The organism is uncultured Flavobacterium sp. (genome assembly GCF_951805225.1).
Lineage (GTDB): Bacteria > Bacteroidota > Bacteroidia > Flavobacteriales > Flavobacteriaceae > Flavobacterium.
Map to the genome: position 1 here is coordinate 2,191,514 of NZ_OX638201.1, position 57,671 is coordinate 2,249,184.

Annotated in this window: 49 protein-coding genes and 2 pseudogenes (2 of these 51 running past the window's edge); 18 read left to right on the forward strand and 33 right to left on the reverse strand. The window is 36.7% G+C overall.

Annotation, left to right across the window (positions count from 1 at the left end; translation table 11 throughout):
• The 11 genes from traJ to WN975_RS09100 form a co-directional block, all read right to left on the reverse strand.
• Positions 1–251, reverse strand: the start of a protein-coding gene (gene traJ / locus WN975_RS09050; protein WP_337966250.1) for a conjugative transposon protein TraJ. It extends 961 nt beyond the left edge of the window; 251 of the gene's 1,212 nt are visible here — the first part of the coding sequence; it begins with the start codon at positions 249–251; the stop codon falls past the left edge of the window.
• Between the two features lie 3 nt (positions 252–254).
• Positions 255–890: a TerB family tellurite resistance protein gene (locus WN975_RS09055; protein WP_337966251.1), complete on the reverse strand. Its 636-nt coding sequence runs from the start codon at positions 888–890 to the stop codon at positions 255–257.
• A gap of 10 nt (positions 891–900) precedes the next feature.
• Complete coding sequence (locus WN975_RS09060; RefSeq protein WP_337966252.1) at positions 901–1,515, reverse strand: hypothetical protein; 615 nt, start codon at positions 1,513–1,515, stop codon at positions 901–903.
• A 15-nt stretch (positions 1,516–1,530) separates the two neighbouring features.
• The gene (locus tag WN975_RS09065; RefSeq protein WP_337966253.1) at positions 1,531–2,214 is read right to left on the reverse strand and encodes a conjugal transfer protein TraI; all 684 of its coding nucleotides are present in this window, start codon (positions 2,212–2,214) and stop codon (positions 1,531–1,533) included.
• Positions 2,215–2,223: 9 nt separating this feature from the next.
• Complete coding sequence (locus WN975_RS09070) at positions 2,224–4,695, reverse strand: TraG family conjugative transposon ATPase (protein ID WP_337966254.1); 2,472 nt, start codon at positions 4,693–4,695, stop codon at positions 2,224–2,226.
• 32 nt (positions 4,696–4,727) lie between these two features.
• The gene (locus WN975_RS09075; RefSeq protein WP_337966255.1) at positions 4,728–5,042 is read right to left on the reverse strand and encodes a DUF4133 domain-containing protein; all 315 of its coding nucleotides are present in this window, start codon (positions 5,040–5,042) and stop codon (positions 4,728–4,730) included.
• 12 nt (positions 5,043–5,054) lie between these two features.
• Positions 5,055–5,339, reverse strand: a complete 285-nt coding sequence (locus WN975_RS09080) for a DUF4134 domain-containing protein (protein ID WP_223704658.1) — start codon at positions 5,337–5,339, stop codon at positions 5,055–5,057.
• A 179-nt stretch (positions 5,340–5,518) separates the two neighbouring features.
• Positions 5,519–5,980, reverse strand: coding sequence for a hypothetical protein (locus WN975_RS09085; protein ID WP_337966256.1), 462 nt, complete (start codon positions 5,978–5,980; stop codon positions 5,519–5,521).
• Positions 5,981–6,177: 197 nt separating this feature from the next.
• A complete protein-coding gene (locus tag WN975_RS09090) occupies positions 6,178–7,371 on the reverse strand; it encodes a hypothetical protein (RefSeq protein ID WP_337966257.1) in 1,194 nt (397 codons plus the stop codon).
• Positions 7,372–7,427: 56 nt separating this feature from the next.
• A complete protein-coding gene (locus tag WN975_RS09095; RefSeq protein WP_337966258.1) occupies positions 7,428–8,297 on the reverse strand; it encodes a helix-turn-helix domain-containing protein in 870 nt (289 codons plus the stop codon).
• 337 nt (positions 8,298–8,634) lie between these two features.
• Positions 8,635–9,240 (reverse strand): hypothetical protein, encoded by a 606-nt coding sequence (locus WN975_RS09100; RefSeq protein ID WP_337966259.1) that lies wholly within the window; start codon positions 9,238–9,240, stop codon positions 8,635–8,637.
• A gap of 332 nt (positions 9,241–9,572) precedes the next feature.
• On the opposite strand from WN975_RS09100, the gene WN975_RS09105 reads away from it, so the two are divergent.
• Entirely contained in the window at positions 9,573–11,246 is a 1,674-nt protein-coding gene (locus WN975_RS09105; protein ID WP_337966260.1) for an AraC family transcriptional regulator, read from the forward strand.
• Between the two features lie 77 nt (positions 11,247–11,323).
• On the forward strand, positions 11,324–11,500 hold the full coding sequence (locus WN975_RS09110; protein ID WP_144219336.1) for a histone H1: 177 nt from the start codon (positions 11,324–11,326) through the stop codon (positions 11,498–11,500).
• Positions 11,501–11,545: 45 nt separating this feature from the next.
• Here the strand turns inward: WN975_RS09110 and WN975_RS09115 are convergent, their stop codons facing one another.
• Positions 11,546–11,923 (reverse strand): helix-turn-helix transcriptional regulator, encoded by a 378-nt coding sequence (locus tag WN975_RS09115; RefSeq protein ID WP_337966261.1) that lies wholly within the window; start codon positions 11,921–11,923, stop codon positions 11,546–11,548.
• Between the two features lie 474 nt (positions 11,924–12,397).
• Between WN975_RS09115 and WN975_RS09120 the strand changes: the two genes are divergently transcribed.
• Genes WN975_RS09120 through WN975_RS09130 form a run of 3 tightly spaced genes read left to right on the forward strand, consistent with a single transcriptional unit; the run spans position 12,398 to position 19,488 of the window.
• Positions 12,398–15,421: a SusC/RagA family TonB-linked outer membrane protein gene (locus WN975_RS09120; RefSeq protein ID WP_337966262.1), complete on the forward strand. Its 3,024-nt coding sequence runs from the start codon at positions 12,398–12,400 to the stop codon at positions 15,419–15,421.
• A 9-nt stretch (positions 15,422–15,430) separates the two neighbouring features.
• Positions 15,431–16,816, forward strand: coding sequence for a RagB/SusD family nutrient uptake outer membrane protein (locus WN975_RS09125; RefSeq protein WP_337966263.1), 1,386 nt, complete (start codon positions 15,431–15,433; stop codon positions 16,814–16,816).
• Between the two features lie 11 nt (positions 16,817–16,827).
• Complete coding sequence (locus WN975_RS09130; protein WP_337966264.1) at positions 16,828–19,488, forward strand: prolyl oligopeptidase family serine peptidase; 2,661 nt, start codon at positions 16,828–16,830, stop codon at positions 19,486–19,488.
• Positions 19,489–19,550: 62 nt separating this feature from the next.
• Here the strand turns inward: WN975_RS09130 and WN975_RS09135 are convergent, their stop codons facing one another.
• From WN975_RS09135 to WN975_RS09145, 3 genes are all read right to left on the reverse strand, one after another.
• The gene (locus WN975_RS09135; protein WP_337966265.1) at positions 19,551–19,823 is read right to left on the reverse strand and encodes a DUF6520 family protein; all 273 of its coding nucleotides are present in this window, start codon (positions 19,821–19,823) and stop codon (positions 19,551–19,553) included.
• Positions 19,824–19,905: 82 nt separating this feature from the next.
• Positions 19,906–21,426 (reverse strand): hypothetical protein, encoded by a 1,521-nt coding sequence (locus WN975_RS09140; RefSeq protein ID WP_337966266.1) that lies wholly within the window; start codon positions 21,424–21,426, stop codon positions 19,906–19,908.
• 219 nt (positions 21,427–21,645) lie between these two features.
• The gene (locus WN975_RS09145) at positions 21,646–21,936 is read right to left on the reverse strand and encodes a hypothetical protein (protein ID WP_337966267.1); all 291 of its coding nucleotides are present in this window, start codon (positions 21,934–21,936) and stop codon (positions 21,646–21,648) included.
• 400 nt (positions 21,937–22,336) lie between these two features.
• On the opposite strand from WN975_RS09145, the gene WN975_RS09150 reads away from it, so the two are divergent.
• Genes WN975_RS09150 through mobC form a run of 3 tightly spaced genes read left to right on the forward strand, consistent with a single transcriptional unit; the run spans position 22,337 to position 25,971 of the window.
• On the forward strand, positions 22,337–22,729 hold the full coding sequence (locus tag WN975_RS09150; protein WP_337966268.1) for a plasmid mobilization relaxosome protein MobC: 393 nt from the start codon (positions 22,337–22,339) through the stop codon (positions 22,727–22,729).
• Positions 22,714–23,964 (forward strand): relaxase/mobilization nuclease domain-containing protein, encoded by a 1,251-nt coding sequence (locus tag WN975_RS09155; RefSeq protein WP_337966269.1) that lies wholly within the window; start codon positions 22,714–22,716, stop codon positions 23,962–23,964. The genes WN975_RS09150 and WN975_RS09155 overlap by 16 nt, the downstream gene beginning before the upstream one ends.
• Positions 23,965–23,982: 18 nt before the next feature.
• Positions 23,983–25,971, forward strand: coding sequence for a conjugal transfer protein MobC (mobC, locus tag WN975_RS09160; RefSeq protein ID WP_337966270.1), 1,989 nt, complete (start codon positions 23,983–23,985; stop codon positions 25,969–25,971).
• Positions 25,972–26,021: 50 nt separating this feature from the next.
• Here the strand turns inward: mobC and WN975_RS09165 are convergent, their stop codons facing one another.
• Positions 26,022–26,456, reverse strand: coding sequence for a DUF1810 domain-containing protein (locus tag WN975_RS09165; protein ID WP_337966271.1), 435 nt, complete (start codon positions 26,454–26,456; stop codon positions 26,022–26,024).
• A gap of 316 nt (positions 26,457–26,772) precedes the next feature.
• Between WN975_RS09165 and WN975_RS09170 the strand changes: the two genes are divergently transcribed.
• The 10 genes from WN975_RS09170 (at position 26,773) to WN975_RS09215 (ending at position 36,092) form a co-directional block, all read left to right on the forward strand.
• Positions 26,773–27,162: a single-stranded DNA-binding protein gene (locus WN975_RS09170; protein WP_337966272.1), complete on the forward strand. Its 390-nt coding sequence runs from the start codon at positions 26,773–26,775 to the stop codon at positions 27,160–27,162.
• Positions 27,163–27,200: 38 nt separating this feature from the next.
• A complete protein-coding gene (locus WN975_RS09175) occupies positions 27,201–27,560 on the forward strand; it encodes a hypothetical protein (RefSeq protein WP_337966273.1) in 360 nt (119 codons plus the stop codon).
• Positions 27,561–27,587: 27 nt separating this feature from the next.
• Positions 27,588–27,965, forward strand: a complete 378-nt coding sequence (locus WN975_RS09180) for a Cas9 inhibitor AcrIIA9 family protein (RefSeq protein ID WP_337966274.1) — start codon at positions 27,588–27,590, stop codon at positions 27,963–27,965.
• Positions 27,962–29,278 carry a PcfJ domain-containing protein gene (locus WN975_RS09185; protein ID WP_337966275.1) on the forward strand — a complete coding sequence of 439 codons (1,317 nt, stop codon included), beginning with the start codon at positions 27,962–27,964 and terminating at the stop codon, positions 29,276–29,278. Before WN975_RS09180 ends, WN975_RS09185 begins: the two co-directional genes overlap by 4 nt.
• A gap of 269 nt (positions 29,279–29,547) precedes the next feature.
• A complete protein-coding gene (locus tag WN975_RS09190) occupies positions 29,548–30,018 on the forward strand; it encodes a JAB domain-containing protein (protein WP_337966276.1) in 471 nt (156 codons plus the stop codon).
• A gap of 58 nt (positions 30,019–30,076) precedes the next feature.
• Positions 30,077–30,316, forward strand: a complete 240-nt coding sequence (locus WN975_RS09195) for a hypothetical protein (protein WP_337966277.1) — start codon at positions 30,077–30,079, stop codon at positions 30,314–30,316.
• A gap of 169 nt (positions 30,317–30,485) precedes the next feature.
• Entirely contained in the window at positions 30,486–31,667 is a 1,182-nt protein-coding gene (gene dinB, locus WN975_RS09200; protein ID WP_199170237.1) for a DNA polymerase IV, read from the forward strand.
• A gap of 3 nt (positions 31,668–31,670) precedes the next feature.
• Entirely contained in the window at positions 31,671–34,724 is a 3,054-nt protein-coding gene (gene dnaE, locus WN975_RS09205) for a DNA polymerase III subunit alpha (RefSeq protein WP_337966278.1), read from the forward strand.
• Between the two features lie 290 nt (positions 34,725–35,014).
• Complete coding sequence (locus WN975_RS09210) at positions 35,015–35,641, forward strand: SOS response-associated peptidase (protein WP_337966279.1); 627 nt, start codon at positions 35,015–35,017, stop codon at positions 35,639–35,641.
• A gap of 10 nt (positions 35,642–35,651) precedes the next feature.
• A complete protein-coding gene (locus tag WN975_RS09215) occupies positions 35,652–36,092 on the forward strand; it encodes a hypothetical protein (RefSeq protein ID WP_337966280.1) in 441 nt (146 codons plus the stop codon).
• Between the two features lie 634 nt (positions 36,093–36,726).
• Here WN975_RS09215 and WN975_RS09220 read toward each other — a convergent pair.
• From WN975_RS09220 to WN975_RS09300, 17 genes and pseudogenes are all read right to left on the reverse strand, one after another.
• The gene (locus WN975_RS09220; protein WP_337966281.1) at positions 36,727–37,182 is read right to left on the reverse strand and encodes a response regulator; all 456 of its coding nucleotides are present in this window, start codon (positions 37,180–37,182) and stop codon (positions 36,727–36,729) included.
• A gap of 338 nt (positions 37,183–37,520) precedes the next feature.
• Positions 37,521–37,916 carry a hypothetical protein gene (locus WN975_RS09225; protein ID WP_337966282.1) on the reverse strand — a complete coding sequence of 132 codons (396 nt, stop codon included), beginning with the start codon at positions 37,914–37,916 and terminating at the stop codon, positions 37,521–37,523.
• Positions 37,917–38,119: 203 nt separating this feature from the next.
• The gene (locus WN975_RS09230) at positions 38,120–38,527 is read right to left on the reverse strand and encodes a response regulator (RefSeq protein WP_337966283.1); all 408 of its coding nucleotides are present in this window, start codon (positions 38,525–38,527) and stop codon (positions 38,120–38,122) included.
• Positions 38,524–39,915, reverse strand: a complete 1,392-nt coding sequence (locus WN975_RS09235; protein ID WP_337966284.1) for an ATP-binding protein — start codon at positions 39,913–39,915, stop codon at positions 38,524–38,526. The genes WN975_RS09230 and WN975_RS09235 overlap by 4 nt, the downstream gene beginning before the upstream one ends.
• Before the next feature lie 1,551 nt (positions 39,916–41,466).
• The gene (locus tag WN975_RS09240; RefSeq protein ID WP_337966285.1) at positions 41,467–42,963 is read right to left on the reverse strand and encodes a hypothetical protein; all 1,497 of its coding nucleotides are present in this window, start codon (positions 42,961–42,963) and stop codon (positions 41,467–41,469) included.
• A 57-nt stretch (positions 42,964–43,020) separates the two neighbouring features.
• The gene (locus WN975_RS09245; RefSeq protein ID WP_337966286.1) at positions 43,021–44,793 is read right to left on the reverse strand and encodes a T9SS type A sorting domain-containing protein; all 1,773 of its coding nucleotides are present in this window, start codon (positions 44,791–44,793) and stop codon (positions 43,021–43,023) included.
• 111 nt (positions 44,794–44,904) lie between these two features.
• Positions 44,905–45,114: a hypothetical protein gene (locus WN975_RS09250; RefSeq protein WP_337966287.1), complete on the reverse strand. Its 210-nt coding sequence runs from the start codon at positions 45,112–45,114 to the stop codon at positions 44,905–44,907.
• A 1,586-nt stretch (positions 45,115–46,700) separates the two neighbouring features.
• The gene (locus WN975_RS09255) at positions 46,701–47,450 is read right to left on the reverse strand and encodes a dienelactone hydrolase family protein (RefSeq protein ID WP_337966288.1); all 750 of its coding nucleotides are present in this window, start codon (positions 47,448–47,450) and stop codon (positions 46,701–46,703) included.
• Positions 47,451–47,477: 27 nt separating this feature from the next.
• The gene (locus tag WN975_RS09260) at positions 47,478–48,320 is read right to left on the reverse strand and encodes an alpha/beta hydrolase-fold protein (protein WP_337966289.1); all 843 of its coding nucleotides are present in this window, start codon (positions 48,318–48,320) and stop codon (positions 47,478–47,480) included.
• Positions 48,321–48,357: 37 nt separating this feature from the next.
• Positions 48,358–49,143: pseudogene (gene bla / locus WN975_RS09265) on the reverse strand (subclass B1 metallo-beta-lactamase).
• Positions 49,144–49,308: 165 nt separating this feature from the next.
• Positions 49,309–50,199 carry a class A beta-lactamase, subclass A2 gene (gene bla, locus WN975_RS09270; RefSeq protein ID WP_337966290.1) on the reverse strand — a complete coding sequence of 297 codons (891 nt, stop codon included), beginning with the start codon at positions 50,197–50,199 and terminating at the stop codon, positions 49,309–49,311.
• 9 nt (positions 50,200–50,208) lie between these two features.
• Positions 50,209–51,264, reverse strand: coding sequence for a serine hydrolase domain-containing protein (locus WN975_RS09275; RefSeq protein WP_337966291.1), 1,056 nt, complete (start codon positions 51,262–51,264; stop codon positions 50,209–50,211).
• 65 nt (positions 51,265–51,329) lie between these two features.
• A complete protein-coding gene (locus tag WN975_RS09280; protein WP_337966292.1) occupies positions 51,330–52,136 on the reverse strand; it encodes an AraC family transcriptional regulator in 807 nt (268 codons plus the stop codon).
• A 535-nt stretch (positions 52,137–52,671) separates the two neighbouring features.
• Positions 52,672–53,361, reverse strand: a pseudogene (locus tag WN975_RS09285) (IS6 family transposase).
• Positions 53,362–53,600: 239 nt separating this feature from the next.
• Positions 53,601–55,541, reverse strand: coding sequence for an OmpA family protein (locus tag WN975_RS09290; protein ID WP_337966293.1), 1,941 nt, complete (start codon positions 55,539–55,541; stop codon positions 53,601–53,603).
• Between the two features lie 2 nt (positions 55,542–55,543).
• Positions 55,544–56,452 carry a type IX secretion system membrane protein PorP/SprF gene (locus WN975_RS09295; RefSeq protein WP_337966294.1) on the reverse strand — a complete coding sequence of 303 codons (909 nt, stop codon included), beginning with the start codon at positions 56,450–56,452 and terminating at the stop codon, positions 55,544–55,546.
• A gap of 57 nt (positions 56,453–56,509) precedes the next feature.
• Positions 56,510–57,671 carry the 3' end of a gliding motility-associated C-terminal domain-containing protein gene (locus tag WN975_RS09300; protein WP_337966295.1) on the reverse strand. The gene runs 20,750 nt beyond the window's last position, so only the last 1,162 of its 21,912 coding nucleotides appear in the window; its start codon lies beyond the right edge, outside the window; the stop codon is at positions 56,510–56,512.

The window sequence follows — 57,671 nt, forward strand, 5'->3', positions numbered from 1 at the left end:
TCAATGGGCTCGGCACTTGCTATATGCCTCCACACGCGTGAGGCGATGTACCATATAGTTCCAAAGCCTGCTATTCCCTGCCCTACAGCAATTAGGTTAGAACACAACGGCATCATTTCATCATAAAGCTGGTCTAAGACCCCATGAAGACTACTCATATCATCACCTAGTCCCTGTGCTATTATTCTGCAAGGAAGCAGTAATATGATAAGCATCACACAAACTGCTTTTTTGTTTAATAGGCATTTCATACTCTACTCTTTAAATTCCTGAAAACTCTTTGAGACATAAACATCATTTTTCTCCCTTGCCCGCTGAAGAGCCAGCACATTCGATGTGATATTAAAGTTTCTTAAGAAAAGCAGTTTATCCTGCATCTGCTCATAGATATCGTCAACTGCCTTTAGTCTTTCGTCGTCCGACATCCTGAGCTTATCAGCTGTTATGACCATCGTAAGTTCATCGAGATTTCGCAGGCTCTCATTAAGCAGGTTTCCGTAAACTTTCTCAAAGTAATTTATTTCCTGTCCGCTGAAATTTCCGTTTTTTATAAATCGGTTCATTCCGTTGCGGCTTTCCTTGACTAAAGAAATCTGATATTCCATTATCTCTCCTACCCTTTTGTAATTCTTTACCGCTGGATTTACCTGCATAAGAGCATCTAGAAAAGTTTTATGCAGGCTGAAGTTTCCTTCGGCCATATCTTTCACCGTTTTGTATCCACCTGAAAGCAGCTCATACCCCTTTTTCATATCACTAAGAATTTTCTTGAACTGGGAAAGCTTTTCAATATTCAAAATCAGCTGCTGAATTTCTGCTGACTGCGCTTTTGATTTATCTGGAGTCAGAAATAGGCAGATAACTGCCATAAACAATAATATCTTTTTCATCATCGCAAGTTTATAATCCGTACAATTCACTTAATCCTTTAGAATCCTCTTTGTCGGCAGTTTTTGAAACCGCCAGAAGTCTGGCTTCGCTGCAGAAAGAAAGACAGAAATTATAATCCTCCAGCATAGTTTTGTGCAGGAGATCAATACGCTCAAGCCTCTGGTCATCTTTTAGCTCTAATTCTGCATCGGTGGTAATAACAAGCAGCTGGTCGAGAGTCTGGCTGCAGTTCTGAAGCAGCCTCCCAAAAGACCTCTCTATATAGTCCAGTTCATTACCATGAAACAAATCAGCAGTTTTAAGATCTGACAAAGTCTTTCGGCAGAGTTTCATTATTTTAAACTGCATGGAAATGATCTCAACAGTTTTATAATAATTCCGAACCTTTGGATTGATTTTTAAAAGTGAGGTAAAATAATCACCGTGCAGGTTGACTTCTCCTTTTCTCGCATCCCCAATAAAATTGAGTCCCTTTGATACTGCCGAATATCCTTTCTTTGCATAGTCGATATAAACCTGAAGCGCCGCTATCTGAAGGATCAGTTCCTTCCTCTGTTTTGCCTGCCCGCTCATACCTTGATTAAAAACACAGAGCGTTATTAGTATTACACCTATCTTTTTCATGTTTTTTTTATTGAATTATGGAATTCCGTAAAATTGTTTCACTTGTTTTACATCTGCTTCTGTTTTGGCCCTCTGAAGACTCAGCAATATGTTCTGCTGGTTAAACATTGTAAGGTCGTCATAGTTTCCATCAATTTGATCAGCAGCCTTGTTGATGATTTCAAGACGTTTGAGATCGCTCATCTGGGTGGCAAAAGAATCCAGAATCAAAAAAACCTGGTCGATATTCTTCACACTTTCCTCGAGTATTCCTGTATAAACGCTCTCCATATACTGAATTTCGCTGTCTTTAAAATGGGTATCCTGCTTAAAAAGATTCCAGGCTCTTTCATATTCCTGAACAAGCTGTGTCTGCTTTCTGGTAATTTCTTTTATCCTCTGGTAGTAGGTAATAATTGACTTTACTTTTGCCAGCTCTTCATAGTAGCCTTTGTAAAGATCTTTCTGTTTCTGAGTCCAGTCCGAGATCTCATCGAGCTTCAATTTGGAAAGTACATTTTCCACCTGCTTCTGTGCATTCTGAAGCCAGATGGTTTTATTCTGCAATTTCTGGATTCTAAGATCAATTGCTTTAATTACTTTCTTGGTGACTGCCTTTACAATCTCCAGAATCGGGAGCACCATTGTTTTTTCAGCAGGTCTTGCCGAGGTGCCGACTAACAGCAGGCAGACCATCAAGGCTATTAATTTCTTTTTCATTATTCCTTTTCATTTAATTCCATTTCTCATGTCCTGAGCCATTGCGGCTATTCCTTTCTTTATGTCCCCGCCAAAGTTCTTTGCATAGGCATTCATTTTCACTTTCTCGCTTTCCTCCGTTGTGAACGCCAAATATTCCTCGAGAGAAACTTCCGTGCGATATACCTTGGAAAGCATGCCTCCCAAAGAGATAAAAACTTCTTTGTATTTCCTGGCTGGATCATTGGCTTTATTTACAGAAAGTACAAGTGCCTTTTCTTTGTCTGTAAGTCCCAGCAGCTCCTGAATCTGGTCAAACTTATTCTGATATTTGCTCTGGTCAAGAAGGATCTTGCAGTCGCTATTGTTGATAATTGCCTGCTTGACCACTGGTGAAGAAATAATATCCTCCACCTCCTGAGTTACCACTATTGCTTCGCCAAAGAATTTACGCACAGTCTTAAAAAGATATTTTATATAATCTGCAAAACCCTCCTTCATCAGTGCTTTCCATGCTTCCTCAATGAGTATCATTTTTCTGATCCCTTTAAGCTTCCGCATCTTATTTATGAAGACTTCCATTATTATGATCGTTACCACTGGAAAAAGAATCGGGTGATCTTTGATATTATCCAGCTCGAAGACAATAAAACGTTCTTTCAAAAGATTCAGATTTTCCGTTGCGTTCAGCAGATAGTCAAACTCTCCTCCCTTGTAATAAGGCCTGAGCACATAGAGAAAGTTATTCACATCAAAGTCCTTCTCCTTTACTTTATCGCCTTCCAAAATCGAGATAAAATCCTCTTTCAGGAAATCATAGAAGCTGTTGAAACAGGGAAATATCTCTACATTAATATCCAATTTCTCGTAATACAGCTGCAGGGCATTTGAGAGTGCTACGTACTCGCTCCGGTTAAAGGTTTCGTCGTCTTTTTTCCATAGTGCAAGCAGAAGCGTTTTAATGCTCTCTTTTTTCTCCGTATCCAGACTGTCTCCTTCTGAAATATAAAATGGGTTAAAACGGATAGGATTCTTTTCATCGTAAGTGAAATAATACCCGTTTACCATATCGCAGAGCCCTTTATAGCTGTGCCCAACATCCACCAGTACAATATGCGTTCCCTGCTCGTAATAGCTTCTCACCATATGATTGGTAAAAAAGGATTTGCCGCTGCCCGAAGGTCCCAATATAAACTTATTGCGATTGGTGCAGATTCCCATCTTAACAGGCTCATCGCTGATATCAACATGAACTGGTTTCCCAGTAAGCCTGTCTCCCAGCCTGATACCGCAGGGACTCAGCGAAGATTTATATCCCGTTTCCATATTCAGAAAGCATACCGCCTGTTCAGTAAAGGTGTCAAAGGTGTCATTCATCGGAAAGTCCGCTGCATTTCCCGCCATTCCAGCCCAATAGATCTGCGGAGCTCCTACAGTTTCCTGCTTCGCTGCCGCATCCATTTGGGCAAGAGCTGATGACACTTTGTTTTTAATCTCTTTCAGCTCTTCCTTGTCAGTGCTCCAGGCCAGTACATTAAAATGGGCTTTAACAGGAAGCCTCTGTTGTGATACTGCCTCGTTCAGGAAATCATTCGTCGCATCCCTGGCAATCATATTCTCCCGGCTGTAGGCAGAGAGTGACTGCAGTCTGAGTCGCTTGCTTTCCAGCTTTTGGATGGTTTTCTGTGAATCCTCAATGAAGATATACTGATTGTAAATATGATTGCAGGATAAAAGCTGGCCAAGGGTTGAAGCAAAACCAACGCTGAATTTGGTCTTATCGGTTGAATAGCGGTCAAAGTTGATTCTCGATCCGCATAATCCAGGCAGATCAGCTGCATCACCAAGTGTAAACAATTGGCAGTGTTTATCCCCTACTGCTAATCCTTCGTCAAACCTGATATCCTTAAAAACAAATGAATCTTCACGCTCTGATAAAAAACAATACTTTTCCACCAGCCCGATTCTTCTGCTCTCGCTTCTAAGCGATTCATTTTGCAGACGCACCAGCTTTATAAATCCGCTGTCTTCCATAATTCTCTTAAACTGGCCGCAAGTATCTGCAAAATCCTGCAAAAGCTGCGGTCTTAATGTTTCCTCTGGAACTATGGAACTTCTAAGCAGATTAGAAAACAATGAGGTTGCATTTCTTCTTCCCGCTGGTTTCTTGGTCAGCATGATATAGCAGGAATGATCCAGAAATGGTCTCTCATTAAAGAAACGCTCGCTGCTTCTGGTCAGAAAACTGCTGTCTTCACTTGAAAAATTAGCTTTATAAGCACTTTCTAAGAACCAGTCCTGTTTATGAAAAACACAAAACTTCGGCAGCACCTTTAACGCCTTAATCCACGATTGGTGGAAAGCTTCATACTCCTGGTCTGACAGCGTGAAAATTTCAGGCAGTTCTGCCTTAAAAACTATAGTTACATCGCCCTGTTTTGATAAAATACAATCATGTTCCACTGCCATAACCGGCAGCAGATCTTCCATCCTCTTCTCCATCCTTTCTCCATTATATAATTAACGCTCTACAGCTATAACTTCATAAAAACCTCTCTGCTGTAAACTTTAATCCACTTTGGAATCTGTTTTTTAGCCAGAGCCTTCATCATGCCGTATTCTCCGTAAGTATTACTCATTCTGTATATTTTAAAAACAAGAAAACCTCCTGTCGTTCCAATAAAACCAATGCATATCAAGGAAGGCACTCCAATTATATACAGGGCAGCAAACAGAATCATAAGACCTACAACACCTCCGCCCAAATACCAGATGTACTGCGCTTTAAGTCCCTTAAATTCTATACTCTGATTGATTCCTTTATTGATCGAATAAACGCTGTTACTCATTTTTTCTATCGTTTAAACCCCGAAAAAGGATTTAATTACAGTAGCTACCACCACCAGAAACACACAGCTTCCAAACCAGGCGGCTGCGACTTTTCCTGTATCAGGATCTCCTGCATTCCATTTCTGGTATACTTTTACTGCCCCTATCAGCCCGAGGATAGCTCCTACCGCATACATTAATTCAGTGCCGGCATCAAAGTAACTTCTCACTTTCTGGTTGGCTTCATTAATTCCCGCCACACCATCCTGGCTGTAAATAACATTACTAACCAGAATCATCAGGAGCGACGATCCCATAGCTCTAAATCGTCTAAAAAGACTTTTAAATTTCCATCTGCATTTTTTCATCACAAATCATTTTTAAAGTTATTCTTTAATAAAAAGAAGAGGAATACCGCCGTTGCTGCTCTATTTTTCCTGTCACATAAAGCCATACCGCACCAGAGAGAACGGGGAATATTCCTCCTCTGAATTTTTTAAAATACCGGTCCTTCCCAGAGACTGTCTGCTTCGCTGAGCGTTAAGAGCAGATTGGGATGCTTTTGAGATTCAAAGACCATTTGTTGGTTAATGTTTTCTCTGAGGGAGGAAATTTTGACATACGGATATTCATCCAGAAGCATTCGCAGGTAGTTTTGAAACTGCTGTTTTGTTAGTCGTTTTTCTGCACTTTCTTTAACTGCTTCCTTAATACGCAGCGATAGATTTTCCGCATCTTCCAGGGTATCAAAAGATTTCGGAAATGAATCGGATATCGATTTTATTTCCTGTAAATTTTTAGAAGTTTTTTTTAGAAATGGTATTTGCAGTTTCTTTTCACCTGAAAAGATTTTTTTTAAATCACTACTGTGAAATTTCAGTAAAATTATTAGATACCAGAAAATTATAGCAATACCAGCCGCAGTCAGATAACTGCCCCATGAAATATTTGTAAACATAGCTCCTCATTTTATCGTTCAACATTTTATCCTCCTCTATGAAAATCACCATCCGTTAAATTTTGATGTGATTTATTCTACAAGTCAAAGGAACGATTAGTATGAGTTTTCTACAAGTACAACTTTTCTGTACCCTTTTTGTACCCTTTCAAAGTGCCTGAATTTTAGGGTCTTCTAATTGAACATGACAGTAAAATCTAATACGTTTTTATCTTGCGGATTATTTTCTCAAGACTTTCAATCGCAATTTCCTTATCACGCTCTTCCGCATTATATGATTTGCTTCTTACTGACTGGTACGAAAGATTTCTCTTTACTGGAGTAGAAAGGTAAGGCACTATACTTTTAAATATGTAGTTCATAGACTTGGCCTTAATAATTCTCGCCTCATCTGTCGCCCTTAAAATAAGTCCAATCTGATCTCCTGAAAGTATACATTCAAGTTTTGAATCTGCCTTCTCCACAAATTCACTTCCGACAGAACCATCAATCTGTTCCTGCATTAGAATTGCAGCCTTTTTTTCAGCAAATCTGATTTCACTGGAGAACCAGTATTCCAAAAATGAAATAAGATTCTGTTGAGATGGATTAAAGGTTAATTTTAAATCTGCGTTTATTTTAGACAGTTTCTTGCAGAAGTATAGCAGCTTTTCAAGTCTTTCAGATAAATTTTCAAAACCATCTAAATACCTGCCTATTCTAGCAACCAGTCTCTCGGTATATTCTCTGGAATTAAAATTCATTCTTATAAGCATAAGATCAAGATTTGAAAAACCTTCAGATTCCGTAACTGGATAATTTAATTTTTCAAGTTCGATGATTATCTCTCTATAATACAAAATCTGACGATAGGTATACTTACTCTTTCTGCTGTTTTGAAGTGGCGCAGTAAGAAGATTAACAACAAATTCCAATTCTGGATCATTCTCCCCAGTATTTTCTTTTTTTTTAATCACATTTTTTAAAACCTCTAGTGTCTCTTTTTCCCAAATTGAAAAATAGCTGTAGGACACCCTTTGGTCCAAACTCATAAAGGACGAATATCTGATTTCTACAAATGACAGCAAATCGTCCAGGGAACTAACGATCAGGTCAAATATTCTAAAAAATTCAGGAGAATTGAATTTTTCGATCATTCTTATTTCTACTACCCTGTCTATTAAAAAAACCAATGAAGAATGATATTTTCTTATAAGAAGTCTAATCTGCCTTTTACTTTTCAGTTCGAAAAAAGAATCTTTAATATGAATTTTAATTTTTTTTGATTCAGATACTATTGTTTTACTCAAATTCTCCAATTCATATTCCGATATTTTTACAGAAGAATTATCAGCATCAAATGAATTTATAATCAACGAATCAAACCATTCCAAAGGATACATTTTAATCATCGTCTTATCGTTTTAATTAAACAATCTCTGGCAGAATAAGGAGCTATCTTGGCAGCTTACTTTTTATTAGAACGAAATTCGGTTGGCAGCATACCAGTATGTCTTTTAAAAAATACGCCAAAGTTTTCAGCGCTGCTGAATTCTAATTCATCGGCAATATTAGCCACGGAATAGCTTGAGTCCGTAAGAAGATTTTTTGAAACATTGACAAGAGCTTCAATTATAAATGCTTTAGCTGTTTTACCTGTGCTTTCTTTTACCATCTTATTCAAATGTCCTGGAGTGATAAATAATGCTCCTGCATAAAACTGAACATGATGCTGTTTTCTCAAATGTATTGATAATAGAGTCAGAAATTGTATTACAATGCTCTCCCTTCTTGAAAAGTCAAGATTTAAGTCGGGTTTATATTTCGAATGTATAAACTTGAGTTCATATATAAATAAATTAAAGCATATCCGGCGCAGCTTAGTAATTACTTCCGGTTTGTCATTGCTGTTCTGCAATACATACATTAATTTGTAAATAAGTGACAAAACTTTAAAATCCGTTTCCTGAAGACTAATCTTTCGATCTGATTTTAACATTAGAAAACTAAAAGCATCCGAAAGCTCTTTCTCATAACAATTATTAAATGCAAAATCAAAATTTGTCCTTACAAGATAAAGCTGAATATTATCCGTCGCTTCAAGCCTGGTGCAAATGGAATTAAATGGGATTACCAGTAAATCTTTCCGATTAACTATATTAGTTTCGTCATGAAATCTGATGTTCATTTTACCACTTTTGATTAAAAGCACTGAAAAATTTGAAACGGAAAATGGGACCGGTACAATATTTTTTGCCCTATAGTCTGTAATGTAGACTACATCAATACCATCATTTTCAATGCTTTTAATCTCAGTATTTAAGATTTCTCTAATCATTTTTGTTATTTTAGTTTAGATCTCATTTTATATTTCATCCTTGAAAAAATATTCCATCCATGTAAAAAACTGGAAATATAAATTAGACAAACAGCATACGTATAAAATATACGCTGTTAATCTCGGACTCTCAATTATATTGTCCTCGTAAAGTACGTACTGTACCAGCTGATCAGCAGCAAAAAGCTTCATTATAAAATAAAGGCTGCAAAGATTAAAAAGGAACAATAAAATATAAAACAAAGCTCTCTTTTTCATAAATCAGGTAGATTAGAAAATTATTAATCAACTATATTAAAGTAGGAAGTGATTCAACTTCAATTACGTCGTTACATTATTAATGTCTGGAACTCTTACTGGTGGTGGATGTCTCCCAATCTCTGTCTTTTCTGTCCTTTTCGCTAAATAAAACTGCCTCCGAAATTGAGGAAATAGATAAAATGGATTCCTTTTCATCTGTTAGAAGTGTTGAATCCTGTCTTTTTGAAATCTCATATTGAATTATAAAATCATCCACAATTTGGTACTGCTGGCCGCGGAGATTTCCGAGACTGACTATATACCCTTTCAGATCAAGTTTCAATGACGATCCCAGTGTACTTTCATCAACAATTATAAATAATGTTGAGACGGGATCCTCCGTAGAAGAAATTGTGTCTAAATCAGAAGTGCTTTTGTCAAAAGTCTTTAGTTCATTTCGCCCAGGTTGGGCTTTTAATACTGAAATGATCTTTTCTTCTAATTGGGCAGGAACCAGAAGTAGGTAATCTCCCGCCGGAACTTCCTTAAAGTTTTCCTCTAAAGCAGACCCGTTTTTAAAATCTGCAGTTTTCTCTTTGTTGATTGCTTGGCTGGAAACCAATCTTAAATCAGAATTGTCAAAATCGTCATTTGAACATGAACCTAATAAAATAATTAAACCAGTTAATAATAAATTTTTCATAATGCAAAATGGTTTGGTTAATTGAGAACTTGTCTCAGTCCATTTTACCCGGGCCAGCAGAACTTTTGCTCAGTACTTTACTGAATCTTTTGCTGTTGAATTCAAGGCAAATCTAAATTGCAAAAAATCATAAATCAAGGACATGTATGTGGATTTTCGGAAAATCCACTGTCGATTTCCATGAAATCAACAATGTATTTTTCTTACATTAAATATTGAAATTCAAATAATTACATTATTTTTGAAAGTTGCTCTCCAATGGCCTCTACATTCTTTTTTATTAATCTGATTTATGCTTTCATCAGAGCATAAACTCCAAATTTCTATGTATTATGAAATGTAATTTATCGGTACTGCTGCTTCTATTTATAATTAAATCTTTAACTGCCCAGAATACTCCAAACAGAATTCCTGATTCCCTTATTTTTAAAAGTTATGGCTATCTGGATGATAAAATTTATCAGTACAAAAATGACAGCCTGAAAGCATCTCCATATTTATATGCCTATTTAAAAAAAGCGCGCAGGGAAAAGAATCATGAAGAGTTAGTTAATGCATATCAAAATATGCTGCATCAGTCACCTATGATTCTCCGTTTAAAATACGCTGACAGCATGGTGCAGACAGCTGTAAAGTCAAGAAGTCCTGAACTGATTGGATCTGCTCAGCTATCCAAAGGAATAGTCTATTACAGCCAGAAAAACTATGTAAAAGCATATGATTGTTATATAACTGCAAATGAAAACATTTCCAAAACTGATAATGATTACCTGATTTATAAAACCAAATATCATATTGCCCAGATTAAATTTTACCTCGGATTTTATGATGAAGCCATTTCTCTTTTTAATGACTGCATTGAACATTTTAAAAAAAATCAGCCCCGCCCCTATTTAAATTCACTGCATTCACTTAGTGTTTGTTACAATAAGATTGGAGATTACAATAAATGCTCCGAAACTAATGCATTTGGAATTAAAGAATGTGAACGGCTTAATATACCAGAAATGGAATTATTTTTTAAGCACTCCGAAGGAATCAACCAGTTCTTTCTAAATAATTATCACACTTCTATTCAATTGCTTCAGGAAGTTATGCCACAGTTAAACAGCATGACAGAGTTTGCAAATGAATCAATTGCCAATTTTTACATTGGAAAAAACTATTGGAAACTTCAGCATCCTGCAAAAGCTGTCCCTTATTTCAAAAAGGTGGAAAAGGCATTTGTTGAGAAAGGCTACATTCGTCCTGATTTAAGAGAAGTTTTTGAATTAATGATCAAATATTACAAGAAAGAAAATAACCTGAAATCCCAGCTGTATTATATAGACCAGCTTTTAAAAGCAGATTCTATATTAACAGATACCAACAAATACCTAATGGGCAAAATTCACAAGGAATATGACACAAAAGAAATTCTCCGTGAAAAAGAAAAAATACAGCAGCAACTTGTAAAAGAGAAATATTATGACGTAATTTTGATCAGTGTAGTTGTCGTTCTATTCTCCGCTGTTATCTACGGGACCTATTACCACTTTGAAACCAAAAAGCGCAATAAGATCAAATTTGATCTGCTTCTGGAAAAAAATGAAAAGAGCGCCTTCCAGAAACCGTCACCCGATAAATTCGAAATAACCGATATTTCGCAGGAGACTGTACAGCAGATAATAAAACACCTTGAAAAATTTGAAAGGGATAAAAAATTCCTGCAAAAAGAGGTAACGCTGGCCACTTTAACCGTAAGGTTTAATACAAACAGCAAATACCTTTCAAAAGTGATATACCATCGCAGCGGCAAGCGTTTTGCTGATTATATCAATGACTTAAAAATTGATTATCTGGTGGAACTGCTGCGAAACTCCAGCATGCATAGAAATTACTCCATAGGCTCACTGGCAGAGGAAGCCGGTTTTACTTCCACTCCCCGATTTACTAATGCATTCCTCTCTAAAACGGGGATTTCTTTCAGTTATTTCCTTAAGGAATTGAAAAAAGAGAATTCATGAGAATATTTTTTTAGCAATACCGTTTTCTTTTAAGGCAAAAATTTACTTTTGCTCACTTAATTTAAAAAAATTGTATAATGAAGGACCTTGTTGCAAAAATCAACGCTGAAATCGAAACATTTAAAGCAGAATCTGAAGCAGTAGCTGAAAAAGGAGTTAAAGCTGCAGGCGCTAGAGCTCGTAAATCATCTTTAGAAATCGAAAAACTTTTAAAAGAGTTTAGAAAAGTTTCTATTGAGGAGTCTAAGAAATAAAATATAATTCAGAAAAAAAGCTTTCATCTTCATGAAAGCTTTTTGTTATTTTATTCGTTCCTTTTCTAATAAGATGAACTGATTTATTAAAGTTTTTTTCAGAAAGTTATAGTAATCAATTTTTTCTTGTGTCAATTTTACTTCTAAGTTAAAGGACTCTTCAACAATCGAAATTAAAGTATCCTTATCTTTCAATATAAATAAAGAATTAAAGCTAATATTCAAATATTTGCTAATAGTGTAAATTTTATCCCATCCACTTACACTTTCTCCACGTTCCACACGACCTATCATTGTTGAAGTATAATCTATTCTGCCACCAAGCTTATCCTGGGATAAATTTTGTTTTAATCTAGCTAATCGAAGAACACAGCCGATTTGCAGATTAATTAAATTTAACTCTATTTTATTAGATTTTCCCATATAGTAAAATTTGGGAAAAAAGATTTATTTATTCGATACAAATTTGTATTGAATAAATAAATTTGTTATATTTGTCACAATCAATACATCTAATGATGTAATTTTGCGACTCTTCATAAAATATTTGAAGCATTCGCTTTGAATCTCGCTTTTGAAAACTGGTAATTTTTAACGGGGACGAGATGATAAGTAAGATGCTCACGTCTATTGGCGTGGGCTCACTTATTGTTCCCCGGTATACCAGTACCTCAAAGGCAGTAAGATGAGTTCCACGCTTTTTTATTTTACTCTCTTATATTCTTAGCCATCTTCTTTTAATTTGAAATAATCGCGTTTCATCAATGTCTAACTATGTAATAATACCTATGAATCTTATCTATAAAACATAAAAAATGGCCCTCAGCTGCAGCGACCAAACTAGAGCAGAGGACCTTAGCTAATCAAATATCCATTTAACTAACCAAATCCAATATTATGAATTATTTTTCATTTTACAAGGGTGGAAAGGTCCTTTATGGCCTTATTTTTACAGGCATTTTATTGACTTTTTCCACCGTCTATTCCAGAAATTTTCGAAATTCCGAAATACTCCCTTACCAGCGCCATCTGGTTCAGGGTATCGTAAATGACGGCTCTTCTCCTCTGCCCGGAGTTACGGTCACTTTAAAAAGCAATAAAAATTTAGCCGTAATTACAGATTACAATGGCCATTATTCCCTTGAAGCTTCCCCCAAGGATACACTAATTGTATCTTTTATAGGATTCAAAACTTCCCTTGTTCCTATAAACGGCAGGACTGCTATTGATATCCGTCTGCAGTTTGATGCTACTGACCTTCAGGAAGTGCGGATCAACGCCGGATATTATTCCGTAAAGGAAAGCGAACGCACAGGAAGCATCTCACGAATCACATCTAAAGATATTGAAAGCCAGCCTGTCACTAATGTGCTGGCCGCAATGCAGGGTCGTATGGCAGGAGTCAGTATCACGCAGACTACAGGCGTGCCTGGCGGAGGTTTTGATATCAAAATACGGGGACAAAACAGCCTCAGATCTGACGCCAATTCACCGCTGTACATCATTGACGGTGTGCCTATCTCTTCAGAGCCGATCGGCTCCTCTTATACAGGGACAACATTTCCAACTCTAGTCAGCCCTATCAATAGCATTAATCCGGATGCAATCGAAAGCATTGAAGTGCTCAAGGATGCTGATGCAACATCTATATACGGTTCAAGAGGAGCAAATGGTGTGGTATTGATTACCACCAGAAAAGGAAAAGCAGGAAAAACAAAATTTAATGTTTCTGCTTCCACAGGAACCGGCAGGGTAACTAAATTTCTTAACCTTATGAATACCGATCAGTACTTGGCTGTCCGCAGGCAGGCCTTTATAAATGATGGCAGAACTGCATATGGTGCTACAGATTACGACATTAACGGCATTTGGGACCAGAACCGCTATACTGACTGGCAGAAAGAACTTATAGGAGGTACTTCATTGATCAATGATTTGCAGGCATCAGTGTCAGGCGGTTCAAACAATACCCAATTTCTATTAAATGGCTCTTATCATACAGAAACAACCGTTTTTCCCGGTCAGTTTCGATATAAAAAGGGCGGAAGCAATTTTAGTTTGAACCACAAATCCGAAGATGAAAAGTTTTTACTTAACTTCTCTGCGGGATTCAATTCCCAGGATAACAACCTGCCTTCTTACGATTTTACAAGCGATGCCAGAAATCTTCCTCCAAATGCTCCCGCCCTTTATACTACGGACGGAAATCTTAACTGGGAGAACAATACTTGGCAGAACCCGCTTAGAAATCTAAACACAAAAGCAGAATCTGCTGTTAATGATCTTACAGGAAATGCCGTTCTTTCTTATGCTCTAACAGGAGAGCTTTCAGTCAAAGGAAACTTCGGATTCACTTATCTTGACAATACCGAAACTAGAATTGTTCCATCCACTATATATAATCCCGCATTTAATGTCGGACCTTCACAATCTTCTATTTTTACGAATGATGTAAATAGATCTTCATGGATTGTAGAACCGCAGATAAACTGGATTAAGCAGCTGAAGAATGCTAAAATTGATGTACTTGTTGGTTCTACTTTTCAAAGCCAGCGCGGTACAAAAATATCCAATTTTGGATCAGGCTTCACTTCCAACAGCCTTATATACAACTTGGCAGCAGCGAAAACGGTAAGGGTACTGCTGGATGAGGAAACACTGTATAAATATCAGGCTTTCTTTGGACGAATTAACTTTAATTATCAACAGAAATATATCGCAAACCTTACCGCTAGACGCGACGGTTCAAGCAGATTTGGACCAGGCAACCAGTTTGCGAATTTCGGGGCATTGGGATTTGCGTGGCTGTTTTCTAACGAAAAATTTCTCCAGAATTCGAGGTACCTTAGTTTTGGAAAAATACGAGGCAGTTACGGTACCACCGGGAATGATCAGATTGGCGATTATCAGTTTTTCGACACTTATTCTGTCAATGGAGTACTATATAACGGAATTTCCGGCCTATCGCCGACAAGGCTCTTTAACTCCGATTTTGGATGGGAGACAAATAAAAAACTGGAAGCCGCGCTTGAATTAGGTTTCTTCAAAGACCGCATTTTCACAACCGTGGAATGGTATCAGAACAAATCTTCCAATCAGCTGGTCGGTATTCCGCTTCCCGGAACAACCGGTTTTTCATCCATGCAGGCCAATCTGGATGCGGTCGTACAAAACAGGGGATTTGAATTTACGGTGCGAACCGTCAATTTTAACAGCGGAAATTTTAACTGGACCACCAGCTTTAATTTAACTGTTGCTAAAAATAAACTCCTTTCTTTTCCTAATCTTGCAAGTTCAACCTACAGCCAGCAGTACAGGGTCGGTCAGCCGCTTAATATACAGCTGTTATACAAATTTAACGGAGTCAACCCGCAGACGGGAATCTATCAGTTTGAAGACCTCAATAAGGATGGGCTTTTGACAGCTGCTGAGGATAGGCAGATAATTGTAGATTTGAATCCTAAATTTTATGGTGGCCTTCAAAACAGGCTAGCTTATAAGGGTGTGTCGCTGGATTTCCTCTTCCAGTTTGTAAGCAAGGACAGCAAAGCCTATTCCATGTCGTCAGCTGGAACAATGTCCAACAAACATGTCAGGCTTTTGGATAGCTGGTCTTCGCAGGGGGATACTGGTCCATATCAGATCTATACAGCAGGATTTAACAGTTCGGCAGTAACCGCAAACAGCCTGTTCAACCAGAGCACTGCCTCTATTACCGACGCTTCCTTTATAAGACTTAAAAACATTGCCCTTTCTTATAAACTCCCTTTGAGCCTTAATGATACGCAATGCACGATAATGCTTCAGGGGCAAAATCTGCTGACTTTTACCAGATATGATGACGGCGATCCTGAATTTACAACCTATGGCTACCTGCCTCCGCTAAAAGTAATTACGGCAGGAATTCAATTAACTTTTTAATATCCGGTTATGAAAACAAAATTTTTATTTGCATCCCGATCTTTAATATTTATGATTCTGCTAGTCGCTGTTTCCTGCGATTCTTTTGTGGAAGTAGATCTGCCAAAATCACAATTAACCACAGAATCTGTTTTTGAAAATTATAACACTGCCGAAGCGGCTCTTACCGATATTTATTCAAAAATAAGAGACAGGGGAATGCTAACAGGTGATGGCATTGGAATATCAAATCATCTTGCCTGCTATTCCGATGAGATGATAAGCAATGAGAGTGTGTCAAATCCAAGTTTCAGCTTTTACGCTAATGCACTCCTTCCTACCAATACTATAGTTGCGGACTATTGGAATTCTGCTTATAATCAGATTTATGCCGCCAATTCAATTATCAGCGGTTGCGAACACAGTTTGTCGCTGACGCAGGCCCAAAGAAACCAGCTGACCGGCGAAGCACTTTTTATTCGTTCTCTGGAGCATTTTTATTTATTGAACATTTTTGGAAGCGTACCGTATGTTTCGGGTACGGATTACAAAACAAATAGTAAAATTTCCAAAATGGATTCTGAACAGATGTATGGAAAAATTATCACTGATCTGGAAACTGCCGTAGATCTACTTCCTGAATCCTATATAGCCTCACCTCGCATTCGTCCAAATAAGTATGCTGCAAAGGCGCTTCTGTCCAGAATCTATCTCTTTAGCGGGAAATTTCCCGAAGCCTCAAATGCAGCATCAGCGGTGATAAATAACCAGAGCCTTTACGCCGTTGAAAATATAAACTCTACATTTCTCTTAAACTCTAAAGAAACATTATGGCAGCTTCATTCCGGCACAGCCGGCAAAAACACCGCTGACGGCGCCTATTTTATATTTACCGCCGGCCCACCGCAGTTTGTCTGGATGAGCAGCAGTCTGTACAATTCATTTACGGACGGCGACCTTCGCCGAACGTATTGGACAAAAGAAGTTAAGGATGCTTCGGGAACCTGGCACCATCCTTATAAATATAAAGAAAATTTTGATACATCAGTTTCAAAGGAATACACAGTCGTGCTTCGGCTTTCCGAACAGTTTTTAGTACGATCTGAAGCAAGGGTTATGCAGGGAGATCTTATCGGAGCCAAAGAGGACCTGAACAAAATCAGAAAAAGAGCAGGCCTGCCAGATACCCAGGCACAGACACAGAGCGAAATACTCGATGCCGTTCTTGAAGAAAGAAAACATGAACTTTTCACAGAGTACGGCCACCGTTTTTTTGACCTCAAAAGAAATGGAAAGCTTAACAGCGCTCTTGGAAATATAAAGGCCGGATGGAATGCCACCGACCAGTTTTTTCCAATTCCCGAGGCAGAAATTAATGCAAATCCTAATCTAAAACCGCAGAATCCGGGATACTAAATACAAAACTTATGCTTACAAGATATTTTTACCGAAAATTATACGCCTGCAGGGCATTGTTTTTACCTTTTTTAGTTTTGTTTTTTATTTTGCCGTTAGTAGCCTGTCCTTTATGGGGACAGGTGGTGCAAAAAAAGAACCTGACGCCTGATTCTTATGCGCAATGGGGTAATGTTGAACTAGAAAATATATCGCCTGACCAGAAATGGGCAAGCTTTAGAATGAGATACAAAAATGGCTCAGATACGCTGTTGGTGCGAAATGTCTCCAATCTTAAAACCTTCAATTTTCCTGCTGCCAAAAACAGCGTTTTCTCTTCTGGCGGGATGTTTTTCTGCCAGACTGGAAAAGATCTGATCATACTAGACCTTTCAAATGGCAGAAAAGAAATCATTAAAGAAATAAGTAATTTTGACTATTATGAAAAAAACGAAAAGCTCGTTATTCTATCTGCCTTCGAAAATAAAAACCGCACACTTACAATCCGATCATTAAAGACTGGAAAGGAAAGGAAAATCACCAATATTGACCAGTTCTCACTTAATAAAGAAAAGGGTATGCTGGCATACAGCACATTTTCAGAAGGCAAAAGTGCCCTTTCAATTGCCAGCTTGCAGAAAGACAAAACTTTTGAAGTTGCTGAAGGCACTCTCCCTTTCTCCAACCTCAGCTGGCAGAAAAATGGACGCTCACTAGCTTTTACGACAGGAAATGATCCGAAGCATCCTCAAGCTATTTATCATTTTATTGCATCTGAAAAAAAACTTCATGAGTTTAAATTCATGCCTAACAGTAATTTGATTATTAATGCAGATACAGCATTTGACTCAGAAAGTCCAATTATAATATCGGACGATCTACATCGGCTGTTTTTCTCTACTTTTTCTTTTAATCCGAAATCAGACAAAAATGAATCAAAAAATGTTGAGCTGTGGGGTTCAGCTGATAAAAGAACTTATATTCAGCAGCAGAATGCAGACAGAGTAAAAAAAGGAAGAGTTGCAGTCTGGACTCCGGTTATAAATAAAGCTGTATATATCACATCATCTTATCTTCCTGATCTAATTTTAAGCGGTGATATGAGATATGCTGTTTTATCAAATCCAGCAGATTATGAGCCTCAGTTCAAATACACAGCGCCAAGAGATTTTTACGTAATGGATCTGCAGAATTTTGAGAAAAAATTAATCCTTAAGAACATCGCGCCTGAGCCTCATAGTTTTATTGCATCACCTGCAGGCAAATACTTTGCTTATTTTAAAGATGGTGACTGGTGGACTTATAATTTTAATACTGGGATTCATAAAAATATCACCGCTAAAATCGGTATTAAGTTCACAACCAAAGAGCAGTCTCTGGTGCCTGAATCAGTCTGCGGCAGTCCAGGATGGACCAAAAATGATACGGAAATACTGCTGTATGACCAGTTTGATGTCTGGGCAGTAAGTCCTGAAGGAAATTCTTTTAAGAGACTTACCAGAGGAAGGGAATCAAATATTGTATTTAGAATAGCAAAATCATATGATAAGCCTCGTTTTAATCATTTATTTGAAGGACAGATGCTAGACTCCTTTAACCTTGATAAGGATTTGATTCTGAGCGCAAGAGGAAACGATGAAAAGACCGGATTCTACAGATGGAATAAAAAATATGGAGAAAAATCCATCATTTTTAAAAACGCTTTATTTGACCAGATTATTTACAGCGACACAAAGAAAAACATTTTCTTTAGGGAGCAGAAATTTGATATGTCTCCTAGATTGGCGTTCATAAATAATTCCTCACTTCCCCAATACTTTTTTAAAAGTAATCCACAGCAGGACAAATATTTTTGGGGCAGGTCGGAGCTTATTGAATATCAAAATTCCAAAGGAATAAAATTAAAAGGAGTATTATATTACCCCGCAGAATATAATGCTCTAAAAAAATATCCGATGATTGTGAATATCTATGAGCGCAAGTCATTTGAACTTCATCAGTACCACAATCCAACTTATTATTTGGAAGGTGGATTTAATCCGTCTGTATTTACATCTGAAGGCTATTTTGTATTGCAGCCTGATATCAGTCTCGAATTTCAAAATCCAGGAATTGCTGCAACTGACTGCGTGATTAGTGCGGTTAAAAAAGTTATAGAATTAAATGTCGCAGATGAAAAACATGTCGGACTAATGGGACATTCTTTCGGCGGTTACGAATCTTCGTTCATAATAACACAGACTGATTTATTTGCGGCGGCTATAGCAAGTGGCGCCATTACAGATTTGGTCTCCTTCTATTACACTATAAATAAAGGCAATGGCAGACCGGATATGTGGCGGTTCAAAAATGAAGAATGGAATATGGGCGGCACGCCTTATGAAATACCTAAAGCTTATTATGATAATTCGCCTATCAATTTTGTACAGAATGTACAGACTCCTGTTCTCTTATGGAGCGGTAAAAATGATTATCAGGTGGACACGCATCAGAGTTTAGAATTCTTTCTTGCCCTTCGTCGTGCAGGTAAAAAAAGCCTAATGCTTTTATATCCTGATGAGGGGCATGCTTTGATAAATCCAGAAATACAGAAAGACCTGTCCTTAAGGACACTGCAATGGTTTGACCACTTTTTAAAAGAAAATAAAAAAAGTGACTGGATCAATCAAAGTTTAAATAATGGGAGAAATTAAAAACAATGCAGTTCCAAAATGGAACTGCATTGCCGTTTAAAAATGCAGATTCTGAATCCATATTACGGATTTTGTTTGTACAGTGGCTGCACGCAGTTTGTGTCCAAATCGTATGCGATAGGACTGTTGTCGTCTACACGGCAAAGATTTGGAGTAGGCGTGTCATCACATGCGATTCTTACATTGCTGCATCCTGCGGTTGCATTAGGATAGTATCCCCATTTGAAGGCTTCTTCTTTTGGAGCACTCTGCATGGATGTTGTAGCAAAAGCTCCTCCCAATGCCAAAGCAATAACAGCTGCAGGCATCATGTTTTTCAAAAATAACTTTTTCATGATTTCTAATTTTTAATTTATATATGATCTACTTTTTTCTACAGGTGTTCGATCTTAATTCCTGATACTGATCAGTATATTTTTAATTCTTTGACTTATATTTTTTAATCAGCTTGCTCTTTAACTCGTAAACCACTAGATCAGTTCCAATTACGGCATACAGATACTTCCCATTTACCGCTATTGAACGAAGCTGTTTTGAAGCTGTATGAAAAACTGGAAAACTAAGCACATAAGCATTGCGTTCTATATCATAAACGTCAATAATGAAGCAGGTTTCCCAAAGTTTGTCACTTTCGTATCTGCCTTTTACTTTTGAATTTACAAACAATAGGTTTCCTGACATTGCAGCATTTTCATTTACCACATAAGATGGTGTGGACATGACATATCTTTTCCCCTCCTTTAATTTGGACACCTTCATTTTTACTTTAGATATGGTGTCTATAGTATGACCGCGGCGAATAAGACTCCCCTTTTTATCAGCAATAATAAATTCGTTGCGGTAACGATGTACGTAGACAATTTTCTCACTTATTTCAGAATAAAGCAGTACACCGTCAGTATCAAATATACCGTCTACCTGTTTTTGAAGTAACGTTCTGTTAAACTTAGCTTTTGGAACAGTATTTTGCTCAAAAATCCCGAGCATATTCTGCATATTTTTTGAGCTGTTGGATCTGACTGCGACGCTAGTGGAATCTACTGGCTGCGCAATTGTAAAGTATGGGCTCCCCTTTAAATCTCTGTCTACTTTCCAATTTTTTAAATTTCCTCTTAAAATGATAGGAACGCTGCCGTCGGTCAGATAAAAATAAGGGCTTTGGATTTTTGTCGATATCATCTTAAATGGAATTTTCTTTGGGTCCATTAATATTTTTTCTTCTCTTTTGTCATTAAGCAATGCATTATAAGACTGTATGTATGAAGGGTAATCGTAATTTGCCAGATATATTCTGCCGTCTGATTCACCAGCTATATAAAATGAATTATACCCCAGATCAATTTTCTTTTTAAATTCAGCAGGATGCTGCGGGTAGCGTCTAATAAATGGGTTATCATAGTACATAACTTTTTCTGATGAAAGAAACAAAATCACTACCATAATAATACATCCCACAATAGTTCCAAAAATTGCTTTAATCGTAGTGCGATTTCTTTTTCCGGCAGCATTGCTATCTGCCGGTTTGGCGTTTAATAGAATAGCCAATGCAGCAAGCGAAACAAAGGCTATATTAAATATAAGATGCGCATTCCAGCTCATTTTCTCCAACACTCCGCCACAGGAACAAGGCACAAAAGAACTGTAATGGAGAAGGATGAAAATGTATGTAGTAAACATCGTCATTAATCCTAAAGAAAGGAATAAGGCTGTCATTTTTGTGTTGCGATTCAAAAGCATCAACACGACAAGAAGCTCTATTCCGATTACTGCAGGAGAAATCCAGTCTGCATATATGCTGAGCATGGGAGATTGCCCTACCTGTACCTTAAAGCTTTCAAAATCCAGCAGCTTGCTCACTGCCGCATAAACAAACAATAAGATATACAGGTATGATATGGTTAAAACAATATTCTTCTTTATTGAGCTGCTAAAATTCATATCTCAATGATTTATTTGTGTTAAGCTACACTTTTTTAAAACTGTCGCTTGTTTTGTTATTCATTACAAATTTAAATGAGATAATTCTTATACACACTTTAAAAATCAAGCCAAAAACTTTGAAAATCAGGCAGTTTTATATTTTAGCTGGCATAAAAAATAAATGCCTGCACTTTGTAAGAATCGTGCAGGCATTAAATCATAGTGGTCTTCTTGGAATCAGCCTTTTATGGAGGCGCTGATTCCGGCAAGTTTTTCATGCAGCTCTATAAGCCCTGCTTTCTGTAGGCACTCTTGAGACAGACTCTCCAGTTCTGTCCTTCCCTGCTCGCTTATGCTCTCCAATAGGACCGAAGATCCTTCCCTTATCTTCAGCCCATCCTGTATCAGGTGGCTTAAAAGCAGTACATTTTTTCTTGAAATTTTAAGATCCATCTTCACCGTCTCATTCATGCCAGGGATACTCAGAACTGTATCAAAAACCTTAGCTGCATCATTTGCTGTAATCATAATTTATCATTTAAAAATTAATACTTCGCTCACCGTAAAATTATAAAGTATCATCCCTATTTACCCTACTCAAAATTTGGGGAGGATTGCAGGGCATGACTGCCTTTTCTAATTTAGCTCTAAATTATTTCATCAGTGCTTGTTCATTATCTTTTTTTGGAATTTCACAACAGGTTTCGAAATGGACTTTGTTTAATTTTAATAGGTATGAAAGGTATTGATCAACTGATTAGAGAAAGCTGAAAAATGCCTTTTCGAAGCTTTCGGACTGCGGTTTTCAGCAGTCAGCAAGATGTCTGGTTGTATCACAACCAAAAATCTTGCTGCCCCTCTGCTCGGAACTCGCTGGCAGTGAAACTTTAAGATTGAATGAAATTGAAACAATGAAAAAGAAAAGATCATGGAAGAAAAAAACAGCAGCAGAAACAGATGGCTGCACATCCGGCTGACCAAAGAAGAATTTGATTTTATTGATCAGAATTTCAAAGCATCAGCCTGCCGCAAACGCAGTGATTTCGTGCGCAGAAATCTGCTGAAAAAACCCATTGTTATGAGGTATAGAAATGAGTCGCTGGATATGCTGCTGCAGGAACTTACCCAGCTTCGCACACAGCTGAATTTCATGGGAAATAATTTCAATCAGAGCGTTAAAAAACTCCATACCCTTTTTGAAATTTCGGATTTAAGAGTCTGGATTCTATCTTTTGATTCCGACAGGAATAAATATTTTTCGTTGGTTGAAGAAATAAAAAAAAGCATTGAAAATCTCGCCCAAAAATGGTTGCAGTCATAAACACAGGACATTCTATAAGAGGTATCATCATCTATAATGAGAATAAAGTTTCCCAGGGTGCAGCTGTGTGCATCGGCGAGGGAAATTATCCCATCGATATTGAAAAAATGTCAGAATCTTTTAAGCTCGGCGTATTTTTAAAACAGCTCCAACTCAATGAAAATGTCAAGCGCAGCGCAGTGCACATCTCGCTGAATTTCGACCGTTCGGACAAGGATTTATCAAAAGAGAAACTCATGCAGATTGCCTCTTCTTATATGGATAAAATTGGATTCGGCGCACAGCCTTATCTGGTCTACCAACACCACGATGCGGGACATCCACACCTGCATATCGCGGCCATAAATGTGAGGGCAGACGGATCCAGGATTAACATGCACAATATTGGAAGAAACCAGTCCGAAACGGCTCGCAAAGAATTGGAGATTTCTTTTAATCTGGTGCGGGCGGACTCGAGAAAAAAGCAGAGTCCCGCGCTTATTAATGCCATTGATGCAGAAAAAATAAAATATGGGGCAATAGATTCCAAGAGAGCCATTAGCAGTATACTCAATGCAGTTATTCCGCACTACAAATACACAACGCTGGGTGAGCTGAACGCAGTATTGAACCTCTATAACGTGAAGGCGGAAAGGGGAAAGGAAAATTCAAAAATGTTTCAGAATAAAGGGCTGATCTACCAGATTCTAGATAAGAACAAAAAGACTGTCGGGGTTCCCATAAAGGCCAGCAGTTTTTATTCCAAGCCTACCCTTTCCCGGCTTGAAATTAATTTTGCCGCCTCCAAAACTTCTCGCATGATAAACATGAAAAGAACACGAAATGCGGTGGATCTGCTCCTTTTGAAATACCCAAACATTACGCTCTGGCAGCTTGAAACGCGGCTGGCTAACCAGGGCATTACGGCAGTTGTCAGAAAAAATGAACAAGGACTAATATACGGCATGACATACATAGATCATAACACCAAATGCGTTTTCAACGGAAGCAGTCTCGGACCTGAATATGCAGCCAAAGGGCTCCTGCAACGTCTGGGCCATTCCTCTCATTCTGAGAAGCAGTATACAGTTCCTGATGGTACCGCTCAGAAGCACGGCTCTTTTATTTCCGCAGGGGAAGTGCAGCGGATAATTGATGATGTGCTTTACGCCGGAACGCCTTCAGATTATGTTCCCAAACAGCTTAAAAACAAGCGAAAAAAAAGAAGGAGAAAAGGACAGTCAGATAATAATTAACACATAAAAATCAACAGCATGCAGACGGGAGAAAATGAACAGGCGCTTAGAAAAATTTTAGATATGACAAGACTGATGGGCATCGCAGTGCTGCTCATCCATTTTTATTATTATTGCTTCGATTCCTTCAGGCATTGGAATCTCGCTCCGGATTTTGCCTGCAGCATACTGGAGAATATTTATCGTACGGGACTTCTGGACAGCTTCCATAAATCAAAGATTTTTGCACTTGGACTGTTGGTTATTTCCCTTATGGGTGCCAGAGGAAGAAAAGATGAAAAACTCCATTTTAGAACTGCTTTTTATTATATCTCAACGGGCCTCCTGCTTTACTTTGGATCCTATCTGGCTGTTCTAATCTTTTTGGATCCTGAGGTCTGCTCCGTACTATATATCTCACTGTGTTCTTTGGGCTATCTGATGACACTTTCCGGGGGCACCCTGCTCTCCCGCATTATCCGCAGAAAGCTGGGTTCAGCAGATATTTTTAATAAGGAAAACGAAACTTTCCCTCAGGAGGAAAGGCTTATTGAAAACGAATATTCCGTTAACCTTCCTGCACGCTATCACCTCAAAGACAAAGTGCGCAGCAGCTGGATTAACATTATAAATCCCTTCCGAGGCATTCTGGTTCCAGGCACGCCGGGTTCGGGGAAATCATACTTTGTAATCCGCCATATAATTACCCAGCATATTGCCAAAGGCTTTTCCATGTTCATCTATGATTTTAAGTTCGACGACCTAACCGTTATCGCTTATAATGCCTGGCTGAAATTCCGGCATCTTTATGCCGTGGAGCCCAAATTTTATATTATAAATTTTGACGACCTCTCCAGAACCCATCGTTGTAATCCTCTTGATCCTGCGGCAATGACAGACATTACCGATGCAGCCGAATCTGCGCGCACAATCCTTATGGGACTCAATCGGGAGTGGATTAAAAAACAGGGCGATTTCTTTGTGGAATCCCCTATAAATTTCCTGACCGCCGTCATCTGGTACCTTCGAAAATACAACGATGGCGAGTTCTGCACTCTGCCCCATGTAATTGAAATGATCCAGACAGATTACGAAAGTCTTTTCACGCTTTTGAGAACTGAAAAAGAGATCGAAGTACTTATCAATCCCTTTGTCAGTGCGTTCCAGAATGAGGCAGTCGACCAGCTGGAGGGTCAGATCGCTTCGGCTAAAATCTCACTGGCGAAACTCTCCTCCCCTCAGCTTTATTATGTGCTGTCGGGCAGTGATTTTACCCTCGATATTAATAATCCATCGGATCCGAAAATCGTTTCAATGGGAAACAATCCGCAGAAAATACAGACTTACGGTGCCGTGCTTTCCCTTTTTGTCAGCCGTCTTATCAAACAGGTGAACCAGAAGGGAAAACTTAAAAGCAGTCTTGTTTTTGACGAGTTCCCCACTATCTATCTTAACAATATAGACAGTCTGATTGCAACAGCAAGAAGCAACAGAGTAAGCACCTGTCTGGGGATTCAGGACTTCAGCCAGCTTCGTAAAGACTACGGCCGCGAGCAGGCTGACGTGATCATTAACATAGTGGGAAATATCGTCTCAGGACAAGTCAACGGGGATACGGCAAAACAGCTCTCAGAGCGTTTCGGAAAAATAATGCAGGACAGGGAAAGCCTCTCCATAAACAGCAGCGACACCTCCATCAGCCGTTCGCGACAGCTGGAATCCGCAGTGCCGCCTTCGAAGATTTCTTCACTGAGTTCGGGAGAATTTGTAGGGATGACAGCCGATAACCCGGACTGCAGAATTGAGCTTAAAACCTTTCACTGCGAAATTATCAACGACCACGAAAAAATTAAAAAAGAAACAGATAATTACAAAGAAATTCCGATCATACGGACAATTGATAATGTTATCATCCAGAAAAATTATCTGCAGATAAAAATTGAGATTCAGGAAATAATCCACAGCGAAATGGAACGGATAATCAAAAGCCCGGCACTTTCATCGCTGGTTCTCAAAAAGGAAAAATAACTTTTAATCCTTAGATGTTTTCTTGAGGCAGAAAAAAAAGAAATGTTTTTTTAGCTGCCGGATTCTTTTACAAGCTGCAGTGTCTTTTCGTCTTGCTCTCCATTGTAATATTTTTCAAGCACCTGCCTGAAACAGTCCGGAGCAGCAGGCAGCTCTGCGAACAGGGTCATGCAGGATTTAAGTTTCCTTTCATCTGGCCTTCCCAGAATTTCCAGTGCCGTTTTATTCTCGATCTCAAGCATTGCCTGGGTAATTTCCACCAGACGACTGCCCAGTATCGGGTGATTGAGATACAGTGAGGCTTCCTTTAGGTTTTCAATGCCATAAAAGATGTTATAATCCGTAAATCCCAGTCCTCTTAACTGGGGGAAAATAAACCACATCCAGTGGGTCTGTTTGCTTCCCTGCCTGATCTCGTGCAGTGCGTTGTTATACGTTTCCCTTTGTGCCTCTAAAAAACGGTCAAGATCATATTGCTTTTCCATTGCAGTGCTTTTTTGTCACCTGAAATTACAAAATATTACAATGCCTTTCCTAAACAGGCATCTGAAATATGGGTGCTGACTGCTGTAAAGATTGATAAGGAAATTTTCAATAAAAACGGATTAAAAGAGCCGCGAAAATAGCACCCGCAGGCTCCTGCATGCGCATAACGGCCTTGCCGCCCTTCGGGACTTATAGCACTCCGGATCCTTTATCGGGCGCTTGATTTTGTGCTTTCTTTTTTCCCGTTTTTTCTTTGAAAAATTTCATACGGGCTTGAGAAAAGACAGAAAAAATATTCACTTAAAATGTTGCATCATGGAAATCTCAGGACGAATTACAAAAGATGCCATAACGGCAAAAGTTTCAAATGACAGGGAGGTGGTAAATTTCTCCATTGCCATAAACGACAGCTACAGACCAAAAGGGGCTGAGGAGCTTAAAAAGATTGTAACCTACATCGACTGCTCCTATTGGATGGGTTCCAAAATGGCGCAGTGGCTTAAAAAAGGCACTGTGGTTGAACTCTTCGGGCGTATAGGTCTGAATGTCTACAATAATGCCGAGGGCAAAGCGCTCGGTTCACTGACCTTTCACACCAGTAATATTAAAATACTGGTTTTCCCGAAAACAGAAAACACTGCTGAAATTCCCGCAGTCCAAAAGAAAAATACGGATCAAGACACCCCTGACGACCTGCCTTTCTAATTGGAATATATACCGTTTCACATCAAAATTTATACGCCATGAAAGCCTTTGAAAAATCAGTTTACATAGAATATCCCGTATCCGCTCAGTTCAAAAAAATAGTCCTGTCCTATATGGAATCTTATGATGGGACAAAAAAAGAGCAGTTAAAATCTTTCTTTGAAGACCTGCAGAAAAGCGGATGCATCTGCGGGATGATTTCAGAGTTTGTCTACAACTCGGACTGCCGAAAATTCTATATCCAGCATTTGGATGATTTGGAAAATATCCGATATGAAATTGAAGATTCCCTTGGAGAATCTGTCAAAAACCGCCACCGACTGCCCCATTACACCTTTGTATGCTGGCTCTGCTTTGAAGAATACTGTTTTGACATCTACAGAAACAGTTTTGAATAACGCTTTTCAATCTTAAAATCTTCCTTTATGAAAGCATCAGATAAATTTAAAACCGCCATAGAAAGCTACCTGAGCGAAAAAGCGCAGAACGATGCCGTTTTTTCATCGGACTATAAAAAAGAGGGCAAAAACCTTGAAAGCTGTTTCCATTACATTTTCGGCGAGGTCAAAAAAACAGGAGAATGCGCCTTTGACAATCAGGAAATCTTTGACATGGCTGTGAAGTACTACACAGACGACACTATTGGAACGCCTGCCCCTGTTCAATGCAAAGTAGCAGTAAGTTCCCCTGCCAAACCTGATTTGTTCTCAACTGCTCCCGCAGTATCTCAAAGCACAGTTCCAAAAATAGAAAAAGTGCAACCCGTGAAGCCTATACAAACCCTAACACTCTTTGACGTATGATACCCAAAACAGTTATAGAAAAAGAAATCAGCGCCTTAAGTACCTCCCTAGCCCCAATCACAGCGCAGATGCATCAGTGGGCGGAAAAAAATATTTTCCTGAAATGGGCGGTGCTCTCAAGGGGAAAGTTCCATTGTCTGGAATGCACCCATTCGTGGAAGCCTGACAGCCAAAGCCAGTCCTGCAAAAATTATATTAACTGCACCGCCTGTCAGGGCAAACTTAAAATGCATCAGCACAATCAGGTGCATTTCAAAGAAATCGAATATTTCGCCCTCACAGATACCTGCTCTGGGTATCAGGTGGTGCGCATCATCTGCTCGCACAAGAACATGAAAAAGAATTTTCTTCCCGACTATTCCCACACGGAAGTCATGCAGCATTGGATAAATCCAAAAGGGGAAGTGCGCACCATCTCAAGAAGTACCAATGTTTTTTCCAATGCCTATGATGCATGGCAGTACTATTCTCCTTTGGAAATCCGTCCAAAGGATTTTCAGAACTCCCCAAAATACCGCATCAATCCCTACAAGGTTTATCCAAACTTGAAAGTGATTCCCCTTTTGAAAAGAAACGGTTTTAAAAATTCCGTGCACGGCATTGCACCGCAGATACTCTTTACCGCCCTGTTAAAGGACTGCATTGCAGAAACCCTTATAAAAAGTTCGCAGACCTCTCTGCTCAAGCATTACCTCACCTCCCATGAACAGCATCTGCGCGAAAACTGGCAGGCAGTAAAAACCTGCCTTAAACAGCGTTATCAGATTCAGGACATCAAAATTTGGGAGGATTATATTGCCCTGCTCCGATGGTTTAAAAAAGACCTCAGCTCCCCTGCTCTTGTCTGCCCTGAAAATTTAGACCAGGCGCATGACAGGCTTGTCGCCAAAAAAAGGGATATACAGCGCAGAAAATATCTTGCGCAGATGCGTGCTGAAATACAGAAAGCAGAGCCCATTTATGAAAATGATAAAAAACAGTTCTTCGGACTTTCTTTTACCGATAATGACCTTACCGTAAAAGTCCTTGGCCGTGTGCAGGATTTTCTCTATGAGGGCGACACGCTCCACCACTGCGTATTTACCAATGAGTATTATAAAAAGAAAGATTCGCTGATACTCTCGGCACAGATTGAAAACAGACCCGTGGAAACCATTGAAATCTCCCTTTCCAAAATGGAAATCATCCAATGCAGGGGGCTTCGCAATAAAACCACTAAATATCACAGCAGGATTCTGACGATTATCCGCAGAAATATGCCCGAGATTGCCCGTCGTATGAAGAAACGAAAAAAACAGACGGCTTCCGCCTAGCCCATTTTACTATTGATACCGCAGATTTTTAACTGCGGTATTTTTTTGGTGCGCAGACACTTTAAGGTGCACGGGGGAGTGCTGGCTCAGGGGATATTGTGGAATGTTAAGTCAATTTCATCACAAAGTTCGGGCACGTCCTTCGGTTCTCCGCAAAAAATTCCCCCATAAATGCAGGGCTGCACTCCTGCTTTATTGCGTTGCTTTCTGCGTTCGCTCGTCCCTGCCCGCTCAGCGGTGCTGTAATTAATCTTAAAACTACAGCAATTATGAAAAATCAACATCAAAACACAGACTGGCAGAAAGTATCAGAAATCGAACTGATCTATAAAACCAAAGTAAAAAGCACTGAAAGACCGTGTATCACTTCTTCCAGAGATGCTTACCGCATACTGCTTGACAGCTGGGATCCCGGCAAAATAGAATTCTTTGAGCAGTTCAAAGTGCTGCTGCTCAGCCAGTCCAACAGAGTTCTGGGAATCTACGAGGTTTCCTCAGGAGGCATAGCGGGAACTGTGGTTGATATGCGCCTGCTTTTCGCGGCAGCCCTGAAAGCCGCCGCCGTCGGGATCATTATCACCCACAACCATCCCTCAGGAAAAACATCACCTTCCGAGGCCGATAGAAATATGACCCGAAAAATCCGGGAAGCAGGAAAACTGCTGGATATTCCACTGCTCGACCACCTGATCGTAACACCCGAAACCTACTACTCTTTTGCAGATGAAGGCGCCCTTTAAGGGCGTTTCCATCTTTCATGCCCTTGTGCTGTTCTGGTTTTTTAAGTAATTTTGCCCTATGAATCATGAAGAAATAAAACGATATTTTGAGAACAATCCGCCGCCGAAGGAAGTAGAGTGGACCGAATGGGCGAAGATTACTGACACTCAGGTTTTCCTCAACAGCTGTTATACCACCATCAAAAATTTTAACGGCCCGATAGACCGCTGCCCGGCATGGTGGCATTTAAGGGATTTTTACATTCTGATGAAAAAAACAGCAGGCCAGCCGATCGGCGAAGAACCTGCGTCAGAATAATTCTGATCCTTCCGTAAATTCTTAATAAAGGAAAAAAGCACCGATTTGGGTGCTTTTTTTATGACCCGAAAAATAAGGCTTTTTTATTTTTGTTATTATTTAGAACATTTTATTTTAAAAAATTGTCGCCATCTGTACTAATTTTGATGGGTATAAAATGATTAAGATTATGAGCAGGGCAATTGTACACATCGACATGAACACGTTTTTCGTATCCTGCGAAAGACTGACAAATTCTGAACTTAACGGCATACCGCTTATCATTGGAGGCGGTGAGAGAGGCGTTGTGGCTTCCTGCTCTTACGAAGCCCGAAAATTCGGCGTGCGCTCGGCCATGCCGATCCATATGGCCATGAAGCTCTGCCCTCAGGCAAAAATTATGAAAGGAGATATGGAACTCTATTCCAGGCTTTCACACGACATTACAGAAATCATTCAGGAAAAAGCGCCCGTGGTGGAAAAAGCCAGCATCGATGAATTTTATCTGGACATCACAGGCATGGATAAATTCTATGGCAGCTACAGATGGACCGATGAGCTCGCCCAGCGCATCACAAAAGAAACCGGCCTTCCCCTCACCTTTGCGCTTTCGGTGAACAAAACCGTTTCGAAAATCGGCACAGGGGAAGGAAAACAGAAACAGAACCTTGAAATTCCCGAGCATCTGGTGCAGTCTTTTTTAAATCCGCTCTCCATCAGAAAAATTCCGATGGTCGGCCAGAAAACCTTTGAGCTTCTTTCCCGGATCGGAATCCGCACCATTCAGACACTCTCTGAAATGCCTGCCGAATCCCTGCAGCAGATGATCGGCAAAAACGGCACCGAGCTCTGGAAAAAAGCCAATGGAATTGACAACAATCCTGTAGAGCCTTACACGGAAAGAAAATCAATTTCAACCGAACATACCTTTTCACAGGACACCATTGATGTATTAAAATTAAACAGGATCCTTCAGGGCATGGTGGAGAAACTGGCTTATCAGCTGCGCGCCGAGCAGTGGCTCACCTCAACGGTGACCGTCAAGATAAGATACGCCAATTTTGATACCGAAACCAAACAGTCCAGAGTCCAGTACACCTCAGCGGATCATCTTCTGACCCAGACAGTGACAGATCTCTTTACCAAGCTCTACCAGCGCCGCATGAGGCTGCGCCTGATCGGAGTGCGCTTCAGCGGCCTTGTCAGGGGAACCTATCAGATCGACCTTTTCAATGATACCGAGGAAATGCTTTCCCTTTATCAGGCTATGGACAGAATGAAGACCCGTTACGGCTTTGATGCCGTGATGAGATGCGCCGGCGCATCTTTCAAACCCAACAATAAAGACGAAATTTTAAAACGCAAAAAATAAATCATGTTTCTCAACTGCCACACTTTTCATTCCCTGCGCTACGGCACTATTCCGCTGGATGATCTGATAAAACAGGCAGCCCAATACGGCATTACTGTTGCGGCTTTAACCGACATTAATACCGTAACAGGGATTTATGATTTTATAAAAGGCTGTGAAGCCTCAGGCATAAAACCGCTTGTTGGGATAGAATTCCGCTGCAGGCACAAATTGCGATATATCGGTCTTGCAAAAAATGCTGCAGGACTTGCCCAGATGAACCGCTTTCTGACCGATCATAATTTCAGCGGAAATCCCCTGCCGGAAAAGGCACCTTCTTTTGAATCGGTTTATTTTATCTATACGCTGGAAAATGCGCCTGCAGAGCTCGGCGAAAACGAATTTATCGGCATCCAGCCTGACCAGCTCGGCAGGCTTTTTATGCCAGAACTTAAAAAGAAGATTTCCAAAATGGTTATCCTACAGCCTGTGGTATTTCGTACCAAAAGGGAATACAATCTGCACAGGATTCTGCGCGCTGTTGACCTCAACGAGCTTTTGTCCAAACTTGGGACTGATGACTGCTGCAGAAAATCGGATATGATGATGCCCGAAGCAGAACTTACCGCCCTGTATAAAGATTATCCCGAGATCATCCAGAATACCCGATACATCATCGAGCACTGTAATTTTAAATATGATTTCGAGAGTCCGAAAAACAAAAAGCATTATACCAAAAATAAAAAAGGAGACATTGCCCTTTTAACCACCCTTGCCGAAGAAGGTTTGGTCTGGCGCTACGGGCGCCATAATGACCAGGCAAAAGCACGTGTGGAAAAAGAGCTTAAAGTGATAAATGACCTTGAATTTAGCGGCTATTTTCTCATCACCTGGGATATCATACGCTACAGTAACAGCCGCGGTTTCCTGCATATCGGAAGGGGCTCGGGCGCCAACAGTATTATTGCCTACTGTCTGGGAATTACAGACATCTGCCCTTTGGAACTTGACCTGTATTTCGAGCGGTTCCTGAATGAGAACCGCAAGAGCCCTCCCGATTTTGACATCGACTGGAGCTGGAAAGAGCGTGATGTAATCCTGAAATACATCTTCGACCGATACGGTTATGAGAATGTAGCTTTCTGCGGCACCAATGTAGAATTCAAATATCGCTCCATTTTCCGGGAAGTCGGCAAGGTTTTCGGACTGCCGAAAGACGAGCTTGACTTGCTGGCCAAAAATCCCATGAAATTCCATCAGCTCAATTCCATTGTCAAGCTGGTTCAGGAATACGGCATGATGCTCGAGAAATATCCCAATATGCGCAGTATGCATTCCTGCGGGATCCTGATCTCGGAAGAACCGCTGACCAATTACACGCCGCTGGAAATGCCCCCTAAAGGTTTTCCAATTGTACTTTTTGATATGCACACCGCTGAGGATATCGGATTTGAAAAATTTGATATCCTCAGCCAGAGAGGGATTGGCCATATTGATGATACGGTAAAACTAATTGAGAAAAACAGAGGCCTTCGAATCAATATTCGGGACACCTCATTATCAAAAAACGAGCAGTCAGCCAACAAATTTCTGGCAGAAGGAAGGACAATAGGATGCTTTTACATTGAAAGCCCTGCCATGCGCGGCCTATTGCGCCGCCTGAAATGTGACAATTACAAGACACTTGTCGCCGCCTCTTCCATTATCCGCCCGGGAGTGGCACAGTCCGGAATGATGAAGGAATATATCTTCCGCCATAACAACCCGTCAAAATTTGAATATTTCCATCCGGTTTTTGAAAAGGAACTCGGAGAAACCTACGGCATTATGGTGTATCAGGAAGACGTGATCAAAATTGCCCTGCATTACGGCGGACTGTCAGCTGCCGACGGAGATATCTTAAGGCGTGCCATGTCAGGAAAAGGACGCTCAAAAGCCGCTTTGCAGAAAGTAAAGGACGATTTCTTTATTTCAGCCGCCGCAAAAGGGCATCCCGAAGCGCTGAGCCATGAAATCTACCGCCAGATCGAGTCCTTTGCAGGCTATTCCTTCTGCAAGGCGCACTCGGCATCCTATGCCGTTGAAAGCTACCAAAGCCTTTACCTCAAGGTGCACTACCCTATTGAGTTTATGGTTGCCGTGATCAATAATCAGGGAGGTTTTTACAGAACTGAAATCTATGTGCACGAAGCCAGAATGGCCGGCGCTGTTATCCACACTCCCTGCGTAAATAAAAGCGTATATGAAACTGCTCTTTACGGCAAAGATATTTATCTGGGTTTTATGCACCTGCAGGGCCTGGATTCCAAGCTCTCGCAGTTCATTTCTTTTGAACGCGAAAGAAACGGCGTTTATAAATCACTGGAGGATTTCATAAACAGGGTTCCGATGGGCATTGAGAATGTAAAGGTGCTTATTTTCATCGGCGCTTTCCGCTTTACGGGAAAAACCAAAAATCAGCTGCTGGTTCAGGTAAGCCTTTTGATGAATAATTTCAAGCCTGAAAACCGAGGGCTTATGCTCATTGAGCAGCCCGCAAAAGAGTTCAAGCTGCCGGTTCTGGAGCGCTCGGTATTTGAAGATGCCTTTGATGAAATCGAGCTTTTGAATTTCCCCGTATCCTGCACCGTTTTTGATCTGCTCCAGACCAGACACCGGGGGGATATTATGGTGCGCGACCTTCTGAAATACCATAAAAAACAGGTCCGCATGCTGGCTTACCTGATCTCGACCAAGCAGGTGCCGACCAAAAGGGGCAATATGTATTTCGGTACATGGATCGACCATGAAGGAGCGTATTTTGATACGGCGCATTTTCCTGACAGCCTCATAAATAATCCTTTTCAAGGAGGCGGCTGCTACCTGCTTTTGGGGACCGTGGAAATTGACTATCATTTCCCGACCATCACCATTTCCAGAATGGCGAAAATGCCTTTCATTCCTGATCCCAGATATTCGGACTCCTACAAGAGGTATACAACCCAGCACAACATCAAACAGGATGTCAGCAGCACCCACCGCCAGCCTTATCCGCAGGAGCACGAAATTAATCTGCCGCGCCACAGAATGAAATTTTGAAGGTTTATTTATGTAAAGTCCTAATAATGAATTAAATTTGATAGAGAAGCAAGAAAAGGAAAAGAAAAATAAGCATAAAGCACATCAGTTTTCTGCTGTTTCTTTTCCAAAGCTTTTGCTTTCGCTTTTCATTTTGTTTTATAAGTCTTTCAATGCGTTTGATGTCTATTGGGTAAGATTCCATAAGATCGTTTTGCCAAACTTAAGCGCAATGAAAAAAATAAAAGCCCCTTTAATGATATATTAGTATCAGAATAAGACATTTTTAAACAGCCTTAAAACGGAAAATTATGTGTTATTATACCCAGCAGAATGCCTCGATAGAAGATCTAAAAAGACGCTTTAATGCAGAACTCGACAATGAGGAGACTTATCTGCAGTCGGATTTTATAAATGGGTTTTCACACCCTAACATTCCTGTAATACTCAATTCCTCTCCGCACCTTATCACAACGGATTATACTTGGGGGCTTCTGCCTTCCTGGGCAAAAGACATTGAGTTTAGAAAAAATACCCTTAATGCCCGCATTGAATCCATTGACGAGAAAGCATCCTTCAAAAATATAACCCATAACCGATGCCTGATAATTGCTTCGGCTTATTATGAATGGCACTGGAATGATGAAAAAGGAAAAAGCAAGGACAAGTACCAAATCAATTCGCAGGATGATGAAATCTTCACCTTTGCAGGCTTGTACTCAACATGGACTGATCCGGTAACGGATGAGATCAAAAATACCTACACCATGGTGACAACTAAGGCCAATAAAATAATGGATTTTGTACACAATCATAAACACAGGATGCCTATAATGCTTAAAAAGCAGGATGAAACGGCATGGCTGGACCAGTCTGTTGCCATCACCGAATTTGCCTTTCCCTACGAAGGAAACTTAATCGCATTGCCGTCAAATTAATAGTGACTTTATGAAACAGGATATCGATTATTTCAATGGCATGAGCACCGAAGATCTGCTTAATAGATTTATGCAGAAGCTGTATTCCAAGACAGAATTCATACAATATAATGACCCTGATGATTTTTTCGATCCGGAACAGGAATACGGAAATCACATAACACAATGCATTGCTGAAGAAAGAGATTTTATACGAGAATTAATCCTTAGTGCATCCGCTGAAGCTGGCACAATATTAACTGACGAGCAGATTGAAGAAATGGTGCAGCAGAAAAGAGAAGAGATCAACAAGCACAAACGGACCGGATCGGCAATCGAAGACTATATTGAAAAGGTTTCAGTTATCTATATCGATCCTGTGTCTGAATGCAGCCAGAAATACCTTGTGATGCGTTGGTCATGCAGATTTTGGAAATTTATAAAATCATTATTCAGTAGAGAAGTGCCTTAATTAAAACCATTTCCAAAATGGAATAAAAGAAAACTGCTAACTCCTCATCCTACATATTATATGAACCATACAAGACATTGAATACACAATGCAATTCGGTGAATCTGAGATGCCATTAGAAAAATAACATTGGAACAAGAAAAATACTGTTCCGGTAAAGCCGCCAGGCCTTGAAGATTCTGTGCTTTTTGCTTAATTTTGTAACTTGACACCCGAAGAAATAAAACGCTATTTTGAAAATATTTCTCCTCCCCAGGCATTCGACTGGAAACCCTGCTCAAAAATTACCGATTCTCAGCTCTTTCTAAAAAGCTGCTAAATCGGTATTAATAATTTTAATGGACCTGTTGAGAGATGTCCCGCATGGTGGCACCTTAAAGATTTTACCTTCACATAAAAACGAAGTCAGGCTGCCGAGAAGAGCGTAGAAAATAAACCGGAAATAGTATTGGAAGAAACCGGCTCTTAGAAGAGGCAGCATTTTAAGGTTAAAAAGCCCAATATTTACTTAAAAAAAATGAGCACACAAATTCTTAAACATTATATTTAGAAAATGCAAGCTGTGATTATACCGCTTTTTTTTGGTTTTATTTTAGCTCAATGCACTGAGCATGCAGATAATCTGCGATCAAAACTAAATAAGAAGAAATTTTCTTTTTTCTCTTAAAGAAGAAGTAAGGTTCATAGTCAGGATTTCCTTAAGCAGGGATTTAAGTTTTTCAAATGAACTGGGTTTGACCGCGTAAAATGTAGCTCCCAGTTCCAATGCTTTCTGAATATTTTCAGGGTCATTGCTGGTGGAAAACATGATAATATTTACTTCTTTTAAACTCCCCTTATGGTTTCTTATTTCTTCCAGGCATTCAAAACCTGATTTGCGGGGCATATTGATATCAAGAAAAATAAACTCAGGAAGCTCTGCTGCTGAGAGGGTAAGCACATTATCGATAAGGTCCATACCATCCTCAGCTACTTTAAGGATCATATCGGGATCAATTTCGCTAATTGCATCAATAAAAAAATCCCTGTCGTCAATGTCATCATCGGCTAAGTAAATATATCTCTGGGCATTCTTTAAGTTAACAGCCATAGGCAAAAAATTGTATGATATGAAACGTAATTTATCGAATGCAAAATCGTATCCTAATTTACAGATCCGGGTAGATTTAAAAGTTAAGGAAATTATTTCATTAATGAGATTTTGAGAAAACAAATATAGTTCATATTTTGGAAAAAACACATTAAAAAAACTTTTTACATATTCCTAATCTGACTCCGTGTCAGAGAAAAAATGATTAAATAAACTATTATAAATCAGGAACTAAATAGCTTTAAAATTTCTAACAATCTGTAATGATAAAAGATGTTCATTACGCTGACAATAGCGACAATTCTTATAAAGTGGACAAGCAGATGATTCGCGAACATTTAAGCACGACCAATCGCACCCCTTCCACAGAAACACGAGATAAATCTGCCAAGGGTGAAAATGGCAGTGTAGTCAATATTTTTGATATACTGGAGCCCCCCTTCAAAGAACATGTATAAAACATTTGCTTTTTCATTTAAAACAATAAAGTCAATATTGTTCTTGAGTTGTAAATACATTCTCCATCTCGTCTCTCTGCCTTGTCTATTGTTCATCTCTATCTCAATGAAAGGTATAAACTTATAAACACAGTGCTGTATTGTTGCATGATGCACAAGAACTCCTTTAATTTCTATTATTTCTTGAACGTCTCGGCAACTAAGGGGGAATGTTAATTTAAAATACACTGCCTCAAAAATAATAGATTTTTGATAGCGATGACCTTTGGTATTCATTTTTTCTTAGTCTTAAAATTCCAAAGATATAATCTATTTCCCAATCCGACAGAACCTTATTTTATGGAAACACTGCTTGATAAATGTTTTTAAAGTTTTTGATAACTTTAAGTAATTTATGTGAGTTTTATAAAAATCCGATAAGGCTTTACAATCTGATCTAAATTAGATATCTTAAAAATAAGCTTCCTCTAACTATTGTTCTAGAAGTAATATTTTTCAAATACTTTAGCTAGCATGTCTTTATCTAAAGGTTTGGTTTTAAATCCGAAAAGAATATTGTTCTTTTTTGCCATCTCAATATCGTCCGGATTTTGTGAGGTTGTAAGCATTACTACAATAAATTTACATTGTAAATTTTTATCTAGATTTTTATATTCTTCAAGGAATTCCCAACCATTCATTCCAGGCATATTTATATCTAGAAATATAACGCTGGTAGGGCTATTTTTACTATAGTCTTTATTTTGTAAAAAATAAAGGGCTTCTTTAGCTGATTCTTTTATAATTACTTTGATAGCAGCGTTATATTTTTTAATCACTCTTTCGTGGAAAAAGTTATCAATCTTGTTGTCATCAACAAGCATTATATAATCAAGTTTTTGTTTCATGATTCTAAAATTGCTATTGTAAATTTAAAAGTGCTGCCAGATCCTTGTACAGATTCTACCCATATTTTTCCTCCGTGTATTTCAACAATTTTTTGACAAATAGCTAATCCTATACCATATCCTTGATATTGCTCCCACTGATTTAACCTCTGAAATAATTGAAAAATTCGATCATAATGATTGACATTGATACCTATGCCATTGTCCTTTACGTAAAATTCGTAAAAAAGGCCTTTTTTTTCGGCACCTATAACTATATGAGGCTGCACACCAACACGTTGAAATTTTACTGCATTACTTATGAGATTTTGAAATAATTGGATAAACTCAGGTTGGAAAACGTTAAGTGTAGGCATTATTCCTTCTATTTTTATTGTCAGTTTTGCATCATCTATTAGACTGCTTAGGTTTTTACTAACATTTTTCAAAATATCATATGAATTTTCTTTTGTAAGTTTCTTATTGCGACCTAACCTTCCAATATCTGATATAGATCTTACTAATAAGGCCATTTTTGATACTGCATTATCCATATCCTTTAAATGTAATTTCAATTCATCACATAACTGGCAGCCATAATCTTCCTGGATAAGAATTACATAGTTGGACAGCGTTCTCAGAGGCTCCTGTAAATCATGTGAAGCTATATAGTTAAATTGTTCTATTTGTTCACTCTTCTGCTGAATTTCAATCATCAGTTTGTTAATTATATTTTCATGCTTTTTTCTTTCGGTTGTATTTATGATTGAAGACAAAAACATGATCCCTTTTTCCGTTATGAGAGGATTGATTTCTACTTCTACTGAAAATTCTTTACCATCATTATGTACAGCATGCAAATGAAGTCCCTGTTCTAATAAAATGGATTGAACTTTAGATTCGCAGAAATCACTGCTCCGATGATGATTTAGCAAAGCGTAATGAGGAATTAGCACTTCTATATTTTTACCAACAATTACTTCACGGCCATACCCAAACATTTTTTCTACTTTCTTGTTGGCCATGACAATATTACCATCGCTGTCAGACTTAATTAATGCATGTGGAAAAGACTCTAAAACCAGTCTGAAATCTTCTTCAGCTAAAAGCGCTTTTTCATCTTTCTTATTTAGATTAAATTTTGTTTCATACATAATGAGCATGTTTATAATAATTGATGCAACAGTAAACAAAACAATTTCGAAATCTGAAACAATCAAATTACTGCTATTAGCTAGATTTATTATACTAACTAAAAATATAGCCTCTACTAGTTTTAAAAACAGTACTACCCCTACAATACTGCCTACTCTCTTTTTATTGGATAAACCCAAAAAATTCAATCGAAGATTTATCACTGAAAGAATAATTAACAAAAGAAAAAAGATTATAGCTGTGTATATTGTCATAGAGATAAAATTTAAGGTTTAAAAGCCTGAAGCTCTAGGAACATGCCTAATTGCAAGTATAAAACAGATTACTACTTAAAAAGATATTTAACTAAAGCAAATTATTTTAGTAAATGTTTAATACTAATTCCAATACAATAATATAATTAATGTTATAGTGTTCATGTGTATGCAAAAAATGAACGTTAGACTCTCTAGCATAAAAATCATTATAATTAATAGATTTATGTAAAATAATTGCTGTGTACAAATTACTATTAAAGAATTAGTACTACTCTCTTTATAACAAGTTCAAAGTCGTTCGCTAACTGTATAGTTAAATGCTTAAAATTACAAAACAACTAATAGCATTAAATTTCATGGAATACTATGAACTAATTAAAGTTTTAAAAATAGTATATAAAAACCCCAAATACATATTAAAAATATAGAGGAAGCAAAGGTTTTATTGAGTACATAATTACTATATTTTATATTTATATTCAATAAAATTACATTTATATAAGTTTATATTTTATATCAAGAAGACAAACTGCAAGTTTTTGTAGACAAAATACAATTTTCCTTAGATAGATGAATCCTTAAATTCCATTTATAAAAAATATCACGAAATGGCCCTAATGTTAATAAAACAAGAATTAAGCTACAAATTTATTGTGCCAGAAAAAATTATGCTTCTCTGTGGATTTTTAGTCGCGTGCGATAAATATTTTGAAAAAACGCGTTAAATCGTTTCGCGCCCTTCAATTCCTTAAAAATGGTAATTGAATCTAAACCCGAAAATATCAGATTAGTTACCGAATTAAAAAACTTAGATTATCATTACGGATGATCAGAAATATTTAATGGTATTTACAATAACTTTTTTATTTAAATATTTCTCTAACAACTAAAGCTTAATTTATCTATCTTTACTTTAGTTTAGTCCCCTAAACAAATTTAAATTTGGAAGATTTGAATTTAAACAGAAAGTCCTTTACTCTTTGTAAAGGACTTTTTTATTTTTTTTGGTTATTACATTTCATAAATCAAGAAATCCTTCAACAATTTCACTTTCAACAATTTTAAACATTTCTTTAAGATTTGACAGGTTTAATTTGACAGGTAATTACCATCCATTTCGTTCAAGAAGATACTTTAATTAATCCTGCAATTGGGCATCAAAACTCGCTACCCAAAAGTGCCCTAATTATAATTTTCGGGAATAATATAACAAATTTAACAGATTAATTTTAAAAGATTACTTATCCATAAACTAATCATCTATGCAATCTATAGATAAATATAATTACTACTAAATTCATTAACTTTAAAAAACTATTTAGCTTACTACTAAACGCCTCATATAATTATTTCCTTAAATAATTGTAAATCATTCTTAACAAATTAACTTGCTTTCTTTTTAACCATTTTTGAGATTATTTATATTGCTTATTTGGTAGGATTAGGCCCTAACGTTGCACAGATTTATAAACAAATAATCTCTTAAAAAAAGTTAAAAATAAACTGGTATAAATAAAGCGGGTTCATGATTCCAACATTTAAATTTTATTATCTAATAGTAATAGTCATATTAGGCACAATTATAGCATCAGTTGTTCCTCCTGTATACCGCTGTGCAAAAACCTCAATATAGTCATTGCTTGCTAACTCAACAGAAGCATTTAGTGGAAGAACTAATATATCATTCACCGCCAATCCTCTACCATAAATTTTAAATTGCGTCAATGCAGTTCCATTCTTTGCAATGTATATTATATAAGTACCTAATGCGGGAACCTGAAAGGATATAGAACCTGATACCTGAAAAATTCTTTTCTTCTTTCCCGTATATCTTAGCCTATTGTTATTATTAGGTGTTGCATCTAATGCAAACCTAAATAAATTAGTAGACGCTGAGATTCCATTCACCTTTACGATATTACTAGGATTGGAAGTATTAAAAGTAGTTGAAGCACCTGACCCAACTGGATAATCCATAGAGAAATCTCCAGCAGCATTTGAATCACCTTCGGTAGGTATTCCAGCAGCTCGAACCGTCCAACTATTATTAAAATTATAGCCTGTATAAGTACCTACAGTATATGGCTTTACATATCCAGCAGTATTACTTCCTGTAAAAACTACAGATTCCAATACAGCATCACCGGTTATTGTTAAACCTGCGGTTGAAACATCAAAACCAATAGCACTCCCGTCCACCTGACTAAAACCTCCTTGTTTTTCAATAAGTTTAAAGGTGCCAGTAAATTTTTCATAAGTACCTAAGTTGGTACCAAACCAGCCTATATTACTTAATAGTAATTGATTAATATTATTATAAGTTATGCCTGTTGTATTTCCTGTGTATTGCACGATACTGCTAAATATCAATCCAAAACCTGAGAGCGTACCGACCGAACCTGAATTAGCAACAATACAATCTCTGAAAGTTAAGTATTTGGTTGCATCGGCGTTAATATTAAAAACACTTCCTCCTGATGCAATAAGGGTTAAATTTTTAATACTGCCGCCAGTTGCTCCTTCAAAAATATTACCTGATGTTCTAAGTACAATATCATCGTTACTATCTACTCCTTGAAAATAAGCATTATTTAGATCAATAGGAAAATTAAATACTACTGTTCCGTTTATTTCATACAATGTATTAGAACTTAAAAGATACTTCGTTCCGCCTCCGGCTGCAAGTTCCGTGGCTAAAACAGTAGCCAAAACATCCGTAGATTTTATGCGTTTAAAATTTAATCTTCCTGACGAACTACTAAGAATTGGCAACCATGTAGAAGTTCCACTTGAATAGTAATAAAACAACTTCAAATCAGTATCGTAGACTATTAATCCATCGGTAGGAGTGATAATAGCATTTTTTTGAACAGTTGTCATTCTAGGCGCTAATAATCCTTTTGTAGTCGAAGTAATATCCAAAATAGAACTTTCATTTGGAGTTACTGTCCCAATTCCGATTTGCGCATTTCCCATTAAAGTCAATAAAAAGAAAAAGAAAAATAATAGTTTTTTTTGATCTTTTAGTTTGATTTTTTTGATCATAATTTCTAAAATTTAGTTAAATGTATAGATGTTTTTATTTCGATTTTTTATGAACTTTTATTTACCAGAATTTGAAATAATAATTTTTCCAGTCGATCTTTCATTATCGATAGTTAGCAACTCAAAAATATAAACACCATCGCTTAAACCTATGGTTGAAAAAATGAAGTTTTGATGAGTTCCTAAATCTTTTTTCGACAATACAACTTTACCCAGCATATCATAAAATTTAAATGATTTCAATGTTAAAGTATTTGGATTTGAAACCATTACATTATTATTAACATTATCCTGATAAATAAAAAATTGCTTTGTAGCCTTTGTGTCTATTCCAAGTGAAATTTGATTTTTGAATGTAAGCATAAAGCGATCAGAATACACTCCAGGCAGAACATTCACTTCATACTGCCCATTCTTTACATCATGATAGGATTGATCAAGCGAATCGTAGATATAAATAGGCTGTTCGCCATTAAAATTTATTACTTCAGGAACATTAAATTTAAAAGTTGTACTTGTTGTAGCCTTTAAAGCTAATGGCACTTTTTTTGTTTCATCAAAATTTATACCTTCAATCACATAATTACCATTTTCTATCCAAAAACCAACATCATTAGGCAGCGCCTGATCCATATTTAAAGCATCAATACCAAAATCTACTCCATCTGTAGCTTCTGGCACGAAAGCCAAGGCCAACTGCCTGGTAAACTGATTATTAATTATAACATTTAATTTAAAATGTGAAACCTCCTCTAAGTCAGTTTCTTTCGAATCTTCTTTTTTTGGACCGCTCTGTTTTGGGGTGTGTTTATCAAACTTTGACAAACCGTTTCCCTCTTTATAAAAAGCCCTATGGCTGTTCTTAAAGGTTGCGGTTCCAGTAGCTGTAGCACTAATTACGAAACCTTGACCAACAGGAGAATACTTACGCTCTATGACAAGTCCTGATGAGGCCCCTGTAGTATTTACAGAACCATCCGGGTTATAAGAATTAAAAGTTGCCGGAACATATACACCATTTGAGACTAAGCTTACTGGTGAATAGCTTCCATATCCACCTCTATAATTTGTAAGATAATGTGAATTTACAGTTTTATCTTGTTCCCAAAAATAAGCTACTCCACCAGTTGCTGCGTTGGAAACGTCTAAAAGAAAAGCATTTAAATGCAAGGCTGAGGGATAAGGATTCCCTGTTAGAGTTGCGTTATTAATACCTAAACTAATAGTTATATCACCATCATTGGGTTTTCCTCTAAAATCATACCTTTGTGCTGATCCTGGATTATTGGCTATACCCGTTCCCTCGGGATCTATTGCATCAGTTCCGCTGGTACCTTTCATAGAAAAACCTTCACCTGGGACCAATGTTTTAGTGCCTCCCACATAAATCCACTGCGAATAATTATTGGCGTTAATTAACTTATAGATCCAAGTTGAAGATATTGACAGGGGACTTGCAGTACCATTGTAATTGCTTGCTGGCAAAACAGTAATTGGAGTTGAAGCAATGGAAGTTGTAGGACGATTTAACATCGTAATACCAAAGTTTTCATTTCCTAAAGAAGCAGAAGCATTTCCAACAGGAGAACACCAATAATTATACTCAAAGTTATCAGAAGTACCTTCCTGATAAACAGACAATAAACCTGCACCCGTATTGTCTGAAGTACCTATAGTCCCTTGGACTAGCTGCGCATTATTCCTTAAATATAAATTGGAGTTAGAAGCCAAATTTATATCTTGCTTTACATACAGTACTTCATTTTTTACATACATGTAGTCATTAGAGCTAAAATAAATTTGAGAAATGCTTTTGGTACTAATGAGCAATGAAAAGATAAGTATTGTTTTCTTCATAACTTTCAATCTTACAATTATTAATCAACTCAAGAAAATTTGAATTTACGTAATTTTGATCACGGAAATTTTATAAAGTATTTGCTATTCCTTTTGACTTATTCTTCGTGAAATAAAAAATAAACCAAGTGCTGTACCAATTAAAAATAATACAGATATATTAGAATCTATAGGTACTTCAGCCCCAACAGGAGGTGGAATAGATGCAGGTTGAGGAGGAGGAGGATTTGCTGCATTACTTTTAAAAGCAATAAAAAGAACTAATACTACTAAATTTAATTTTTTAACTTTCATGTTTTCTTTATTAATAGTTCTATGTAATAAAATATTTCCACCTCATTTCTTATAAATACAAATAAATACTAAGCTTACAGTAATAATCAGATATATAAACACTTATTATTCAATCAAATATACAAAAAAAACTTACATATTACTGTTTCTTGTAAAAAAAAAACTACATTAGTATTTCTTTATTCTGTCGCATCTATTAACTTAAAAAAAATGGATATTCAAACAAAAAGAAGATTAAAAATTAGGGTAGTTTTACTTTCAGACTCCATTTTGATGCGTCGCATCAGTCAGAATCAAATAAGAATTTTAGTAATTCAAAAGTTAGCCTTCCTTCATTATGGAATCGCTTTAAATCCTCTAAAGAATGTTTTGTTATCATTATAGGAGAAATTAAGTCGCTGTAATTTGTTTGTGCTGAATTATTGATCAAAAGTAGTCCTGTACTACGCAGTGCTTGTGCTCAGTTAAAAAATATTCAATCGAATTAATCGAATTATACTTAAAAATGATAGTTAAATGAATAAGTCTTGTCGAAGACCGTCGTAATCAAATGTGCAATTAACGATAAATGATGCCAATTTTAGATACTCTTCCCATTAATATTTTACTTTTGACTCAATATTGTTTTTATTCACATAATTGGAATCACATATTAGATAAAACTCAAACTCCAACTAAAATTAAGCAGAAAAAAAATGTCTCTCGTGAAGGAGTAATTTATTGCAGCCCCTGTAATTTTATAAACAATAATTTTTAAGCAAAGATTTAACTTTCAGTATTGATAAATCAGAATACCTTATTAGTCAAATAAAGCATTTATAGCACAAGTTTTATTTGGGGCTGCCTACAATTTCGCCAAAAAGAACAAGCATTTTTTAAAGATAATTAACCATCAAAATTTTGTGGTAAAATCCTAGTACAATTTATTTAGACAAAGAAAAACCTTAAAAAAATAAATATTTAAGAAGCTCATGTTCAAATGTGTATTACATATTTGTAAGCAGATAAAATATTGAAAAAAGATATATTAAAATCTAGGTGCAGAATCGGTGCATCTATTTTGAAGAAACAAACTATAACGCTTTTAAACAAATATTTAAAAACATAAGTTCGAATGATTACTAACATCAAAAAACTGTAATAACAATTAGCAATCAGAGATTTGTGGCAAAATCTTGGTACAAGGTATTTTTGAAAACCACAAATCCAGCAAAAACGGTGGCTAAGAAGTTTAGGTTCGAAACTATTATACGCTGTTTATTTTAGTCTTTTTTTGTCAACAGGTTCGAGTCACGTTCCCGCTACAAGATTAAGCAAAAGCCTTAGAAATCTAGATTTCTAAGGCTTTTTTTTGGTTCGATAATTTTAAATTGATTTCTTGAAAAAAAAATGAATCCCAGTATTTACAAGGAAAAACGGTTAGAGTCTTCTTAAGTGTAAGCATAGAAAATGCAGACAATAAAACTCAAAATCAGTAATAATTCTTAAACATAAAACTTAATGCTAGTTTTTAATAAAATAATTGTCGGATGAATTAATATTTTAAGTTAAAAACGATTTTGAACTCCTTTCTATAATTAAATGGACTATTCATAGTTCCCATTTGCCCATTTTTTAGATGGTGCAATCCATCCGTCTGAGGCTTTATATAAAAAGCCATGCTTAAGATTAGTATATAACTCTATTTCCTTAAAATGATTTACTTTAAGTTTCGAAGTTTCCTTTCTTTTAATAGCTGAAACGCCCAATACATCAGATTTTTCATAAATAGTTAGAATATTTCCGCAAAAATTAATATCAGGCCATTCTTCAATATCGACATCCCTAAAACATCCGATAAAAACAAAATTCACCTCTGGATTAGCCAGATAAGTTGATACGTATTGTGCAATATACCCCCCTTTCGAAGTTCCTATTACGGTTATTTTACCTGGTGAAACACCTTTCTTTAGTAATCCTTTAATTTGTTTGACTACTTTTTTTGCATATTTGTGAACATCAGTATCTTTCTTTCTAATTTCGCTAAAAACAATAAAATTATCCTTTCTATAGGAATCTAAAATTTCATAGTATTCTGCTTTTCCATAGTCAGGATGTACTACACTAAGATCATTTTGTTCAATAAAACCATTATGAAAAAAGAAAATATAATGTTGGTTACTGGCAATTGCTTTTTCTTGGCTAAAACCAGTACAACCAAAAAACGTAATAAGTAAAAAGGAAAAGAATAACTTTGGTAATTGTTTCATAGGTAAGTTTTGTTTAATTTGTTTTATAAAATCTTTTTTATTAAAATTCGTAATTACATCATATCTGTAATTTTTTGAAATTTTCATTTTGCAAAATCGATATCAGCAACAGTTTTATTTCTTATGCTGTTTGAATAACCATTCCGGCAATGTTTCTCCTAAGATCGTAGTGGTAAATACATTATCGTGCGTTGTTCCCTTTAATTTCCAAAAACGGATATTAGCGCTCATTTCTTTATAAAATTGCTCATCACTGGTGATCGGATTTTCTGTGTCATCAAGACCATGAATAAGCCAAATGGGAATTGTTTTCATCTCTTCTGTTTTATCAAACTGCGGTATGCCAGAAATGCTAATTCCTGCTGCAAAAAGATCTGGTCTTGTTGCCAATGAATTGATTGCAGTTGACCCGCCCATAGAATATCCAACTACGTAAATTCTTTTACTGTCAATATTTAAATTTGATTTTAACGAGTCTACAAGCTCCATTACTGAATTTAGGGAAGCTCTAGGCTTTGAATACAGCAGATTTATATTATTGTCGGTTTCATAGTCTGAAGACCGTTCAGAGAATTGCGGCGCCAAAACATACGATGGATATTTATTTTGAATCTCTGCACTTGCAAATAGTTTTGGCAAAACCCCTAATTGAGAACTATTATCAGTGCCAATTGGCCGTCCAGAACCATGATATACGATTACTAATGGGAATGATTTACCTTTTTTTTGCTGTCTGGGTTTATACAGACGGTACTTGAGTCCTACTTGCTCTCTACCTACAAAATTTACAGTATCAAAAGTTTCATTGTTTAAGCTCCTGATTTTAGAAAATTCCTCCGTTGATAAAGCAGTGCCGGTAGCATTTTCAACAGTACTTTCTCCGAATTGTTCTTTATTTGTCGAACAGCCTATTAATAAAATTGTAGAAATGAATAAAATAAAAAAGTTCTTTGCCATTGTATTTTTTTATGAGGTTGTCTTTTCGTGGAATATCTTAAGGTTTTTTAAATAATTCGATAGTAAAATCTAATAATTTATGATTACCATATTGTCCATGCCCTGGAATTACGTATTTAATATTGGGATATGATTTTTTTATTTTTGCAATCGTCTTTGACCATTCATTTTCATTTGCATCTGCAAGGTTGCCTTAGGTGGCATCAATCTCTTTTATTAAACAGCCGCCGAATAATATTTCTTCATCAGGAAAATATCCAACAGTATTATCACGTGTATGACCTTCTCCAAAAAATTTTGCTATGACTTTCTTGTTTCCAACTTTTATTACAAGCGAATCTGCAAAACCATTTTGTGGTAAATTTTCGTTTCGTTCTTTTGCAAATTCAATGGTCTTAAAATTAGCATATGACTGTATTCCGGCTTGTTCAAATGCTTTCAACCCACCCAAATTGTCAATATGAAAATGGGTTGGCACAACAGAGTTTATTTTGCAGTGTAATTTTTCCTTTACCCAAGTAATTAATTTCGCAGAGGAAAGACTGTCGGATGTTGTATCAAAGATAACTGCATCACCACTGTTTCTCACTATCATTCCGTTGCAAGGTACTTTCCCGGAACTCTTTGCTTGCAGAAAAGACTTATGTTCAAATGCATTTTCAGTTAATTGCGTTATGACAAAATCGCCTGATTTATAATTTACTTTAGGCAAGTAATTTTCATCGGATTGTTTTTCATTTTGATTTCTAACTACCAAAGTTGAATTACAGCTTAAAAATAGAATTGATATTCCAAGAAATGGTAATCTAAAAATTTGATTCATATCTGTTCTAAAATTACTTAATATAATATTGTCTAATTCTTATGGTTGTTAACGGCTAACTGATACCAACCAATATTTTATACCTGCCATGTCATTAATAGGCCATTATTAGTCGGCTATCTCAAATTCTGCAAGTGCAGGCAGATCGCTTTGCTTGTTGACGTATTATTTTTTTACGTTATACTCCCAAACTGCTTTTGTAATATCTGCAATTATTCTTTCAGTGTCTTCAAATTCTTCGGTGATATTTTTCAAAAAAATAGAAAGTATGAAATGCTTTCCGTTGGGAAGTTTTACAATGCCTACATCATTCATCCCAGCCCGCAGATCTTCATCATTAGTTCCAGATATGCCAGTTCTATGAGCCAACTCAGTATTCTCGGGAAGTCCTGCCTTCATCCAGGTCCTTCCTCTGGATGTTTCTACCATTAACTGATAGAGATATTTTGTGCTGGATTTTTTAAGAATTTCTCTCTTATAAAATTTCTCAAGCAATTTTGTTGTTGCCTCTGGTGTTGTTGTTTTATTTAAATACAGATTTTCCCAAATTGACATTTCCTGCTCATTAACTTTTATGACAAAGTCCTGAATGCCTTGTTTATTAATATTTTTTTGTACAGTCTTTGGTCCTCCTATAAATTTTAAAAGAATATCACAGCCGTTATTATCGCTATGCGAAACCGTATATCTTAGTAATTGATCTAATGTAAAATCTCTGTTGACATTTGGGAATTCATCTCGTATTGGACTCCATGTATCTTGAAGTAAATCCTCTTTTGTGATAAAAATTTTCTGTTCCAACTTTAACATTCCACTATCCACCTGATTTAAAACCGTCAATGCAATGTGAAATTTGAAAATACTCATCATTGGTGAATGTAAGTTTCCATTGATACTCATTGTATCTTTATCTTCAATTCCTTTCATGGAAATTCCCACAGTGGCATTTTTTGAAGCAATTATCTGCTCTATTTCCTTTCTAAGTTGTGCTGATGATTGTGAGAACATTTGAATCGAAAAAAGTGCAATGAAAAACAAAAAAAGTATTTTTTTCATATCTAAGTTTTATTTTAAAAGCTGACTTTTTTTTATAATATTTCTAATTTGCTGTTCAAAATAATAGGCAATCTCAAAATTTTCGTTCGCCTGATTCTCCATAACAATAATACTTGTATCTGTTTTAGGATAATATAAATTTACCGCTGTAAATCCTTCATTTGGATGAAAGCCTGTATGTCCAAATTCTACTATCCTTTCTTTATCATTTATGCGTAATCCGTAACCATACCCAATTGGTTTATCACTAAAAAGTGCATGGGTATTGGTTATTGAATAACCAGTCATCATTTTATAAGTAGTTGACTTTAGTAATTTACCGTTATGTAAACATTCATTCCATCTTGCCAAATCTTGGGCGGATACAATTAAATGACTTCCCCAATAATGATCAGTTGTAAAGCTTATTTTATCAAATTGATTTATCGTTCCGTCTTTCTTTATTAAGTGTCCTTTCGTCAAAAATTGGCTGCTGGTTTCATTCGGATAATAGCTGTTCCTCATTTTGCATGTTTTGAAAAGCGCTGTTACTAAAGTTTCAAAATTTTTCCCGCTTTGCTTTTCTAAAACCAATCCAGCCACATAATAACCAACGTTTGAATAACTAAAGGCCGTTCCAGGTTTAAACTTTAGGGGTTTGTCTAAACTTTCGCTGTACAAACCCGAAGTGTTATTCAGTAGTTGATGAACGGTAACCGTGTCTGCCCAGGAATATTTAAAATCCGGCAAATATTTACGAATAGGTGTTTGCAAATCAATCGTTCCTTTTTCTACTTGCTGTAAAATAAGTGTTGCTGTAAATTGTTTTGCCAGCGACATTGTAGAGAAATTATCGTCGACTTTCATCGAAGTTTTTTTATTGAAATCGTCAAACCCAAACGCTTTTGCATATTTTAATTTTCCCTTTTGTTGAATAAAAACCACTCCATTAAAATTTCTTGGATTTTTGGTTTTCAGTAAACTGTCGATTTTTGTTGAGTAATTGTCTTTTTGCTGTGCCGATAAGTTGCAACTTGCAAAAAAAATGATGATTGCAAAAAATGCAAGCTTGAAATTTTGTTTCATTTTTTTTCCTATAAGATTACGAAAGTAGTCTTATCACGACAGCGAAAATTGTAAAAATGTAAAGTCTATATGTAAAGCCAAATATTTTTTTTGTCTATATCTATTTTTTTAAAGAAAGATTGAGGACTTACCTTGGTAAGGTCTTTAAAATCTTTTATCATATGAGATTGATCATAAAAGAGATTGTCATACGTAAGCTGGGTCAGTTTTTTTGTATTTTTCTTTTTTTCAATTGTCGATCTGAAACGATAGATTTTTCTATACTCAGAACAGGGTTTTCCAACTATTTTTGTGAATAGAGTATTAAGATACTGCCTTGAAATAATATGCTTTGAAGCAATGTCTGAAATTTTCAGATCCGATTCTATATCCAGTAAAATATCCTCGATCAATTGAAGGTCTTTTTGTTCAAATTTTGAAAGCCAGTATTCTTCAAGCAACTCTATTTGGAGTGTTTGATCATTCAGTTCCAATATACCCTTCATTGCTTCATAAAAATCAGGAAAGGGATTGAAGTTGATTGCCGTTTTCTGCCCGAATAGCAGATAAGCTTTATCAATAAAATGATTGATGCCCGAAGGCTTAAAATAAATGGTGATTTCTGGTACGGGATCTTTATATAGAATTTCAATTGGTCTTGTGTAACGTGCTAGAAAATCTGCTATTATTTCGTTTGCAGGGGAATGCGAGATGATAATTTGGTTATCATCAGTCATAATCTGACTGCCGATTGCTACAGAAAGAATAAAAAAATTATTTGGAAAAGTGAGGTAGTGAAATGGTTGATGAGAATCATCAGGAGTCATAAAATAGTAACCTTCCATATATTTTTTTAAAATGTTATTTTTAGGCTGGTAAAAAACTATTTTCATTAACTTGTTATTATATTTTTGAAGTTGGTTTATTCCTTTCGGTTACATAAGATTGGTATCAACTTCAGTGTGTGAAAAAACTTCCATTTGCATGAAACAAATATAACAAAATGCTAATGTTAAAACAGGATTTTTCGTATTTTTTAGGAAAGTGATTGTATTTATGTTCATTTTTATTTATAGGGTATACTTTTATACTTAAAACCTCAGACTTTTATCCAAATATAGATTAAAAACATTGAACATTTTAAACGCGTTAAGTATTGATAAAAAAAACTGTCAAATTTTTGACAGCTTTTTCTATTTATTTTACTTATAAAAACCTAAACTAAAGCTTAATTTATCTATATTTACTTTTGTTTAGTCCCCTAAACAAACTTAAATTTGGAAGATTTGAATTTAAACAGAAAGGCCTTTACTCTTTGTAAAGGACTTTTTTAATTTTTTTGATTATTACATTTCATAAAGAAATCCTTTAACAATGGTTCTGTCGCATCTGTCAGAATCAAATATAACACTTTAAGTATTTTTAAAGTTAGTCCGCCAATTTACAGAATGATTTAAACATAGTTAACCCTGGTCTAACCACCTGATTCTTTCTTAGCATATGTACAACTTCAATTCCGCTCAATGTTCGTCTGGCCGATTCAAAACTTTTAAAACCTAACCCATTTTGTATCCTCCATTTTATAAATCGATGGTCCTGTTAGACAATATTGTTGAGATATTTACACTGCCGGATTTTAATCTTTGAGAATGAACGTTTGTTCTAGACTTTGATTGCTGCAGTAATAGAACCGCTTTTATCAATGTTTATTACTCTTGGCCGGCAATTATTATTAATTGCTTTAATTAGAAAAGACTGAGCGCTCATTCTTTGTCTTTTTCTGGTCAAAAGAAAGTCAACCGTATTACCTAATTTATCTACCGCTCGATATATATAACACCATATACCTTTTACTTTGATATAGGTCTCATCCAATCTCCAGCTCGTCCCCGCTCTGCCTTTTCTCTTCTTCATTTCTAACTCGATGAAAGATGTAAACTTATAAACCCAGCGCTGAATGGTAGCATGATCAACATGAACTCCTCACATGTTCATGATCTCTTAAACATCCCGGTAACTTAGGGTAAATCTTAATTTAAAATACACTGCCCGAAGAATAATAGATTTTGGATAGCTCCACTCTGACCTTTGGTATTCATTTTTTTTTAGTTTTAAAATTCCAAAGATAAAAGCTATTCCCAAATGCGACAGAATCCTTTTAAGAAATATAGGTCTATTTGAATAGAACAGACCAAAAAACGGGCTATTCTAATACATAATTAGGAATTAATACTCAATCAGTTCTTATCTATATTTGAAAAAGGGGTTCAACTTTATTTAAAAAGTTAAACCCCGTTATTTTTAAAACTTACACACTTTTTATGACTGTGTTTTTATCGATAATGATTTGTAAGTTCTTATTGCATTGAAACGATTACAAATTCACTTCTTCTGTTTAACTGATGTTCACCTTCTGTACAAGCTACATTATCTGAACATTTATTTATTAACTTACTTTCGCCATATCCTTTCCCTGATATTCTGGTTGGGGCAATTCCTCGTTTTACAAACCATTCGATTGTTGCGTTTGCTCTTTTATTAGACAATCCCATATTATATTCCAGAGTCTGTCTACTGTCTGTATGAGAACGAACATCGATTTTCATTTTAGGATATTGTTTCATTACAGCAAGTACTTTCTCTAATTCAAAAGCAGCTTCCTGACGAATAAATGATTTATCCAGATCAAAATAAATTATCGGAATATCTAAGGTTTTAGCCAAATCTGTCCCCACTTCTATTTGCTTGATTTGTTTATTTAATTTAATATCTAATTCAGGTTTATCATTTGTTGGCTGAATTGTAACCGAACTTTCATTAGTTTCATAATCTTGTTTTGAAACTCTTACATAATAGGTTTGATTGCATTTTACATCAAAATTGTAACTTCCGTTTTTATCCGAAATTATTGTTGCAATTTCCTTAAACTTATCGTCAAGCAAAATTACTTTTGCATCGGCTAAAGCTTCGTTCGTTTGAGAATCTGAAACAATTCCAAATAATTTTTTTTCACAATCCAGTCTTTTTGTTTCTGTGAATTTATAGATATCATCATTTCCAATTCCGCCTTCTTTGTTGGATGAGAAGTAACCTTTACGTGTATTGCTGTCAATTATAAAAGCAAAATCATCCGTCTTGGTATTTACGGGTTCTCCAATATTTTGTACCAGATCAAAAGTAGCATCTTCCTTGATTTTTGCCACAAATACATCAAGTCCGCCTAATCCAGGACGTCCGTCGCTTGAAAAATAAAGTTCATTATCTCCGGATATAAACGGGAATGTTTCTCTTCCTTCGGTATTAATTGCTGTTCCTAAATTTTCCGGTTTCCCGAATGTTCCATCTTCATTAATAACAACACTAAACAAATCCGATTGTCCTAAAGTTCCCGGCATATCTGATGCAAAATACAGCTTTTTTTCGTCCAGACTTAAAGCCGGATGTGCAATACTGTATTGATCACTATTAAAAGGCAACTCAATAATATTTGTCCATTTATCATTTACAAATTCGGCTTTGTACAACTTTAATAATGTAATTCTTTTATTGTCTTTTCCTTTTTTACCTCCTAAAAAATTGTTTCGGGTAAAATACATTGTCTTTCCATCTTTGGTGAAAACCGGAGAAGATTCATTGAATTTTGAATTGATTTTTTTCTCAAACCGAATTGGATTATCTAAAGTTCCATCCGCTTTTAATTCCGCAGCATATAAATTCGTAAACGATTTATTTGTCCATTTAAATGTTTTTTTAATAACACTTCCAGTATCACGAGCAGAAGCAAATACTAATTTATTATTATAAATTGTACTTCCGTAATCTGATTGTTTCGAATTAATTCCGGCATTTGCAATATCAAATCTTCCTGAATTCGCTTTAATCTGCTCCAGATAATTTTTATTGTTTTCGAATAAAACGCCTCTTGTATCAGTTTTAACTTTCGCATTAAAAATTTCAAGCATTTTATCTGCTTTGGCATAATCACCCACAGATTTCAACGTCTGAGCATATCTGTAATAATATTCAGGTTCTTGTTGCTCGTTAAAAGCAAAAAGGGCGTCATACCACTTTGCAGCTTTCGGTAATTCGGCATTAAAATAATAGGAGTTTCCTAATCTCTGAAACATTTTTTCATCCTTATATCCGATTTCTGCTACTTTTTCATAAATAGCGATAGCGTCTACAAAAGCATATTGATTGTACTCCTTCTCTGCTTTATTTAAAACTGTTTTTTGAGCCGTTCCGTTAAAACAAACAGACGACAAAACAGCAGCATAAATTATATTTTTAACTTTCATAATTAGAAAAATCTTGGTGAAGTTATACGTCCATATTTATTTAAGAATTCAAAACGGAGGAATATCTCGTGCGATCCTGAATTATAATTCACTAATTTGGTGGTTTCACGATCGTAAGCATAACCCAAATACAAACCATCTGTGATTTGAAAACCAGCCAGTGCACTTACCGAAGCACTCCATCTGTAAGCCACTCCAATTACAAATTTATCGTTGAACATAAAGTTAGCCGATGCATCTACTTGCAATGGTGAACCTTCGACCATTTTTGTCATTATAGCCGGTTTAATTTTTACGGTTTCATAACGATCTAATTCAAATACATAACCTGCGATAAAATAATAGTTGATTTTGTCTTTGTAAATCGCAACATCATTATCATCATAACGATTGGTCTGAATGAAATTAGGAACCGATAAACCTACATAAGCTTTATCTGTATGCCAGTAAACTCCGGCTCCAATATTAGGCGTGAATTTATTTTTGAAATCCTGAAATTGCGGATCTCCCTGATCTTCCGGTGTTAATTTAGTTGGATCTAATTTGAATAAATTTGCTGATCCTTTTATACCAAAAGATAATTTGGCTGTAGCCGATGTTGGTATAGAATACGAAAAATCTGCCGATAAGTTATTCTCATTCGTTGGACCTATTTTATCATTGATTAATGAAACTCCTAACCCAACGTTATAACCAACTGGTGTATTTACAGAAAAACTACTTGTTTCCGGCGCGCCATCTAACCCAACCCATTGGGTACGATATAAACCAAAAATACTCAGTACTCCACGTGATCCTGCATAAGCAGGATTCACATTAATGGTATTGTACATGTATTGTGTAAATTGTGCATCCTGCTGTGCAAAGCTCGCAGTTGAACAAAACAGTAAAACTAAAATTAACTTTTTCATTTTTTTCATTTTTAATTACAGCTCAACTTCAACAAGCCAATTAATTAGCATAGAATATTATTTGGTCAAGTACAGATAACCCGCTTCCTGATGAGGAGTAGATTGATGGTCTTTATATTTTATGATATAATAATATGTTCCCTCTGGTAATCCTTTTGATTCTTTAATGGTAACACGTCCTTCTGAAATTCCTCTAAAGGCAACATCGGTATTATTGTAATGATCTCTTTCAAAAACCAATACACCCCAACGATTATAAATTTGAACTGTATTGTCAGGATAACATTCTATTCCTTGTATATAGAATCTTTCGTTCATACTATCACCATTTATTGAAACGGCATTAAAAATTTTGATTACACAACCACTTAATAATAAAACTGTTGGATTGTCACCTAGATTATTTATATTATCGGACTTATCCTCAACTTTAATTCCACTTAGAGCACTACCCATTACACTAGCCTGATTACTAATACTTCCATTATTAATATCATTTTGCGTGATTCTATATTGAGCACTAAAAGAAACTTCATCCGTATCATTTACATTCAAATCTATTGGACCTCCTGACATAATAATACCAGCTAATGGATCCGAAACAGTAATATTGTACAAAGGAACATTTCCAGTATTAGTAACCTTGAAGTTATAAGTTATTGTTTCTCCAGCATCTGCATTCCCATTACTATTTTCATCATTAAATACCGCTGTCTTAATTATGGCAATTGATGGAACTTCAACAATCGCCGGGGCACTTACTACTACCGTAGAGCTAATAGTACTACAATTCAATGGGTTGTTTACTTCACAAATCGTATAGCTTACTGAATAGTTTCCAGATGGGGTGTTGGCCGCAACTGTTACTGTTCCATCTGAATTTACTACTAGTCCTGATCCTACTGGAACCGTACTTGATGTGATTTGTACATTCCCTGCTGCAGTACCTACTACTACTGGGCTTCCATTTAAGGTATCGTTGCCCGTTAATGCCGTGGTGGTGCCACCTGGTAATCCATTAACCGAAGGGGTCGTTTCTGTTACCGCAACAATCGCCGGGGCACTTACTACTACCGTAGAGCTAATAGTACTACAATTCAATGGGTTGTTTACTTCACAAATCGTATAGCTTACTGAATAGTTTCCAGATGGGGTGTTGGCCGCAACTGTTACTGTTCCATCTGCATTTACTACTAGTCCTGATCCTACTGGAACCGTA

Coding starts and splice junctions, on each gene's coding strand:
- WN975_RS09055 (WP_337966251.1), bottom strand. CDS start 890: ATGAAAAAGATATTATTGTTTATGGCAGTTATCTGCCTATTTCTGACT.
- WN975_RS09060 (WP_337966252.1), bottom strand. CDS start 1,515: ATGAAAAAGATAGGTGTAATACTAATAACGCTCTGTGTTTTTAATCAA.
- WN975_RS09065 (WP_337966253.1), bottom strand. CDS start 2,214: ATGAAAAAGAAATTAATAGCCTTGATGGTCTGCCTGCTGTTAGTCGGC.
- WN975_RS09070 (WP_337966254.1), bottom strand. CDS start 4,695: ATGGAGAAGAGGATGGAAGATCTGCTGCCGGTTATGGCAGTGGAACAT.
- WN975_RS09075 (WP_337966255.1), bottom strand. CDS start 5,042: ATGAGTAACAGCGTTTATTCGATCAATAAAGGAATCAATCAGAGTATA.
- WN975_RS09080 (WP_223704658.1), bottom strand. CDS start 5,339: ATGGGATCGTCGCTCCTGATGATTCTGGTTAGTAATGTTATTTACAGC.
- WN975_RS09085 (WP_337966256.1), bottom strand. CDS start 5,980: ATGTTTACAAATATTTCATGGGGCAGTTATCTGACTGCGGCTGGTATT.
- WN975_RS09090 (WP_337966257.1), bottom strand. CDS start 7,371: ATGATTAAAATGTATCCTTTGGAATGGTTTGATTCGTTGATTATAAAT.
- WN975_RS09095 (WP_337966258.1), bottom strand. CDS start 8,297: ATGATTAGAGAAATCTTAAATACTGAGATTAAAAGCATTGAAAATGAT.
- WN975_RS09100 (WP_337966259.1), bottom strand. CDS start 9,240: ATGAAAAATTTATTATTAACTGGTTTAATTATTTTATTAGGTTCATGT.
- WN975_RS09105 (WP_337966260.1), top strand. CDS start 9,573: ATGAAATGTAATTTATCGGTACTGCTGCTTCTATTTATAATTAAATCT.
- WN975_RS09110 (WP_144219336.1), top strand. CDS start 11,324: ATGAAGGACCTTGTTGCAAAAATCAACGCTGAAATCGAAACATTTAAA.
- WN975_RS09115 (WP_337966261.1), bottom strand. CDS start 11,923: ATGGGAAAATCTAATAAAATAGAGTTAAATTTAATTAATCTGCAAATC.
- WN975_RS09120 (WP_337966262.1), top strand. CDS start 12,398: ATGAATTATTTTTCATTTTACAAGGGTGGAAAGGTCCTTTATGGCCTT.
- WN975_RS09125 (WP_337966263.1), top strand. CDS start 15,431: ATGAAAACAAAATTTTTATTTGCATCCCGATCTTTAATATTTATGATT.
- WN975_RS09130 (WP_337966264.1), top strand. CDS start 16,828: ATGCTTACAAGATATTTTTACCGAAAATTATACGCCTGCAGGGCATTG.
- WN975_RS09135 (WP_337966265.1), bottom strand. CDS start 19,823: ATGAAAAAGTTATTTTTGAAAAACATGATGCCTGCAGCTGTTATTGCT.
- WN975_RS09140 (WP_337966266.1), bottom strand. CDS start 21,426: ATGAATTTTAGCAGCTCAATAAAGAAGAATATTGTTTTAACCATATCA.
- WN975_RS09145 (WP_337966267.1), bottom strand. CDS start 21,936: ATGATTACAGCAAATGATGCAGCTAAGGTTTTTGATACAGTTCTGAGT.
- WN975_RS09150 (WP_337966268.1), top strand. CDS start 22,337: ATGGAAGAAAAAAACAGCAGCAGAAACAGATGGCTGCACATCCGGCTG.
- WN975_RS09155 (WP_337966269.1), top strand. CDS start 22,714: ATGGTTGCAGTCATAAACACAGGACATTCTATAAGAGGTATCATCATC.
- mobC (WP_337966270.1), top strand. CDS start 23,983: ATGCAGACGGGAGAAAATGAACAGGCGCTTAGAAAAATTTTAGATATG.
- WN975_RS09165 (WP_337966271.1), bottom strand. CDS start 26,456: ATGGAAAAGCAATATGATCTTGACCGTTTTTTAGAGGCACAAAGGGAA.
- WN975_RS09170 (WP_337966272.1), top strand. CDS start 26,773: ATGGAAATCTCAGGACGAATTACAAAAGATGCCATAACGGCAAAAGTT.
- WN975_RS09175 (WP_337966273.1), top strand. CDS start 27,201: ATGAAAGCCTTTGAAAAATCAGTTTACATAGAATATCCCGTATCCGCT.
- WN975_RS09180 (WP_337966274.1), top strand. CDS start 27,588: ATGAAAGCATCAGATAAATTTAAAACCGCCATAGAAAGCTACCTGAGC.
- WN975_RS09185 (WP_337966275.1), top strand. CDS start 27,962: ATGATACCCAAAACAGTTATAGAAAAAGAAATCAGCGCCTTAAGTACC.
- WN975_RS09190 (WP_337966276.1), top strand. CDS start 29,548: ATGAAAAATCAACATCAAAACACAGACTGGCAGAAAGTATCAGAAATC.
- WN975_RS09195 (WP_337966277.1), top strand. CDS start 30,077: ATGAATCATGAAGAAATAAAACGATATTTTGAGAACAATCCGCCGCCG.
- dinB (WP_199170237.1), top strand. CDS start 30,486: ATGAGCAGGGCAATTGTACACATCGACATGAACACGTTTTTCGTATCC.
- dnaE (WP_337966278.1), top strand. CDS start 31,671: ATGTTTCTCAACTGCCACACTTTTCATTCCCTGCGCTACGGCACTATT.
- WN975_RS09210 (WP_337966279.1), top strand. CDS start 35,015: ATGTGTTATTATACCCAGCAGAATGCCTCGATAGAAGATCTAAAAAGA.
- WN975_RS09215 (WP_337966280.1), top strand. CDS start 35,652: ATGAAACAGGATATCGATTATTTCAATGGCATGAGCACCGAAGATCTG.
- WN975_RS09220 (WP_337966281.1), bottom strand. CDS start 37,182: ATGGCTGTTAACTTAAAGAATGCCCAGAGATATATTTACTTAGCCGAT.
- WN975_RS09225 (WP_337966282.1), bottom strand. CDS start 37,916: ATGAATACCAAAGGTCATCGCTATCAAAAATCTATTATTTTTGAGGCA.
- WN975_RS09230 (WP_337966283.1), bottom strand. CDS start 38,527: ATGAAACAAAAACTTGATTATATAATGCTTGTTGATGACAACAAGATT.
- WN975_RS09235 (WP_337966284.1), bottom strand. CDS start 39,915: ATGACAATATACACAGCTATAATCTTTTTTCTTTTGTTAATTATTCTT.
- WN975_RS09240 (WP_337966285.1), bottom strand. CDS start 42,963: ATGATCAAAAAAATCAAACTAAAAGATCAAAAAAAACTATTATTTTTC.
- WN975_RS09250 (WP_337966287.1), bottom strand. CDS start 45,114: ATGAAAGTTAAAAAATTAAATTTAGTAGTATTAGTTCTTTTTATTGCT.
- WN975_RS09255 (WP_337966288.1), bottom strand. CDS start 47,450: ATGAAAATTTCAAAAAATTACAGATATGATGTAATTACGAATTTTAAT.
- WN975_RS09260 (WP_337966289.1), bottom strand. CDS start 48,320: ATGGCAAAGAACTTTTTTATTTTATTCATTTCTACAATTTTATTAATA.
- bla (WP_337966290.1), bottom strand. CDS start 50,199: ATGAAAAAAATACTTTTTTTGTTTTTCATTGCACTTTTTTCGATTCAA.
- WN975_RS09275 (WP_337966291.1), bottom strand. CDS start 51,264: ATGAAACAAAATTTCAAGCTTGCATTTTTTGCAATCATCATTTTTTTT.
- WN975_RS09280 (WP_337966292.1), bottom strand. CDS start 52,136: ATGAAAATAGTTTTTTACCAGCCTAAAAATAACATTTTAAAAAAATAT.
- WN975_RS09290 (WP_337966293.1), bottom strand. CDS start 55,541: ATGAAAGTTAAAAATATAATTTATGCTGCTGTTTTGTCGTCTGTTTGT.
- WN975_RS09295 (WP_337966294.1), bottom strand. CDS start 56,452: ATGAAAAAGTTAATTTTAGTTTTACTGTTTTGTTCAACTGCGAGCTTT.